At 51.6% G+C, this 57671-nt stretch carries 53 protein-coding genes and 1 pseudogene (2 of these 54 only partly in view); 33 read left to right on the top strand and 21 right to left on the bottom strand.

Annotated elements, in window-relative coordinates; all coding sequences use genetic code 11:
* Positions 1-578, top strand: partial view of an esterase gene (gene yjfP / locus QEN32_RS19735; RefSeq protein ID WP_000560303.1) — the 3' portion only. Its footprint begins 172 nt before the window's first position; 578 of the gene's 750 nt are visible here — the last part of the coding sequence; its start codon lies beyond the left edge, outside the window; it ends in the stop codon at positions 576-578.
* On the opposite strand, the gene ulaR is transcribed toward yjfP, so the two are convergent.
* Together ulaR and ulaG are read right to left on the bottom strand one after the other, a co-directional pair.
* Positions 575-1330 carry an HTH-type transcriptional regulator UlaR gene (ulaR, locus tag QEN32_RS19730; RefSeq protein WP_001525301.1) on the bottom strand — a complete coding sequence of 252 codons (756 nt, stop codon included), beginning with the start codon at positions 1328-1330 and terminating at the stop codon, positions 575-577. The genes yjfP and ulaR overlap by 4 nt on opposite strands.
* A 104-nt stretch (positions 1331-1434) precedes the next feature.
* Positions 1435-2499, bottom strand: coding sequence for an L-ascorbate 6-phosphate lactonase (gene ulaG, locus QEN32_RS19725; RefSeq protein ID WP_000049161.1), 1065 nt, complete (start codon positions 2497-2499; stop codon positions 1435-1437).
* A 362-nt stretch (positions 2500-2861) separates the two neighbouring features.
* On the opposite strand from ulaG, the gene ulaA reads away from it, so the two are divergent.
* The 7 genes from ulaA (at position 2862) to QEN32_RS19690 (ending at position 7913) form a co-directional block, all read left to right on the top strand.
* Positions 2862-4259, top strand: coding sequence for a PTS ascorbate transporter subunit IIC (gene ulaA, locus QEN32_RS19720; RefSeq protein ID WP_000404873.1), 1398 nt, complete (start codon positions 2862-2864; stop codon positions 4257-4259).
* A gap of 15 nt (positions 4260-4274) precedes the next feature.
* Positions 4275-4580, top strand: coding sequence for a PTS ascorbate transporter subunit IIB (gene ulaB / locus QEN32_RS19715; protein ID WP_000218358.1), 306 nt, complete (start codon positions 4275-4277; stop codon positions 4578-4580).
* A 9-nt stretch (positions 4581-4589) separates the two neighbouring features.
* Positions 4590-5054, top strand: a complete 465-nt coding sequence (gene ulaC, locus QEN32_RS19710; protein ID WP_000776531.1) for a PTS ascorbate transporter subunit IIA — start codon at positions 4590-4592, stop codon at positions 5052-5054.
* Between the two features lie 13 nt (positions 5055-5067).
* Positions 5068-5718: a 3-keto-L-gulonate-6-phosphate decarboxylase UlaD gene (gene ulaD, locus QEN32_RS19705; protein ID WP_000056761.1), complete on the top strand. Its 651-nt coding sequence runs from the start codon at positions 5068-5070 to the stop codon at positions 5716-5718.
* A gap of 9 nt (positions 5719-5727) precedes the next feature.
* Positions 5728-6582, top strand: a complete 855-nt coding sequence (gene ulaE / locus QEN32_RS19700; protein ID WP_000949530.1) for an L-ribulose-5-phosphate 3-epimerase UlaE — start codon at positions 5728-5730, stop codon at positions 6580-6582.
* Positions 6582-7268, top strand: a complete 687-nt coding sequence (locus tag QEN32_RS19695; RefSeq protein ID WP_001727671.1) for an L-ribulose-5-phosphate 4-epimerase — start codon at positions 6582-6584, stop codon at positions 7266-7268. Before ulaE ends, QEN32_RS19695 begins: the two co-directional genes overlap by 1 nt.
* An 87-nt stretch (positions 7269-7355) precedes the next feature.
* Positions 7356-7913 (top strand): DUF1440 domain-containing protein, encoded by a 558-nt coding sequence (locus tag QEN32_RS19690; RefSeq protein ID WP_000026294.1) that lies wholly within the window; start codon positions 7356-7358, stop codon positions 7911-7913.
* A gap of 53 nt (positions 7914-7966) precedes the next feature.
* On the opposite strand, the gene yjfY is transcribed toward QEN32_RS19690, so the two are convergent.
* Complete coding sequence (gene yjfY / locus QEN32_RS19685) at positions 7967-8242, bottom strand: DUF1471 family protein YjfY (protein ID WP_000466074.1); 276 nt, start codon at positions 8240-8242, stop codon at positions 7967-7969.
* Positions 8243-8628: 386 nt separating this feature from the next.
* Here yjfY and rpsF point away from each other — a divergent pair, with 386 nt between their 5' ends.
* From rpsF to QEN32_RS19660, 5 genes are all read left to right on the top strand, one after another.
* Positions 8629-9024 carry a 30S ribosomal protein S6 gene (gene rpsF / locus QEN32_RS19680; RefSeq protein ID WP_001216673.1) on the top strand — a complete coding sequence of 132 codons (396 nt, stop codon included), beginning with the start codon at positions 8629-8631 and terminating at the stop codon, positions 9022-9024.
* A gap of 6 nt (positions 9025-9030) precedes the next feature.
* Positions 9031-9345, top strand: coding sequence for a primosomal replication protein N (gene priB, locus QEN32_RS19675; RefSeq protein ID WP_265322047.1), 315 nt, complete (start codon positions 9031-9033; stop codon positions 9343-9345).
* 4 nt (positions 9346-9349) lie between these two features.
* Entirely contained in the window at positions 9350-9577 is a 228-nt protein-coding gene (gene rpsR / locus QEN32_RS19670; protein WP_000135199.1) for a 30S ribosomal protein S18, read from the top strand.
* Between the two features lie 41 nt (positions 9578-9618).
* On the top strand, positions 9619-10068 hold the full coding sequence (gene rplI, locus QEN32_RS19665) for a 50S ribosomal protein L9 (protein WP_001196065.1): 450 nt from the start codon (positions 9619-9621) through the stop codon (positions 10066-10068).
* Between the two features lie 147 nt (positions 10069-10215).
* Positions 10216-11142: a DMT family transporter gene (locus tag QEN32_RS19660; RefSeq protein WP_000381075.1), complete on the top strand. Its 927-nt coding sequence runs from the start codon at positions 10216-10218 to the stop codon at positions 11140-11142.
* A 49-nt stretch (positions 11143-11191) separates the two neighbouring features.
* Here QEN32_RS19660 and QEN32_RS19655 read toward each other — a convergent pair whose 3' ends face one another.
* On the bottom strand, positions 11192-11827 hold the full coding sequence (locus QEN32_RS19655) for an OapA family protein (RefSeq protein WP_001119446.1): 636 nt from the start codon (positions 11825-11827) through the stop codon (positions 11192-11194).
* Positions 11828-12046: 219 nt separating this feature from the next.
* On the opposite strand from QEN32_RS19655, the gene fklB reads away from it, so the two are divergent.
* Complete coding sequence (gene fklB / locus QEN32_RS19650) at positions 12047-12667, top strand: FKBP-type peptidyl-prolyl cis-trans isomerase (protein ID WP_000235161.1); 621 nt, start codon at positions 12047-12049, stop codon at positions 12665-12667.
* Positions 12668-12962: 295 nt separating this feature from the next.
* Complete coding sequence (cycA, locus tag QEN32_RS19645; protein WP_265322046.1) at positions 12963-14372, top strand: D-serine/D-alanine/glycine transporter; 1410 nt, start codon at positions 12963-12965, stop codon at positions 14370-14372.
* 111 nt (positions 14373-14483) lie between these two features.
* Here the strand turns inward: cycA and ytfE are convergent, their stop codons facing one another.
* The 3 genes from ytfE to QEN32_RS19630 all read right to left on the bottom strand — a co-directional run bounded on the left by ytfE (position 14484) and on the right by QEN32_RS19630 (position 17143).
* Positions 14484-15146, bottom strand: a complete 663-nt coding sequence (gene ytfE / locus QEN32_RS19640) for an iron-sulfur cluster repair protein YtfE (RefSeq protein ID WP_000331471.1) — start codon at positions 15144-15146, stop codon at positions 14484-14486.
* A 102-nt stretch (positions 15147-15248) separates the two neighbouring features.
* Positions 15249-16214, bottom strand: coding sequence for a DMT family transporter (locus QEN32_RS19635; RefSeq protein ID WP_265322045.1), 966 nt, complete (start codon positions 16212-16214; stop codon positions 15249-15251).
* An 80-nt stretch (positions 16215-16294) separates the two neighbouring features.
* A complete protein-coding gene (locus tag QEN32_RS19630) occupies positions 16295-17143 on the bottom strand; it encodes an SDR family oxidoreductase (RefSeq protein WP_265322044.1) in 849 nt (282 codons plus the stop codon).
* Between the two features lie 87 nt (positions 17144-17230).
* On the opposite strand from QEN32_RS19630, the gene QEN32_RS19625 reads away from it, so the two are divergent.
* Positions 17231-17617, top strand: a complete 387-nt coding sequence (locus tag QEN32_RS19625) for a helix-turn-helix domain-containing protein (RefSeq protein WP_001201294.1) — start codon at positions 17231-17233, stop codon at positions 17615-17617.
* Positions 17618-17674: 57 nt separating this feature from the next.
* Here the strand turns inward: QEN32_RS19625 and QEN32_RS19620 are convergent, their stop codons facing one another.
* Complete coding sequence (locus QEN32_RS19620; protein ID WP_265322043.1) at positions 17675-19618, bottom strand: bifunctional 2',3'-cyclic-nucleotide 2'-phosphodiesterase/3'-nucleotidase; 1944 nt, start codon at positions 19616-19618, stop codon at positions 17675-17677.
* 267 nt (positions 19619-19885) lie between these two features.
* Between QEN32_RS19620 and cysQ the strand changes: the two genes are divergently transcribed.
* Positions 19886-20626, top strand: coding sequence for a 3'(2'),5'-bisphosphate nucleotidase CysQ (gene cysQ / locus QEN32_RS19615; protein ID WP_000893398.1), 741 nt, complete (start codon positions 19886-19888; stop codon positions 20624-20626).
* Here cysQ and QEN32_RS19610 read toward each other — a convergent pair.
* Complete coding sequence (locus QEN32_RS19610) at positions 20616-21173, bottom strand: YtfJ family protein (RefSeq protein WP_000175298.1); 558 nt, start codon at positions 21171-21173, stop codon at positions 20616-20618. The two genes, cysQ and QEN32_RS19610, sit on opposite strands and share 11 nt — an antisense overlap.
* Before the next feature lie 326 nt (positions 21174-21499).
* On the opposite strand from QEN32_RS19610, the gene QEN32_RS19605 reads away from it, so the two are divergent.
* Positions 21500-21706 (top strand): DUF1107 domain-containing protein, encoded by a 207-nt coding sequence (locus QEN32_RS19605; protein ID WP_000689229.1) that lies wholly within the window; start codon positions 21500-21502, stop codon positions 21704-21706.
* Between the two features lie 84 nt (positions 21707-21790).
* On the opposite strand, the gene QEN32_RS19600 is transcribed toward QEN32_RS19605, so the two are convergent.
* A complete protein-coding gene (locus tag QEN32_RS19600) occupies positions 21791-23134 on the bottom strand; it encodes a hemolysin family protein (RefSeq protein WP_000934974.1) in 1344 nt (447 codons plus the stop codon).
* Between the two features lie 182 nt (positions 23135-23316).
* A complete protein-coding gene (gene msrA, locus QEN32_RS19595; RefSeq protein WP_080212859.1) occupies positions 23317-23955 on the bottom strand; it encodes a peptide-methionine (S)-S-oxide reductase MsrA in 639 nt (212 codons plus the stop codon).
* 212 nt (positions 23956-24167) lie between these two features.
* Between msrA and tamA the strand changes: the two genes are divergently transcribed.
* From tamA to QEN32_RS19580, 3 genes are read left to right on the top strand one after another with little or no spacing between them, the layout of a single operon-like run.
* The gene (gene tamA, locus QEN32_RS19590; protein WP_001120235.1) at positions 24168-25901 is read left to right on the top strand and encodes an autotransporter assembly complex protein TamA; all 1734 of its coding nucleotides are present in this window, start codon (positions 24168-24170) and stop codon (positions 25899-25901) included.
* On the top strand, positions 25898-29677 hold the full coding sequence (gene tamB / locus QEN32_RS19585) for an autotransporter assembly complex protein TamB (protein WP_000060822.1): 3780 nt from the start codon (positions 25898-25900) through the stop codon (positions 29675-29677). The genes tamA and tamB overlap by 4 nt, the downstream gene beginning before the upstream one ends.
* A 2-nt stretch (positions 29678-29679) precedes the next feature.
* Entirely contained in the window at positions 29680-30024 is a 345-nt protein-coding gene (locus QEN32_RS19580) for a gamma-glutamylcyclotransferase (RefSeq protein WP_001219167.1), read from the top strand.
* A gap of 54 nt (positions 30025-30078) precedes the next feature.
* On the opposite strand, the gene QEN32_RS19575 is transcribed toward QEN32_RS19580, so the two are convergent.
* From QEN32_RS19575 to fbp, 4 genes are all read right to left on the bottom strand, one after another.
* Positions 30079-31287: an MFS transporter gene (locus QEN32_RS19575; protein WP_000203131.1), complete on the bottom strand. Its 1209-nt coding sequence runs from the start codon at positions 31285-31287 to the stop codon at positions 30079-30081.
* Positions 31284-32447, bottom strand: coding sequence for a metallo-dependent hydrolase (locus QEN32_RS19570; protein WP_079954622.1), 1164 nt, complete (start codon positions 32445-32447; stop codon positions 31284-31286). The genes QEN32_RS19575 and QEN32_RS19570 overlap by 4 nt, the downstream gene beginning before the upstream one ends.
* A gap of 409 nt (positions 32448-32856) precedes the next feature.
* Complete coding sequence (ppa, locus tag QEN32_RS19565; RefSeq protein WP_000055079.1) at positions 32857-33387, bottom strand: inorganic diphosphatase; 531 nt, start codon at positions 33385-33387, stop codon at positions 32857-32859.
* Positions 33388-33613: 226 nt separating this feature from the next.
* Entirely contained in the window at positions 33614-34612 is a 999-nt protein-coding gene (fbp, locus tag QEN32_RS19560; RefSeq protein ID WP_000853764.1) for a class 1 fructose-bisphosphatase, read from the bottom strand.
* Between the two features lie 174 nt (positions 34613-34786).
* Between fbp and mpl the strand changes: the two genes are divergently transcribed.
* Together mpl and iolR are read left to right on the top strand one after the other, a co-directional pair.
* The gene (mpl, locus tag QEN32_RS19555) at positions 34787-36166 is read left to right on the top strand and encodes a UDP-N-acetylmuramate:L-alanyl-gamma-D-glutamyl-meso-diaminopimelate ligase (protein ID WP_001219833.1); all 1380 of its coding nucleotides are present in this window, start codon (positions 34787-34789) and stop codon (positions 36164-36166) included.
* Between the two features lie 492 nt (positions 36167-36658).
* Positions 36659-37492, top strand: a complete 834-nt coding sequence (gene iolR / locus QEN32_RS19550) for a myo-inositol utilization transcriptional regulator IolR (protein ID WP_000033840.1) — start codon at positions 36659-36661, stop codon at positions 37490-37492.
* A 50-nt stretch (positions 37493-37542) separates the two neighbouring features.
* Here iolR and iolT1 read toward each other — a convergent pair whose 3' ends face one another.
* The gene (iolT1, locus tag QEN32_RS19545; RefSeq protein WP_000107709.1) at positions 37543-38976 is read right to left on the bottom strand and encodes a myo-inositol import MFS transporter IolT1; all 1434 of its coding nucleotides are present in this window, start codon (positions 38974-38976) and stop codon (positions 37543-37545) included.
* A gap of 458 nt (positions 38977-39434) precedes the next feature.
* On the opposite strand from iolT1, the gene iolT2 reads away from it, so the two are divergent.
* A complete protein-coding gene (iolT2, locus tag QEN32_RS19540; protein ID WP_265322042.1) occupies positions 39435-40871 on the top strand; it encodes a myo-inositol import MFS transporter IolT2 in 1437 nt (478 codons plus the stop codon).
* 351 nt (positions 40872-41222) lie between these two features.
* Here the strand turns inward: iolT2 and iolB are convergent, their stop codons facing one another.
* From iolB to QEN32_RS19525, 3 genes and pseudogenes are all read right to left on the bottom strand, one after another.
* Entirely contained in the window at positions 41223-42032 is an 810-nt protein-coding gene (gene iolB, locus QEN32_RS19535) for a 5-deoxy-glucuronate isomerase (protein ID WP_000002010.1), read from the bottom strand.
* Positions 42033-42056: 24 nt separating this feature from the next.
* The gene (gene iolA / locus QEN32_RS19530; protein ID WP_000450729.1) at positions 42057-43562 is read right to left on the bottom strand and encodes a malonate-semialdehyde dehydrogenase IolA; all 1506 of its coding nucleotides are present in this window, start codon (positions 43560-43562) and stop codon (positions 42057-42059) included.
* Positions 43563-43577: 15 nt separating this feature from the next.
* Positions 43578-43880, bottom strand: a pseudogene (locus tag QEN32_RS19525) (hypothetical protein).
* A 122-nt stretch (positions 43881-44002) separates the two neighbouring features.
* On the opposite strand from QEN32_RS19525, the gene reiD reads away from it, so the two are divergent.
* From reiD to iolI1, 5 genes are all read left to right on the top strand, one after another.
* Positions 44003-44827 (top strand): myo-inositol utilization transcriptional regulator ReiD, encoded by an 825-nt coding sequence (gene reiD / locus QEN32_RS19520; RefSeq protein WP_000332219.1) that lies wholly within the window; start codon positions 44003-44005, stop codon positions 44825-44827.
* A 258-nt stretch (positions 44828-45085) separates the two neighbouring features.
* Positions 45086-46006, top strand: coding sequence for a myo-inosose-2 dehydratase (iolE, locus tag QEN32_RS19515; RefSeq protein WP_012601329.1), 921 nt, complete (start codon positions 45086-45088; stop codon positions 46004-46006).
* An 18-nt stretch (positions 46007-46024) separates the two neighbouring features.
* Complete coding sequence (gene iolG1 / locus QEN32_RS19510; RefSeq protein ID WP_000172704.1) at positions 46025-47035, top strand: inositol 2-dehydrogenase IolG1; 1011 nt, start codon at positions 46025-46027, stop codon at positions 47033-47035.
* A gap of 97 nt (positions 47036-47132) precedes the next feature.
* A complete protein-coding gene (srfJ, locus tag QEN32_RS19505; protein ID WP_265322041.1) occupies positions 47133-48476 on the top strand; it encodes a lysosomal glucosyl ceramidase-like type III secretion effector SrfJ in 1344 nt (447 codons plus the stop codon).
* Positions 48477-49310, top strand: coding sequence for a 2-keto-myo-inositol isomerase IolI1 (iolI1, locus tag QEN32_RS19500; RefSeq protein ID WP_000976927.1), 834 nt, complete (start codon positions 48477-48479; stop codon positions 49308-49310).
* Here iolI1 and QEN32_RS19495 read toward each other — a convergent pair.
* Both QEN32_RS19495 and iolC read right to left on the bottom strand, forming a co-directional pair.
* Entirely contained in the window at positions 49307-50473 is a 1167-nt protein-coding gene (locus tag QEN32_RS19495) for an MFS transporter (protein WP_001111174.1), read from the bottom strand. The two genes, iolI1 and QEN32_RS19495, sit on opposite strands and share 4 nt — an antisense overlap.
* Positions 50474-50533: 60 nt before the next feature.
* Positions 50534-52471, bottom strand: a complete 1938-nt coding sequence (gene iolC, locus QEN32_RS19490) for a 5-dehydro-2-deoxygluconokinase (protein ID WP_014343940.1) — start codon at positions 52469-52471, stop codon at positions 50534-50536.
* Positions 52472-52887: 416 nt separating this feature from the next.
* Between iolC and iolD the strand changes: the two genes are divergently transcribed.
* The 4 genes from iolD to iolI2 all read left to right on the top strand — a co-directional run.
* Positions 52888-54828: a 3D-(3,5/4)-trihydroxycyclohexane-1,2-dione acylhydrolase (decyclizing) gene (iolD, locus tag QEN32_RS19485; RefSeq protein ID WP_000849477.1), complete on the top strand. Its 1941-nt coding sequence runs from the start codon at positions 52888-52890 to the stop codon at positions 54826-54828.
* Positions 54829-55008: 180 nt separating this feature from the next.
* Positions 55009-56031, top strand: a complete 1023-nt coding sequence (gene iolG2 / locus QEN32_RS19480) for a D-chiro-inositol-2-dehydrogenase IolG2 (protein WP_000736098.1) — start codon at positions 55009-55011, stop codon at positions 56029-56031.
* Positions 56032-56103: 72 nt separating this feature from the next.
* Positions 56104-57330 carry an MFS transporter gene (locus QEN32_RS19475; RefSeq protein WP_000661780.1) on the top strand — a complete coding sequence of 409 codons (1227 nt, stop codon included), beginning with the start codon at positions 56104-56106 and terminating at the stop codon, positions 57328-57330.
* Positions 57331-57490: 160 nt separating this feature from the next.
* Positions 57491-57671, top strand: partial view of a 2-keto-myo-inositol isomerase IolI2 gene (gene iolI2 / locus QEN32_RS19470; protein WP_001019386.1) — the 5' portion only. The gene runs 635 nt beyond the window's last position; 181 of the gene's 816 nt are visible here — the first part of the coding sequence; the start codon lies at positions 57491-57493; the stop codon falls past the right edge of the window.

The following is a 57671-nucleotide window of genomic DNA, read 5'->3' as shown; positions in this document are numbered from 1 at the left end:
TCATGCCGGATGCGCCGGAGCATGGCGCTCGCTTCGGCGGCGACTCACAGGGACGAATACACCGATTCTGGCAGATTCTGCACCAAAACATGCAGGAATTTACGACGTTACGTGCGGCGATTCAGGCGGAAAACTGGCTACTTGACGGGCGGTTGGCGGTGGGCGGCGCATCCATGGGCGGTATGACGGCGCTGGGCATTATGACGCGTCACCGAGAGGTAAAATGCGGGGCCAGTTTAATGGGGTCGGGCTATTTTACCGGGCTCGCCCGGACGCTTTTCCCGCCGTTATCCCCGCAGAACCCGGCGCAGCAGGCGGAATTCGACAATATCATCGCGCCGCTACGTGAATGGGAAGTCACACACCAGTTAGAGCGACTGGCCGACAGGCCGCTTCTGTTGTGGCATGGTCAGGAGGATGACGTGGTGCCTGCTATCGAAACCTTCCGGCTCCAGCAGGCACTCGCCGCGGCGAAGCTGGATAAGCATGTGACCTGTTTATGGGCCGCAGGCGTGCGGCATCGCATTACGCCAGAAGCGTTGTCGGCGACGGTAGCGTTTTTCCGACAGCATCTTTAAACGCGGAGTATGTTTACACCCTGGGCTTCAAGCTGTTGCAAAACCTGCGGATTGGCATTTTTGCCGGTAATCAGCATAGCGATCTGATCGGCGCGGCTGAACAGCATTCCCGCGCGCTCGCCAATTTTACTGCTATCGACCAGCGCGACCAGTTTCCCGACGACGCTGAGCATTTTTTGTTCCGCCATGGCGGTTAGCATATCGGTCTTGTACAGGCCATCCGCGGTTAAGCCCTTTCCGCTGGTAAACATCCAGTGGCCAGCATAGAGACTGTTTTCACTTCCCTGCGGGCTCAGGGTAATCGACTGGCTTTTGTTGTACTGCCCCCCCATGATAATCACGCTGTCATGCTCTTGATCGATCAGATAATTCGCCAGCGGCAGATAGTTGGTAATGATCTGTACCGGCTTCCCGCACATTTCGCGCCCCAGCAGGAAAGCGGTGGAGCCGCAGTTAATCACTACGCTTTCACCTGGGTTTACCAGCTGCGACGCCGCTTTCGCGATGCGTACTTTTTCATCGTGGTTTTGCGCCTGGTGCAGATTCATCGGCGTCCAGCGGGGCCGCTGTTGGGTTATGGCCTCTGCGCCGTTGCGCACTTTTTTAAGTTTCCCGCTTTCGTCGAGCTTGTTGATGTCGCGGCGCGCTGTCGCCGGGGAGATCCCCAGACGCTCAATCACGTTTTCGACGGTAACAAAGCCCAACTGTGCCAGCATATCCAGCAGTATTTGATGTCTTTGTGCTTCAGTCATGAGCTATTCCGATACAAATTGATTTGAAAAGATGATATTTGAAATAGCCTGGAAATACTAAAGTAAATGGAAAAAATGCCGGGTAATCCCGGCATGATATCGACTCACAGGAAGGATTTGAACGGTAGATCGGGTTCAATGGTAAAGCAATCGTCAAACCCACGCGGATAGTGGTATTCGAAATTGTCTTTATCCAGCGGCCAGGTAAACTTGCCGCCAACCTGCCAGATAAACGGTTTAAAACCATACTTCAGGCGATCTTTCTTCATTTCCCATAGCACGCGGATCTCTTGCGGATCGGCCTGGAAGTTCGACCAGATATCGTGATGGAACGGGATCACCACTTTGGTATTCAGCGATTCCGCCATGCGTAAAATATCCGCGCTGGTCATTTTGTCCGTAATACCGCGCGGGTTTTCACCGTAAGAACCGAGCGCGACATCAATTTGATGTTCGTTGCCGTGTTTCGCGTAGTAGTTGGAATAGTGAGAATCGCCGCTGTGATAGAGATTGCCGCCCGGCGTTTTAAACAGATAGTTAACCGCGCGTACATCCATGCCGTCCGGCAGTACGCCAGCGGCTTTCTGATCGGCGGGCAGGGTGATTAATGCGGTGCGGTCAAAGGCATCAAGCGCATGAATTTCAATATCTTTCACTTTCACGACATCGCCCGGTTTTACCACGATGCAGCGTTCTTTCGGCACGCCCCAGCCAACCCATAAATCCACGCAGGTCTGCGGGCCGATAAACGGAACATCATCGGCGCAATTCTGCATTACGGCAGCCGCGACATTGACGTCAATGTGATCGTTATGGTCGTGGGTCGCCAGTACGGCGTCAATCTGACGGATAGCGAAAGGATCGAGAACAAACGGCGTGGTGCGCAGGTTAGGCTGTAATTTTTTGACGCCAGCCATACGCTGCATCTGATGGCCGGTTTTCATCAACGGGTTACCGTGGCTCTGTTTACCGGTACCGCACCAGAAATCGACGCATACGTTAGTGCCGCCTTCAGATTTTAGCCAGATACCGGTACAGCCCAGCCACCACATAGCGAACGTACCCGGCGCGACCTGCTCTTGCTCAATCTCTTCGTTCAGCCAGCTTCCCCACTCCGGAAACGTGCTCAGAATCCATGATTCACGCGTGATGCTTTGTACTTTACTCATCGCATTTACCTTCATGTTTGTTCAAAATGGTTCAAAACGTGATTTGTTTTGATTAATCCTGACACTATTTTCTCAAGAAGGCAATGGGCTATTTTTTGACTTTTGGGTAGAGGAGAACGCAGCCAGAAGAAAATTTAATCTTTTCTGGCGTCATGGGGATGTATTCATCTTTATGATTTTACTTATTTTAATGAAGAAATGAGTTATTTATAAGTAAACCATGTATTAAGTGTGCTAATTATTTGCGCGCTACGTCACATTTAATCAAATTCAATCTTGTTGTGATTACTTTTGAAAATTACAGTGGAGGGACATTATTCTGAGCGCCTGCGACTCAGCAACCTTGTCTACCGGAGATCGTTATGGAGATCCTCTACAACATCTTTACCATTTTTTTTAATCAGGTAATGACCAATGCCCCGCTATTACTGGGTATTGTGACCTGCCTGGGCTATATCCTGCTGCGTAAAAGCGTCAGCGTGATCATCAAAGGGACGATCAAAACCATCATTGGCTTCATGCTGCTACAGGCCGGGTCCGGCATTCTGACCAGCACCTTTAAACCGGTGGTGGCGAAAATGTCTGAGGTCTACGGCATCAACGGCGCGATTTCCGATACCTATGCTTCGATGATGGCAACGATCGAACGGATGGGTGATGCGTATAGTTGGGTAGGCTACGCGGTGTTGCTCGCGCTGGCGCTGAATATTTGTTACGTCTTGTTGCGACGCATTACCGGTATTCGCACCATCATGTTGACCGGGCACATCATGTTCCAGCAGGCGGGGCTGATTGCGGTCTCTTTCTATATCTTCGGCTATTCCATGTGGACCACCATTATCTGCACGGCGATACTGGTTTCCCTGTACTGGGGTATTACCTCCAACATGATGTACAAGCCGACTCAGGAAGTGACCGATGGCTGTGGTTTCTCCATCGGTCACCAGCAGCAGTTTGCTTCCTGGATTGCCTATAAAGTTGCGCCGTTCCTGGGCAAAAAAGAGGAAAGCGTTGAAGACCTCAAACTGCCGGGCTGGCTGAACATTTTCCATGACAACATCGTCTCCACGGCGATTGTAATGACCATCTTCTTTGGTGCCATTCTGCTCTCCTTTGGTATCGATACCGTACAGGCGATGGCGGGTAAAACCCACTGGACAATCTATATCCTGCAAACCGGTTTCTCCTTTGCGGTGGCGATCTTCATCATCACCCAGGGCGTGCGTATGTTTGTCGCCGAGCTCTCTGAGGCCTTTAACGGTATCTCCCAGCGTCTGATTCCGGGCGCAGTACTGGCGATTGACTGCGCCGCTATTTATAGCTTCGCGCCGAACGCGGTGGTCTGGGGCTTTATGTGGGGCACCATCGGTCAGCTGATTGCGGTTGGCATCCTGGTTGCCTGCGGCTCCTCGATCCTGATTATTCCTGGCTTTATCCCGATGTTCTTCTCTAACGCCACTATCGGCGTGTTCGCTAACCACTTCGGCGGCTGGCGTGCGGCGCTGAAAATTTGTCTGGTGATGGGGATGATTGAAATCTTTGGTTGCGTCTGGGCGGTGAAACTCACCGGTATGAGTGCCTGGATGGGTATGGCGGACTGGTCGATTCTGGCACCGCCGATGATGCAGGGCTTCTTCTCCCTCGGTATCGCCTTTATGGCCGTCATCATTGTAATTGCACTGGCTTATATGTTCTTCGCTGGCCGCGCACTGCGCGCAGAAGAAGATGCAGAAAAACAACTGGCAGAACAGTCTGCTTAATAAGGAGTTTTGATTATGACCGTACGTATTCTGGCTGTGTGTGGCAACGGACAAGGCAGTTCCATGATCATGAAAATGAAAGTGGACCAGTTTTTAACCCAATCAAACATTGACCACACGGTAAACAGCTGCGCGGTTGGCGAGTACAAAAGCGAGTTGAGCGGCGCGGATATCATCATCGCTTCTACCCATATTGCAGGCGAAATCAGCGTGACCGGCAACAAATATGTGGTCGGCGTGCGCAACATGCTCTCTCCAGCTGACTTCGGCCCGAAACTGCTGGAAGTGATCAAAGAACATTTCCCGCAAGACGTGAAGTAAGGATGCAACATGAAATTACGTGATTCACTGGCGGAGAATAATTCTATCCGCCTGCAGGCTGAAGCGAATACCTGGCAGGAAGCCGTCAAGATCGGCGTCGATTTACTGGTGGCTGCCGACGTGGTGGAGCCGCGCTATTACCAGGCGATTCTGGATGGCGTTGAGCAGTTTGGCCCCTATTTTGTGATTGCCCCCGGCCTGGCGATGCCGCATGGCCGCCCGGAAGAAGGGGTGAAGAAAACCGGTTTTTCTCTGGTGACCCTGAAAAAGCCGCTGGAGTTCAACCACGAAGATAACGACCCGGTCGATATTCTGATCACCATGGCGGCGGTAGACGCCAATACCCACCAGGAAGTGGGCATCATGCAGATCGTCAACCTGTTTGAAGACGAAGCTAATTTTGACCGTTTACGCGCCTGCCGCACCGCGCAGGAAGTCCTGGATCTCATTGACCGCACCAACGCGGCAGCTTAAGAAGGAATTGAAAATGTCATTACCAATGTTGCAGGTCGCGCTGGACAACCAGACTATGGATAGCGCCTATGAAACCACTCGTCTGATTGCCGAAGAAGTCGACATTATCGAAGTGGGCACCATTCTGTGCGTTGGCGAAGGCGTGCGCGCCGTTCGCGACCTGAAAGCGCTCTATCCGCACAAAATTGTGCTGGCGGACGCCAAAATTGCCGATGCCGGTAAAATCCTCTCCCGTATGTGTTTCGAAGCCAATGCGGACTGGGTGACGGTCATTTGCTGTGCGGATATCAACACCGCAAAAGGCGCGCTGGATGTGGCGAAAGAGTTTAACGGCGACGTGCAGATCGAACTGACCGGTTACTGGACCTGGGAACAGGCGCAGCAGTGGCGCGATGCGGGCATTCAGCAAGTGGTTTATCACCGCAGCCGTGACGCGCAGGCCGCAGGCGTGGCGTGGGGCGAGGCGGATATTACCGCGATTAAGCGGCTCTCCGATATGGGCTTTAAAGTGACCGTGACCGGCGGACTAGCGCTGGAAGACCTGCCGCTGTTCAAAGGCATTCCGATCCATGTCTTTATCGCGGGGCGTAGCATTCGCGATGCCGAATCGCCGGTAGAAGCCGCACGGCAGTTCAAACGCTCCATTGCCCAACTGTGGGGCTAAGGAGCGGCTATGCTGTCGAAACAAATTCCGCTCGGCATCTATGAAAAAGCGCTCCCTGCCGGGGAGTGCTGGCTGGAGCGCCTGCGGCTGGCGAAAACGCTGGGTTTTGACTTTGTTGAAATGTCGGTGGACGAGACCGACGCCCGACTGGCGCGGCTCGACTGGAGTCGCGAGCAGCGTCTGGCGCTAGTGAGCGCGGTTGCTGAAACCGGCGTGCGCGTGCCGTCCATGTGTCTGAGCGCGCATCGTCGTTTTCCGCTCGGTAGCGAAGATGACGCGGTACGGGCGCAGGGGCTGGAGATTATGCGTAAAGCGATTCAGTTTGCGCAGGACGTTGGGATTCGCGTCATTCAACTGGCGGGGTACGACGTTTACTATCAGCAGGCCAACGACGAAACGCGTTGCCGTTTCCGCGATGGGTTAAAAGAGAGCGTTGATATGGCCAGCCGCGCCCAGGTGACGCTGGCGATGGAGATCATGGATTACCCATTGATGAATTCCATCAGTAAAGCGCTGGGCTATGCTCACTACCTCAATAACCCGTGGTTCCAGCTCTATCCGGATATCGGCAATCTGTCTGCCTGGGATAACGACGTACAGATGGAGCTACAGGCGGGAATCGGGCATATCGTCGCGGTACACGTCAAAGATACTAAACCCGGCGTGTTCAAAAATGTGCCGTTTGGCGAAGGCGTTGTCGATTTCGAACGCTGCTTCGAAACGCTCAAACAGAGTGGCTATTGCGGGCCCTATCTGATTGAGATGTGGAGCGAAACAGCAGAGAACCCGGCGGCAGAGGTAGCGAAAGCGCGTGACTGGGTGAAAGCGCGCATGGCCAGCGCCGGTCTGGTGGAGGCAGCCTAATGCAAAAGCTCAAGCAGCAGGTATTTGACGCTAACATGGATTTGCCCCGTTATGGACTGGTGACGTTTACCTGGGGCAACGTCAGCGCTATCGATCGCGAACGCGGATTGGTGGTGATTAAGCCAAGCGGTGTCGCCTATGAAACCATGAAGGTAGATGACATGGTGGTGGTGGATATGGATGGCAAAGTGGTGGAGGGACGTTATCGTCCTTCTTCCGATACCGCTACCCATCTGGCGCTGTATCAACGCTATCCGTCGCTTGGCGGCGTCGTTCATACCCACTCCACCCACGCCACGGCATGGGCGCAGGCGGGGATGGCTATTCCGGCGCTCGGTACCACGCACGCGGACTATTTCTTTGGCGATATTCCTTGTACCAGAGCGTTAAGCGAAGAAGAAGTGCAGGGCGAGTACGAGCTGAACACCGGTAAGGTGATCATCGAAACGCTGGGCGAGGTGGAACCGCTGCATACGCCAGGTATTGTCGTGTATCAACACGGGCCGTTCGCCTGGGGGAAAGATGCGCACGATGCGGTACATAACGCGGTGGTCATGGAGGAAGTGGCAAAAATGGCGTGGATTGCGCGCGGCATTAACCCGGCGCTGAATCCCATCGACGGTTATCTGATGAATAAACACTTCATGCGTAAGCATGGCCCGAATGCGTATTACGGGCAGAAGTAAAACAACGCTCCGGGATCCTATCCCTCAGGGATGTAATTGGTCAGATTCCGGAGCTTCTTTCATAACACTCTATAGAATCATACTACTGTGTCTATCAACGGATTGTTTGTTAAAACTGACCCACAGCGGCGTCGGTATGGAGTAGCTGCGTTAATTGGTTTTGCAGCGGGTATTATTTCAGCATTTGTAAAATGGGGCGCGGAAGTTCCTTTACCGCCGCGAACGTTTTCCGGCGGGCGCGATGAGTTTAATCCACCGTATATTTTTTTGCGGGATTATTTAGGCATTGACCCAACACAAACGGTTTATACCTTTTCTGAGCATGTTATTAACCCTGTGATGGTAACTCATATTATCTTTTCGCTGGTATTCGCAATAGGTTACTGCGTCGTCGCGGAAATTTTCCCTAAAGTTAAATTATGGCAGGGGATACTGGCGGGGCTGATTGTTACGGTTGTCGTGCATGGCATATTCTGCCCGGCGCTGAACTTAACGCCTCCGCTTACACAACTTCCTTTTGACGAGTACGCTTCTGAAATTCTGGGACATGTATTTTGGTTTTGGGTGATTGAATTAATGCGCCGCGATCTGCGAAACCGCATAACGCATGAGCCGGATGCCGAAGTGCCATTAACAACCCGATAAGCGAAAAAAAATGCCCCCTGACCAGGGGGCAAAACTATGGCATTTTCCTGATACTAGCGATAAATCTCCGCGCTGGCATGCATGTTGCCGTTACTACCGGGCTCCCGTAACAAAATCGGGTGGTAGTACATTGCGCCTCGCGCATCAGTTTCTTCTTTCAGCGCCTGGCGGGCCTCGCTTTCAGTCGCGAAATTATGGTTTATGTAAATCACGCCTAAGCTCTGTATATCGTCCATATTTCTGGCCTGACGATTATCAATTTCAATGGCTGCCATTGTATTTACGCTGAGCAAAAATCCAGCCAGAAGGGGGAAAATACGGAAGAACATAGTGACCTCCTCGGCGGCGGTTGCTGACCTGGCCCTGCCTCCTTTTTTGTGAACCTCTGATGTTATTTTAATCGCTACCAGCAGGAGCGATAGCGACCATTTCTGATGCAGTTGTTCAAAAAATTACCGCATTTCCCGCTGATGCCTGATAAATCGTCAACTCGCTAGCTGTTATGGTGGTTAACAGGTCGGTATCTCATCCTTAATCTTTTACATTTCAGAACTGATCGGCAGGCACATAAATAATCGAACTATTGCCTTGAGTTTCGCCGGGCGTGTCAGTATTATAACGCGTCATTTTTCAGCCGACCTTTAACACGTTCCTTGCCTCCATGGGCCGCGGCTGACCCAGACAGGAGGCTGAATAATCCGTAAGGAGCAATTCGATGCGTCATTACGAAATCGTTTTTATGGTCCATCCTGACCAGAGCGAACAGGTTCCGGGCATGATCGAGCGTTACTCTGCCGCCATCACTGGCGCAGAAGGCAAGATCCACCGTCTGGAAGACTGGGGCCGCCGTCAGCTGGCTTACCCGATCAACAAACTGCACAAAGCGCACTACGTTCTGATGAACGTTGAAGCGCCGCAGGAAGTGATCGATGAGCTGGAAACTACCTTCCGCTTCAACGATGCCGTTATCCGCAGCATGGTTATGCGTACTAAGCACGCTGTTACCGAAGCTTCTCCGATGGTTAAAGCGAAAGACGAGCGCCGTGAGCGTCGCGATGATTTCGCTAACGAAACCGCAGATGATGCTGAAGCTGGGGATTCTGAAGAGTAATTTCTGATGACCAACCGTCTGGCGTTGTCCGGCACCGTGTGCAGGGCCCCCTTTCGAAAGGTCAGTCCATCAGGAATTCCGCATTGCCAGTTCGTGCTTGAGCATCGTTCTGTGCAAGAGGAAGCCGGCTTTCACCGGCAGGCGTGGTGCCAAATGCCCGTTATTGTTAGCGGACACGAAAACCAGGCCATTACTCACAGTATAACGGTCGGCAGCCGCATAACCGTTCAGGGGTTTATTTCTTGCCACAAGGCAAAGAACGGTCTGAGCAAAATGGTTCTGCATGCCGAGCAGATTGAATTGATAGATTCTGGAGACTAGCCATATGGCACGTTATTTCCGTCGTCGCAAGTTCTGCCGTTTCACCGCGGAAGGCGTTCAAGAGATCGACTATAAAGATATCGCTACGCTGAAAAACTACATCACCGAAAGCGGTAAGATTGTCCCAAGCCGTATCACCGGTACCCGTGCAAAATACCAGCGTCAGCTGGCTCGCGCTATCAAACGCGCTCGCTACCTGTCTCTGCTGCCGTACACTGATCGCCATCAGTAATCGGTCACGGTCCATTAATACGACTTTGAGAGGATAAGGTAATGCAAGTTATTCTGCTTGATAAAGTAGCAAACCTGGGTAGCCTGGGTGATCAGGTTAACGTTAAAGCGGGCTATGCTCGTAACTTCCTGGTACCACAGGGTAAAGCTGTTCCGGCTACCAAGAAAAACGTTGAATACTTCGAAGCACGTCGCGCTGAACTGGAAGCTAAACTGGCTGACGTTCTGGCTGCTGCAAATGCACGCGCAGAGAAAATCAACGCCCTGGAAACCGTTACTATCGCGTCTAAAGCAGGCGACGAAGGTAAACTGTTCGGTTCCATCGGTACTCGCGACATCGCTGACGCTGTGACTGCAGCTGGCGTTGACGTGGCTAAGAGCGAAGTTCGTCTGCCGAACGGCGTTCTGCGTACCACTGGCGAACACGAAGTGAACTTCCAGGTTCACAGCGAAGTATTCGCAAAAGTTATCATCAACGTGGTTGCTGAGTAATCAGTCATTCTCGTTTTTGCTAGCAACGAAACGTCGGCCCAGCGCCGACGTTTTGCTTTTTTAACCCCATCGCTTTTCGACTGGCTATCTCCCCCTCTTTTCGCGATAATCAAAAATAAAACATTATTTTAATTTCTTGGTGAAAGAATGGATACCCAACGCCAGGCCTCCCCGTTTGCCCGCAAAAACGTCGTTTATGTGTGTGCCGCATTTTGTTGCCTGCTATGGGGCAGCGCTTATCCAGCCATCAAAAGTGGTTATGACCTCTTTCAGATAGCCACCGACGATATCCCTTCTAAAATTGTTTTTGCTGGTTATCGTTTTTTGTTTGCGGGTGGGTTGCTGCTACTGTTCGCGCTGCTTCAGCGTAAACCGATTGGTCGGTTTCGTCCGCGCCAGTTTGCTCAGTTAACGTTACTGGGGCTGACCCAGACGTCGCTGCAATATCTCTTTTTCTATATCGGCCTTGCGTTTACCTCCGGCGTGAAAGGCTCAATCATGAACGCGACAGGCACATTCTTCAGCGTATTGCTGGCGCACTTTATTTATCAGAACGACCGATTGAGCTACAACAAAACGCTCGGCTGTATTCTGGGCTTTGCGGGCGTCATGGTGGTGAACGTCAGCAATGGCCTGGATTTCAGCTTTAATCTGCCGGGAGAAGGCTCCGTGGTGCTGGCGGCGTTTATTCTTTCTGCGGCCACGTTGTATGGCAAACGTCTCTCGCAGACGGTCGATCCGATGGTCATGACTGGCTATCAATTGGGGATTGGCGGTCTGGTTCTGGTCATTGGCGGTTACGTTTTTGGCGGTACGCTGACGATACATGGCTTCTCGTCGGTGGCGATTTTAGTCTACCTGACGCTGCTCTCGTCGGTCGCTTTTGCGCTATGGAGCATTTTACTCAAATATAATCGCGTGGGGATGATTGCGCCGTTTAACTTTCTGATCCCGGTTTCTGGCGCGGCTCTTTCGGCTATTTTTCTCGGCGAGAATATATTGGAGTGGAAATACATGATTGCGCTGGTGCTGGTGTGTTCGGGGATTTGGTGGGTGAATAAGGTGAAGCGGTAATGCTTCACCTGAACGAATAGGGTATAGGCGGGGTAAGGCGCAGCCGGCGTTACTGTGCGCGAATAAAACTGCCGTCAGGCTGACGCGTAAACAGCACCTGTTGACCGTTATCGCCATCTATCGTTAAACCTGTCACCACCCCGCTGGCATTCTGGCGAATTTTAATCATTTGACCATTTTTGAGATTACTCAGCGGCTTGCCAGCGCCTTCTACCTGCGCCATTGCATAAACGTCTGTCGGGGGCAGTCCGTGGTCACGGAACAGTTGCGCCAGAGTTTTACCAGGCTCTACCCGGTACGAGCGCCATTGTTGACCGATGCCGCTATCCTGCTGGAAAGGCTGCGTCTGCGGCTGGTTTTGTTCTTCCGGCTGGCCTTCCTGGATAGGTTCCGGCGCAACGGGCGCCACCTGATCCGGATCGTTTTGCGGCGCGACCAGTTGCGCCTGAAGCTGGGCCTCCGTCGGCGGCTGTGATTGCGATTGCAGATCCAATTGCGCTTCCCGCGTGACGACAGGCGAGTCGCTGGTCTCGCTGGCGGGCAGCAGGAAGCCGATCACCAGCACGATAGCGGCAATGATAATGCCACGACGATGCATAGGCGGCAGCGGCTCCATGATGCGAAAATTATCCGGCGCGTGCCAGATTTTCGCCAGGGTTGGTTTTAATTCAAAGCGCCCGGGCATGGTTTACCTCCTGCTCCGCATCTCGTTCCTTAATCATAGAGTATAGATGGCTAACGCTATGATACTGGTAGTGCTATCCGCTTTCGTGACATCAATACGGATAATCTATTGTTTCTTTTTCCCTGCGATTTGTCATCCTCCCTGAGACAAAGTTTTACCAGAAGAAGCGTGGCTGTTATGCTGCCCGCTACTTTTTTGATATCCAATGAAGGAAAAATAATGGCCACCCCGACTTTTGACACTATTGAAGCGCAAGCGAGCTACGGTATTGGTTTGCAGGTAGGGCAGCAGCTCAGCGAATCCGGTCTTGAAGGGCTGTTGCCTGAAGCGCTGGTTGCAGGCATTGCTGATGCGCTGGAAGGTAAACACCCGGCGGTTCCTGTTGATGTGGTGCATCGTGCGCTGCGTGAAATTCATGAGCGTGCGGACGCGGTGCGTCGTGAGCGTTTCAAAGCAATGGCGGCCGAAGGCGTGAAATACCTGGAAGAAAACCGCGAAAAAGACGGTGTGAACAGTACTGAATCTGGTTTACAGTTCCGCGTTCTGACGCAGGGCGAAGGCGCGATTCCGGCGCGTACCGACCGCGTACGCGTGCATTACACCGGTAAGCTTATTGATGGCACCGTATTTGACAGCTCCGTCGCGCGCGGCGAACCGGCTGAATTCCCGGTAAATGGCGTGATCGCCGGCTGGATTGAAGCGCTGACTCTGATGCCGGTAGGTTCCAAATGGGAACTGACTATCCCACAGGAGCTGGCCTATGGCGAGCGTGGGGCCGGGGCATCTATTCCGCCATTCAGCACCCTGGTGTTTGAGGTGGAACTGCTGGAAATTCTGTAAGCGCTCCGGGTTTGCCGGATGACGGCGTAAACGTCTTATCCGGCAACCCTGACTTCAGTAGATGCCAATATTTTATTTTGCAAATGGCGTCGTTACGTGTATTTTTGTGAGCTAATTCGCATTATCAAAGTGATATAACACTCATTTTAAACATAAAATTAACATTGTATTTGAATCTTAGTATTCATCCCGCCGATTCTTACCTAATATCGATGAGTCCTGACAACAGGATCGTCGTATCATAGACCAAAGGCCGTAGAGCCCGCACAACACAGACAGGTACAGGAAGAAAAACATGGTAGATCAGGTAAAAGTCGCAGCCGACGAACAGGCTCCGGCTGAACAGTCGCTACGGCGCAATCTTACAAACCGTCATATACAGCTTATCGCTATTGGCGGCGCTATTGGTACCGGTCTGTTTATGGGATCGGGTAAAACGATCAGTCTCGCCGGGCCGTCGATCATTTTTGTGTATATGATCATCGGTTTTATGCTTTTTTTCGTGATGCGCGCCATGGGGGAATTGCTGCTCTCGAATCTGGAATATAAATCGTTTAGCGATTTTGCTTCCGACCTGCTTGGCCCCTGGGCGGGATATTTCACCGGCTGGACGTACTGGTTTTGCTGGGTAGTGACCGGTATGGCTGACGTGGTGGCGATTACCGCCTACGCGCAGTTCTGGTTTCCCGGCCTTTCCGATTGGGTCGCCTCGCTGGCGGTAGTGATCCTGCTGCTAAGCCTCAACCTCGCCACCGTTAAAATGTTTGGTGAAATGGAATTTTGGTTTGCTATGGTCAAAATCGTCGCCATCGTGGCGTTGATTGTGGTCGGGCTGGTGATGATTGCGATGCACTTTAAATCGCCGACCGGCGTTGAAGCGTCTTTCGCGCATCTGTGGAATGACGGCGGCTGGTTCCCGAAAGGTATTAGCGGGTTCTTTGCTGGTTTCCAGATTGCGGTGTTCGCCTTCGTGGGCATTGAGCTGGTCGGTACTACCGCCGCAGAAACTAAAGATCCGGAAAAATCGCTGCCGCGCGCGATTAACTCAATACCGATCCGTATCATCATGTTCTACGTCTTTGCGCTGATTGTCATTATGTCGGTGACGCCGTGGAGTTCCGTGGTGCCGAATAAGAGCCCGTTCGTTGAGCTGTTTGTACTGGTGGGTCTGCCTGCCGCCGCGAGCGTGATCAACTTTGTTGTGCTGACCTCGGCGGCGTCTTCCGCCAACAGCGGCGTCTTCTCGACCAGCCGTATGCTGTTTGGCCTGGCGCAAGAAGGCGTGGCGCCAAAAGCGTTCGCTAAGCTATCGAAACGCGCGGTACCGGCGAAAGGCCTGACCTTCTCCTGTATCTGCCTGCTGGGCGGCGTGGTTATGCTGATGGTCAACCCGAGCGTGATTGGCGCATTCACCATGATCACTACGGTTTCGGCTATCCTGTTTATGTTTGTCTGGACCATCATTCTGTGTTCATACCTGGTGTACCGCAAAAAGCGTCCCCACCTGCATGAAAAATCCATCTATAAGATGCCGCTCGGTAAGCTGATGTGCTGGGTCTGTATGGCGTTCTTTGCGTTCGTGCTGGTATTACTGACGCTGGAAGACGATACGCGCCAGGCGCTGATCGTGACGCCGCTGTGGTTTATCGCGTTGGGTCTGGGCTGGCTGTTGATAGGTAAGAAACGGATGGCGGGGATGCGTTAATTGTTTTGCCCGGTGGCGCTGGCGCTTACCGGGCTTACAGCGTAGCGTTGATTTGTAGGCCGGATAAGGCGCAGTTTACAGCCGCCATCCGGCAAAATGCCCGGCTGGCGATTATTCCCCGGCCAGCGCGCGTGGGAACAGCACGTTATTCTCCAGGCTGATGTGCTCCATCAGATCATCAATCATCTCATTAATGCCGTTATACATCGCTTTCCAGGTGGTACACGCTTCTGGCGGCGGCGTTACATTTTGGGTGACGTGTTTGATGACGTCTACCAGCTCTCCCGCCTCGTCATGCTCGCTTTCCATTACGCTTATCGGGCCCGTTGCCTGGCGACCCATACCCTGTTTGATCATTGGGAACAGGATCTGTTCTTCTTTCATCATATGGCTGGAAAGCTCTTCATGCAGCGCGGTGAGATATTTTGTCAGGCCGCGTGGGACGTTTGGCTTATCCGCGTGGACGCGTTCCACTTTGGTTGCCTGCAGGATAAGCTCCGGCAGTTGCTCGCGATGTCGGTCATGATAGCGCACCACGATATGGTCAATAATGTCCGCCAGCGGAACGGCGCGCCAGTCTTTTTCGATGGGCTGTTCAGCCAACTGCGCCAGTTGCGCTTCAATGATGTCAATATCGACGTCGTGACGCGCGGCGGCGCGCGCCAGCGTCTGTTTTCCGCCGCAGCAGTAATCCATATCGTACTGGCGAAACAGCGCCGATGCGCGGGGAATAGAGAGCGCCAGTTCGCCTAAAGGTTGATCGCGATAAGCCATAGCCGTTACCTCATTTGCAATAATATAAGTTGTATTTTAAATGCATCTTTAAGGCAAGGCTATAACTCTTTCGGGGTGCGTATAATTTAAGCGAGTATGAAATTAGCGTTCCGTGACCGGAACGACGGTCGCTTTTTCCGGTTTCGCTCTCACGGCAATGGCCACGCCCGCCACCAGGAGCGCAATGCCGCTTAACGTCAGGAATGGCGGGATTTCCTGGCGCAGAATGAAGGTATAGAGCAGTCCCGCCAACGTCTCAAAAACAATCAGCGGCCCTAAAATAACGGTTGGCAATTTTTGGCTGGCGATATTCCAGCACAGCGCGCCCACCCAGGAACACAGCACCGCGATGGCGATCATCAGACCGATAAACAGCGCGGGATGCGGGCCAAAGGGCAGGGTAAACAGCGGTTTCTGGATACTCAGCCACAGACAGACCGCCGCATAGCCGATTAACGAGACCGGCAGCGTAACCAGCGCCTGCGCCGTTGCCCACATCATGGGATGTTTGTCGGGATTTTCCCGCAGCCAGCGGGCGTTGCGCAGCGCATACCATGCCCAGCACGCTACGGAAATCAGCGCCAGCACAATGCCTGAACCATAGCGCCAGCCGCTAACATCGGATAATCCCTGACTAAGTTCAGCAATATTGACGCACAGCAGGCCAAAACCGATAAGCGCCAGCGCGGGCGCTAAACGCCGCCAGGATAATCTGCCGTCTCGTTGGCTATAGAGAATGTTAGCGAAAAGCGGAATGACGACCGGCAATGTCCCGATGATCATCGTCGAAACCGGCGCGCCGGTTCGCTGAATGGCGCTGGCGAGGCAGGCGTAATAGATTACATTGCCCATCAGGGTCAGCGACAGGGCGGTGGACCAGTCTTTGCGCGTCAACTGGCGTAACCGCGTGCGGCCTAGCCAGGCAATCGGCAGGGCAATCAGCCCCAGCGCCAGATAGCGTCCCATTGACTGTAAGAGGGCCGGGTAATCCGGCACGATTAACGGGCCGACGAAAATCAATCCCCACATTAGCCCTGCCAGCAGGGCGTATAGCACGCCGCTAATCATCAGATTCTCCTCATAAACCGTTCCGTCATTATCAGAGAAGGTCTATGAGGATGCCACATAAATTAACTAAATTTTAACACTTACAGTACGGAGCGAAGGTTTTCTGTGAGCGTCGTCGTCGGGCGACCGATGAGTTTACGCAGCGTATGGCTGTCATCAAACAGGCCGCCTTTCGCCGCGCCAGCGTCAGAATTGGCCAACATATCCGCCAGTCCGTCAGGCAGGCCTGCGCCTTTCAGCGCGGCGGCAAAATCGACTTCGCTCAGGTTCTGGTAGACGATTTTTTTTCCGCTCTGATGAGTAAGTTCATCCGCCAACTGGCTTAATGTCCAGGCGTCATCACCCGCCAGCTCGTAAACATTCCCGGCGTGACCCTCTTCATGGATGACGCGCGCGGCGGCGGCGGCATAGTCAGCGCGCATTGCGGAGGCGATTTTCCCTTCTCCCGCTGCGCCAATAAAGACGCCATGCTTCAGCGCGGCAGGGACGCTCGCCAGGTAGTTTTCCGTATACCAGCCGTTACGTAATAGCGTGTGAGGAATACCTGACTCAGCCAGCATTTTTTCCGTTTCAATATGTTCATCGGCGAGCGCCAGCGGCGATTTATCCGCATGTAGCAGGCTGGTATAGGCGATGAATTTCACCTTCGCGGCAATGGCGGCCTGAATGACGTTGCGGTGCTGCGCGGTGCGTTGTCCCACTTCGCTGGATGATATAAGCAGCAGTTTATCAACGCCCTGTAAGGCGGTGGTCAGCGCGGCTTCGTTAGCGTAATCCGCCTGGCGAACGGCAATCCCGCGCTGACTGAGCGGGGCGGCTTTTTTCGGGTTACGGACGATCGCGATGAGGTGACTGGCGGGCGTCGTTTTTAGCAGGTTTTCAATAACGTGTTGGCCCAGTTGGCCTGTTGCGCCAGTGATAGCAATCATGGTGAACTCCTCAGTGTTGGTCTTGTGTTTTATTACGCTACCACCTAAACTTACTTTTAGTAAGTACGTACAAAAAGGTAAGTATCAATGCGCGCTCATACTCTTTCCCGGCAGTTGCGTGAAGGCAATCTCTTTGCTGAACAGTGCCCGTCCCGTGAGGTGTTAAAACATGTCACCAGTCGCTGGGGCGTACTGATTCTGGTCGCGTTACGCGACGGTACACACCGTTTTAGCGACCTGCGTCGCAAGATGGGAGGCGTGAGTGAAAAGATGCTGGCGCAGTCGTTACAGGCGCTTGAACAGGACGGATTTCTCAACCGGGTGTCATATCCAGTTGTTCCGCCGCATGTAGAGTACAGCCTGACGCCGCTTGGCGAGCAGGTGAGCGATAAAGTCGCCGCGCTGGCGGACTGGATAGAACTGAATTTGCCCCAGGTATTGGCGCAGCGGGACCGTTTATCAGATGACGGCTAGCGCTTTATTCGGCCTGCCAGTCAGGCCGAATAAACGCAGCGCCATACGGGACACACGTTACTTGCTTAAATCCACCTGATAAATGGCAAAACCGATATCATCGACGGCAACCTTCTTCATCGGATACTGCCCTTTCGCTTTAATGAAGGCAGCGGCTTTATCGCCTGGCGATGTTTCAAAGCGGATATCCAGCGCCGTATCGCTGTGGATTGGCGCCAGACGCCAGTTATTATCCGCCGCCGGATGGATTTCGCCCGCGCGTTTTGACTCTGCGCCAATCCATGCCGCCAGCACGGCGCGATTTTCATCCGGAGACGCAAAGGCGATATGGCTGTCGCCCGTGCCGGCAAACTTGCCGCCGTAAGCGCGATAGTTATTCGTGGCGACCAGGAACGTAGCGTTCGGGTCGACAGGCTTACCGTTAAAGGTCAGGTTTTTAATACGTTCCGCCTGCGGATTCACCATCTGGCATTCGCCATCATAGCGGGCGGGCTGTGACACATCGATTTGATAATTCACGCCGTCAATGACATCGAAATTATAGGTGCGAAAGCCATCCCAATTGATCAACGATTGCGGTTTGTTGCTGTGAATATCAATCTGATTAAATTGTCCGGCAGAACATTCCAGCCACTCTTTTACCTCCTTGCCGCTGGCTTTCACCACCACCAGCGTATTCGGATAGAGATAAAGATCGGCGGCGTTACGGAAGGTCAACTGGCCTTTTTCCACCTCGACAAAGCTGGCAGGATCGTTCTTACGCCCGCCAACTTTAAACGGCGCGGCGGCGGACAGCACCGGCAGTTTCGCCAGATCCGGATCGCCCTGAATAAAGTGTTCCACATACGCTTTTTGCGCGTTATTCACCACCTGTACGGTAGGATCGTCCTGCACCAGAGCAAGATAACTGTACATGTTATCGGCGGACTTGCCGATGGGCTTGCTGACAAACTCGCGGGTGGCATCGTGATCGGCTTTCAGAATATCGACCAGCTTACTGTCTTCCGCTGCCAGCGACTTTTTAGCGGCGGCGTCATAGATAGGCCGCGCTTCCGCTTTCGCCTGCGTAACCTGCCATTTGCCGCTGTCGTTATTGAGCACCAGATCGACTACTCCCAGATGGTCGCCCCACATGCCAGGCATTACCGCAGGAATGCCGTTAAGCGTACCTTTGGCGATATCCGCGCCTTTGATGTCGGCAAAATCTTTACCGGGGAAGACGGCATGGGCGTGGCCAAACATAATCGCGTCGACGCCGGGAACTTCACTGAGGTAATAAACCGAGTTTTTCGCCATGCTGTGGTACGGATCGGCAGAAAGGCCTGAATGAGCAATGACTACCACGATATCTGCGCCTTTCTCGCGCATTTCGGGCACATATTTCCGGGCGGTTTCCGTAATGTCATTGACGGTAACTTTGCCGCTCAGGTTCGCTTTATCCCAAATCATGATTTGCGGCGGGACAAAGCCGATATAGCCGATTTTCAGGGTTTGCGGGTTGCCGTCTTTATCAATAACGTTCGTCTCTTTAATCAGATAAGGCGTAAAGAGCGGCTTTTGGGTTTTAACGTCGATAATATTGGCGTTAACATAAGGGAATTTCGCGCCAGCCAGCGCGTTATGCAGATAGTCCAGACCATAATTAAACTCATGGTTGCCGAGGTTTCCAACCGCGTAATCCAGAGTGTTGAGCGCTTTATAGACCGGGTGAACGTCACCGTCTTTGAGCCCTTTTGCCGCCATATAATCGCCCAGAGGGCTCCCCTGAATCAGGTCGCCGTTATCCACCAGCACGCTGTTTTTGACTTCATTTCGGGCGGCATGAATCAAACTTGCGGTACGTACCAATCCGAATTTTTCGGTTGCGGTATCCTTGTAATAATCGAAATCCATCATGTTGCTATGTAAATCAGTAGTTTCCATGATGCGGAGATCGACGGTGGCCGCATTCACGCTGGCGGCGATCAGCGTAGCCAGAAGCGTTGCACTAAACTTAATCATCAGAGGCACCTTTTAAGAACGCAATAGAAAAGCCGGATAGTGAAAAATAGCGATGATAAACAGTGAAACCCGATATCGTTCCGACCGTCGCCAGAAGAAGGCGAAACCGCCCCATCTGGCCGATTTTTTGCGAGTGTTCACAGAAGGGTGAATCATGCCATGAAAGGTATTATCAAAACCGCAGACGGTATCACAGTTGGCGGAACCCTTAACGATCGGGTATAAGTAAAACAACGAGTTAACGCCCCCGTCATAAAGAGGTGGAGAATGTTAGAACAAGTATGCCAGCTTGCACGGAACGCGGGCGATGCCATTATGCAGGTTTATGATGGAGCCAAACCGATGGAGTACGCCCGCAAGCAGGACGATTCTCCAGTCACTGCGGCGGATATCGCCGCACATACCGTGATTCTCGAAGGGTTACGCACGCTCACGCCGGATATTCCGGTGCTTTCAGAAGAAGATCCGCCTGCCTGGGAAGTGCGCCAGCACTGGCAGCGCTACTGGCTGGTCGATCCGCTCGACGGCACCAAAGAGTTCATCAAGCGCAATGGCGAATTCACGGTCAATATCGCGCTGATTGAGCAGGGCAAACCGGTGTTGGGCGTGGTCTATGCGCCGGTGCTGAAAGTGATGTACTACGCGGCGGAAGGTAAGGCCTGGAAAGAGGAGTGCGGAGTGCGTAAGCAGATTCAGGTCCGGGATGCCCGCCCGCCGCTGGTGGTGATTAGCCGTTCGCATACGGATGATGAACTCACCGAATATCTCCAACAGCTTGGCGAACATCAGACAACTTCTATTGGTTCCTCGCTGAAATTCTGTCTTGTGGCGGAAGGCCAGGCGCAGCTTTACCCCAGATTTGGGCCGACCAGCGTCTGGGACACTGCCGCAGGTCATGCCATTGCTGTTGCAGCCGGGGCGCACGTTCACGACTGGCAGGGAAAAACGCTGGACTATACCCCTCGTGAGTCGTTCCTTAACCCCGGCTTCCGGGTGACTATTTACTGAGGAGCTTATGCAGCAGGTCGACCACCTGCTGTACCTCTTGCTGGGTTAACGCGCCATCTTTCACCCATTGAACCCGACCGTCTTTGTCAAGCACGATGACGGCGGACCCCTCTTCTTTTAATTGCCAGGCGTTACGCGCCACGCCATTGCTGTCGACAATAAATTGCGACCACGGGTAGAGCTTTTTATTACTTTCTATACTGCTACGCACGAACATACCGGAGCCTGGGATCGCATCATCGGTGTTCACAATTGTGGTCGTCTGGTATCTGTCATGCGGGAGCTTGGCTGATTTAATCGCTTCAATCAGCGTGGCGTTTTTTTCCTTCGCTGACGTTCGACCCGCAATGTGCAGCAGGACGCGCACTTTTCCCGCCAGCTGCGCGCTATTCCAGTTTTTATAACTAAACTCATCTTTATTCAACGTCAGTTCGCCACGGTCGGCAATGCCTACCGGCGGCACCCGTTGGTTAACTTCAAGTTTATGCGCACAAGCCATTATGGGGAGTAGCAGACACGACATCGCCAGAATTTTACGTAGGGTCATGGTCATTCCTTCTTTATTTTTTTGCAGGTGATCCGACCACTTTGGGCCGATAGTTAATCATATGTGCGATTGATGCTTTTTCCCGCAAAGGGGATGCCAGTTTGCGGGCGGGCGCACACTTCCTGTGAAAAATGAAGGCATATACTGAGAAAAATGAGCTGATGTTTAGATAATTCTGAATAACTGTAATCAAAAGGTAAATATACTTATGCACACTGGAAACGACGTAGATATGGTCTATAGTCATATGGCATTAAAATTTGCGCCTTAGAACTGTTGGGCCGATTGTGGCACCGCAAGGGCGTAATACTCTGCAGGAGACAACAATGAAAATTTTCCAACGCTACAACCCGCTACAGGTGGCGAAGTACGTGAAGATCCTGTTCCGTGGACGGTTATATATCAAGGATGTTGGCGCTTTTGAGTTCGATAAGGGTAAGATTCTTATCCCAAAAGTGAGAGACAAGCAGCACTTGTCTGTGATGTCTGAAGTTAACCGTCAGGTTATGCGTCTGCAAACTGAGATGGCGTAACCAAAAGTGCTATGCAGTAGGTTAAAAAAGTAAAAAAAAACGGCTCCTGAATCAGGAGCCGTTGATGTTTCTGGCAAACGGATTTCAGGCCGCGCTGTCTTCTTTACCTTGCGCATCGGGCAGTTTTGGCGCCGGTACGTTGCTTTTATTGTCGAGACGCGTCACCAGCAACTGATCGATACGGTAGTTGTCGATATCCACCACTTCAAATTTGTAGCCGGAAAATTTCACCGAATCAGTACGTTTTGGGATCTTGCGCAGCATAAACATCATAAAGCCGCCAATGGTTTCATAGTTGCCGGATTGCGGAAACTCATCGATATCCAGCACGCGCATGACGTCGTCAATCGGCGTGCCGCCGTCAACCAGCCAGGAATTTTCATCGCGCGCCACAATTTGCTCTTCCAGTCCCTGGCCGACCAGGTCACCCATTAGCGTGGTCATCACATCGTTCAGCGTAATGATACCGACGACCAGCGCGTATTCATTCATAATGACCGCGAAATCTTCGCCCGCCGTTTTGAAACTTTCCAGCGCCTCAGAAAGGGTCAGCGTATCCGGCACAATCAAGGTATTGCGAATTTGCACGCCGCTATTCAGCGCCATACTTTGGTTCGCCAGCACGCGATTCAGCAGATCTTTGGAGTCTACATAGCCGATGATGTGGTCGATATCTTCATTACACACCAAAAATTTTGAGTGCGGATGTTCGGCGACCTTTTTCTTCAGGCTTTGTTCGTCTTCGTGCAGATCAAACCAGATGATACTTTCGCGCGACGTCATAGAAGACGGTACGGTGCGGGATTCAAGTTCAAACACATTTTCAATCAGTTCGTGCTCTTGCTTGCGCAAGACGCCCGCCAGCGCGCCGGCTTCCACCACTGCGTAAATATCATCAGAAGTAATGTCGTCTTTCCGCACCATTGGAATTTTGAACAGGCGGAAGATGTTGTTTGCCATGCCGTTAAACAGCCACACCAGCGGGCGAAAAACGAACAGGCAGAAGCGCATCGGGTTGATGATACGCAAAGCCACAGCTTCTGGCGCAATCATACCGATGCGTTTCGGGGTTAAATCCGCGAACAGGATAAACAGCCCCGTCACCAGCGAGAAAGAGAGAATAAAGCTCAGCTGCTCGGAGAGTTCTGGCGACATATAGTGCGAGAAAAGGGCGGAAAAGGCGGGCGAAAATGCCGCATCGCCGACGATACCGCCAAGAATAGCGACGGCGTTCAGGCCAATTTGCACAACGGTGAAAAACATGCCGGGATTTTCCTGCATTTTCAATACGCGTTGTGCGTTGATACTGCCTTCATCAGCTAATAACTTAAGTTTAATCTTACGTGATGCGGCAAGCGAGATCTCGGAGATGGAGAAGAACGCACTTACAGCGATCAGGCAGAATATAATGAATATACTGTTTAACATATCTTATCCGGCGAAACGCCAGATCCTCGGAAGGGAAGTTTATAAATCCGTGTGGTAACGTTTAATGAAAACCGGCTCGTAGCAGTGAGCCGATAAGTTCAGGGCTAGTATAGCGTAAGCTACTGTAAAGTCGCCAGAGGGTTCATTTTCAACTCCGACAAGTTCCCCCTACGCCAGCGTCGTCACGCGTCAGGCGGCAGGCAAACGCCGATCCCGCCAATCCCGCAGTAACCGTATGGATTTTTGTGCAGATACTGTTGGTGTTCATCTTCGGCGTAGTAAAACGGCGTCGCATGGGCGATTTCCGTGGTAATAGGGCGATGGTCTCCGGCGGCGGCCATTGCCGACTGAAAGCGCTCGCGACTGGCGTGAGCGGCGGCACTCTGTTCCGGCGTTAAGGGATAAATCGCAGAACGGTATTGCGTACCGTGATCGTTACCCTGTTGCATCCCCTGCGTCGGATCGTGATTTTCCCAGAAGGTCTGTAAAAGCTGCTCATAACTGATAACGGCAGGATCGTACACTATCCGTACCGCTTCGGCATGACCGGTCTGCCCGGAGCAGACTTCCCGGTAGGTTGGATTAGGCGTGTAACCGCCCGCATACCCTGCCGCGGTGCTATATACGCCGGGCAATTGCCAGAATAAACGTTCTACGCCCCAGAAACAGCCCATAGCGAAGTAGGCGATCTCCATCCCGGCAGGGACATTGGTCATAGAGTGTTCATTTACCGCATGCAGAGTGGCGATCGGCATCGGGGTGTTGCGTCCTGGTAACGCATCTGCTTGAGTAACCAGATGTTTTTTATCAAATAAACTCATGAGCTATTCTCCCGAAAGCGTTAATTGGCGTTAAGGTTGTAACGAGACGCATCTTTGCACACAATAACAACATTAATGTATCTGGATTTAACCATAAGAAATATTTGGGCAGTCGTCTGCTTTTCAATCGCAATTGTTGATTTTATGTTAAGCCGCGGAGCGGTAGTGTGATTTTTTCCAGGGGTGGGAATAGGGGATATTCAGGAGAAAATGTGCCACATATCCGTCAGTTATGTTGGGTTAGCTTACTGTGCCTGAGCAGTTCTGCGGTAGCCGCAAATGTTCGTCTGAAAGTCGAAGGGCTATCCGGAGAGCTGGAAAAAAACGTTCGCGCACAGCTCTCTACGATTCAGAGCGATGAGGTGACGCCGGATCGGCGCTTTCGCGCCCGAGTTGATGATGCGATTCGCGAAGGGCTTAAAGCGTTAGGCTATTACGAACCCACTATCAAATTCGACTTGCTTCCACCGCCTGCGAAAGGACGGCAGGTATTAATCGCCAGGGTTACGCCCGGCCAGCCGGTGTTGATTGGCGGTACAGAAGTCATTTTACGCGGCGGCGCGCGCACGGACAAAGATTATCTGGCCTTACTGAAAACGCGTCCGGCAATCGGCACGGTGCTGAACCAGGGAGACTATGACAATTTTAAAAAGTCGTTAACCAGCGTGTCGCTACGTAAAGGCTATTTCGACAGCGAATTCGTTAAAAGTCAGTTGGGAATTGCTCTGGGCCGTCATCAGGCGTTTTGGGATATTGATTATGATAGCGGTGAGCGCTATCGCTTCGGACCTGTCACCTTCGAAGGTTCGCAGATTCGTGATGAATATTTACAAAATCTGTTGCCGTTTAAAGAGGGCGATGAGTACGAGTCGAAAGATTTGGCGGAACTAAACCGCCGACTTTCCGCTACCGGATGGTTTAATTCTGTCGTGGTGGCGCCGGAATTTGAGAAATCGCGTAAAACAAAAATTCTGCCGTTAAAAGGCGTGGTATCGCCGCGAACCGAAAATACGATTGAAACCGGGGTGGGGTACTCCACCGACGTCGGGCCGCGCGTGAAAGCGTCGTGGAAAAAACCGTGGATGAACTCTTACGGTCATAGTCTGACCACCAGCACCAGTATATCTGCGCCGGAACAGGTGCTGGATTTTAGTTATAAAATGCCGCTGCTGAAAAACCCGCTGGAGCAATACTATCTGGTACAGGGCGGTTTTAAACGGACCGATTTGAATGATACGGAGCAGGACTCGACCACGCTTGCTGTTTCGCGTTACTGGGACCTTTCCAGCGGTTGGCAGCGGGCGATTAACCTGCGCTGGAGTTTCGACCACTTTACCCAGGGGAACGTCACCAATACCACCATGCTGTTCTACCCGGGCGTGATGATCAGCCGAACCCGCTCGCGAGGGGGACTGATGCCAACCTGGGGCGATTCGCAGCGCTATTCAGTAGACTATTCGAATACGGCCTGGGGCTCCGACGTGGATTTCTCCGTGCTGCAGGCGCAAAACGTCTGGATTCGGACTTTGTACGATCGCCACCGTTTTGTGATGCGCGCCAATTTGGGCTGGATAGAAACCGGTGATTTCGACAAAGTTCCGCCGGATTTACGTTTCTTCGCCGGGGGCGACCGCAGTATTCGCGGCTATAAATACAAATCTATTTCGCCTAAAGATAGCGACGGCAATCTTAAAGGCGCCTCAAAACTGGCAACCGGATCGCTGGAGTACCAGTATAACGTCACCGGCAAATGGTGGGGGGCAGTGTTTGTCGATAGCGGCGAGGCGGTGAGTGATATTCGCCGTAGCGATTTCAAAACCGGGACCGGGGTCGGCGTGCGCTGGGCGTCGCCGGTTGGGCCTATCAAACTCGATTTTGCCGTACCGGTCGGCGACAAAGACGAACACGGTTTACAGTTTTATATCGGTCTGGGGCCTGAATTATGAGTTTATGGAAGAAAATAAGCCTCGGCGTGTTGATTTTCATTGTGGTGTTACTGGCGAGCGTTGCGTTTCTGGTCGGGACGACGACGGGGCTGCATCTGGTATTCAGTGCGGCGAACCGCTGGGTGCCGGGGCTGGAGATTGGGCAGGTCACCGGCGGCTGGCGGGACTTATCGTTAAAAAATATCCGCTATGAGCAGCCGGGCGTTGCGGTAAATGCGGGCGAAATTCATCTGGCCGTCGGGCTTGATTGCCTGTGGCGCAGTAGCCTGTGCGTCAATGATCTGGCGCTAAAAGACATTAATGTCGCTATCGACAGCAAAAAAATGCCGCCTTCCGAACCGGCGCAAGAAGAGGAAGAAAGCGGACCGCTGAACCTCTCCACGCCCTGGCCCATCACGCTGTCGCGCGTGGCGTTGAATAACATCAATATCAAGATTGATGACACTACCGTTTCGGTGCTGGATTTTACCTCCGGGCTGGCATGGCAGGAGAAAAACCTGACCCTGAAACCGACGCGGCTTCAGGGATTGCTGATCGCGCTGCCGAAGGTCGCTGACGTGGCGCAGGAAGAGGTGGTTGAACCCAAAATCGAGAAACCTCAACCGGATGAAAAGCCGCTTGGCGAAACGCTAAAAGATCTGTTTGCAAAACCAGTAATGCCGGAGATGACTGATGTTCACCTGCCGCTCAATCTGAATATCGAGTCATTTCGCGGCGAGCAGCTACGCATCACCGGCGATACCGATCTGACGGTGCGCACGATGCTGCTTAAAGTCAGCAGTATCGACGGTAATATGAAGCTGGATACTCTGGATATCGACGCCAACCAGGGCACGGTGAAAGCCTCCGGTACGGCGCAGCTCGCCAATAACTGGCCGGTTGATATTACGCTCAACAGTACGCTGAATATCGATCCGCTAAAGGGTGAAAAGATAAAACTCAAGGTCGGCGGCGCGCTACGCGAACAACTGGAGGTCGGGGTGAACCTTTCCGGGCCGATGGATGTCGCGCTTCGCGCCCAGACGCGGCTGGCGGAGGCCGGTTTACCGCTCAATCTTGAAGTCGTCAGCCAACGCATTGCCTGGCCATTGACGGGTGATACCCAGTTTCAGGCTGACGATCTGAAGCTCAAACTGAGCGGTAAGATGACCGACTATACGTTGTCGATGCGAACCGCCGTGAAAGGACAAGATATTCCGCCGGCGACCATTACGCTGGATGCTAAAGGGAATGAGCGGCAGATTAATCTCGATAAACTCACCGTCGCCGCTCTGGAGGGAAAAACCGAACTGAAAGCGCTGGTGGACTGGCAGCAGGCGATTAGCTGGCGTGGCGAACTGACGCTGAATGGCATCAATACCGCTAAAGAGATCCCGGATTGGCCCGCGAAGCTTAACGGCGTCATGAAAACCAAAGGCAGCCTCTACGGCGGCACCTGGCAGATGGATGTTCCGGAGCTCAAGCTGACCGGCAATGTGAAGCAGAACAGCGTTAACGTCAACGGGACGCTAAAGGGCAACAGCTACATGCAGTGGACGATCCCGGGGCTGCACCTTGCGCTGGGCCCAAACAGCGCCGATATAAAAGGCGAGCTTGGCGTTAAGGAGTTGAATCTTGACGCCGCCATCGATGCGCCAGGGCTGGATAATGCGCTGCCAGGACTGGGCGGCATGGCAAAAGGAATCGTTAAAGTCCGCGGTACGGTAGAAGCGCCGCAGTTGTTGGCGGATATCACCGCCCGCGGCTTGCGCTGGCAGGAGCTGTCTGTCGCCCAGGCGCGCATTGAGGGCGATATTAAATCCACCGATCAGATAGCGGGCCATCTCAACGTTCGCGTAGAGCGGATTTCGCAGCCCGACGTTAACATCAATCTGGTGACGCTTGACGCCAAAGGCAGCGAGAAGCAGCATCAGCTACAGCTCCGTGTTCAGGGAGAACCGGTATCCGGTCAACTCTCCCTGACAGGCAGTTTTGATCGCGAGGCGGCGCGCTGGAAAGGGACGTTAAGCGACACCCGTTTCCAGACGCCAGTGGGGCCATGGTCGTTGACCCGCGCGATTGCGCTGGACTACCGTAATAAAGAACAGAAAATTAGTATCGGGCCGCATTGTTGGCTGAACCCGAACGCCGAGCTGTGCATCCCGCAAACCATTGATGCGGGCGCCGCAGGACGGGCGGTGGTCAATCTCAACCGCTTTGATCTGGCGATGCTGAAGCCATTTATGCCTGATACCACTCAGGCCAGCGGGATCTTTAGCGGGAAAGCGGACGTGTCGTGGGACACCACCCAGGAGGGATTGCCGCAGGGGAAGGTCACGCTTTCCGGTCGTAATGTGAAGGTCACGCAGACCGTCAATGACGCGCCGTTACCGGTCGCGTTTGAGACGCTGAACCTCAGCGCCGATCTGCACAATAATCGCGCCGAGCTGGGATGGCTGATTCGCCTGACGAACAATGGTCAATTCGATGGCCAGGTGCAGGTAACCGATCCTCAGGGGCGGCGCAATCTCGGCGGTAACGTCAACATGCGCAATCTCAATCTGGCGATGGTCAACCCTGTCTTTTCGCGCGGCGAAAAAGCGGCGGGAATGTTAAACGCCAGGCTACGTCTGGGCGGCGATGTGCAAAGCCCGCAGTTGTTTGGTCAGTTGCAGCTTAGCGCGCTGGATATTGACGGTAACTTTATGCCGTTTGAGATGCAGCCGAGCCAGCTCACCATGAACTTTAGCGGGACGCGTTCGACGCTCGCCGGTATCGTGCGAACACAACAAGGGCAAATTAACCTGAACGGCAACGCCGACTGGAGTCAGATTGACAACTGGCGCGCGCGGGTGACGGCGAAAGGCAGCCGGGTGCGGATTACCGTTCCGCCGATGGTGCGCCTGGATGTCTCGCCGGATGTGGTCTTTGACGCGACGCCTTCGCTGTTCACGTTGGATGGGCGTGTGGACGTTCCGTGGGCGCGAATTGTGGTGCACGACCTGCCGGAGAGCGCGGTCGGCGTCTCCAGCGATGTGGTTATGCTCAACAATGACCTGCAACCAGAAACGCCGCAGACAGCGTCTATTCCCATCAACAGTAATCTGACGGTCCACGTCGGCAACAACGTGCGCATCGACGCCTTCGGGCTTAAAGCGCGTTTGACCGGCGATTTGAAAGTCGCGCAGGATAAGCAGGGGCTGGGGCTGAATGGTCAAATCAATATTCCTGACGGCCGATTCCGCGCCTACGGCCAGGACCTGCTTGTCCGTAAAGGCGAGCTGCTGTTCTCCGGCCCGCCGGATCAGCCGCTGCTCAATATCGAAGCGATCCGTAACCCTGACGCCACCGAAGACGATGTCATTGCGGGCGTGCGCGTCACAGGCACTGCTGATGAACCCAAAGCGGAAATCTTCTCCGATCCGGCGATGCCGCAGGCTGAAGCGCTTTCTTATCTGCTGCGTGGGCAGGGGTTGGACAGCAATCAGAGTGATAGCGCAGCAATGACTTCCATGCTTATTGGCCTGGGGGTTGCGCAAAGTGGTCAGGTTGTGGGTAAAATCGGAGAGACATTCGGTGTAAGTAATCTGGCGCTGGACACGCAAGGGGTGGGCGATTCGTCCCAGGTTGTGGTCAGCGGCTATGTACTGCCGGGTCTACAGGTGAAGTATGGTGTAGGGATATTTGACTCTCTGGCGACGCTCACGTTACGTTATCGCCTGATGCCTAAGCTATATCTGGAAGCAGTGTCTGGCGTAGATCAGGCACTTGATTTGCTCTATCAGTTTGAGTTTTAGCAATGCGAATATTTGTCTATGGCAGTTTACGACAGAAACAAGGCAACAGTCACTGGATGACCAATGCCCAATTGCTTGGCGATTACCGTATCGATAACTACCAGTTGTATAGTCTGGGCCACTATCCAGGCGCAGTTCCGGGAAACGGAGCGGTATACGGTGAAGTTTATCGAATTGATAACGCCACGCTGGCCGAACTTGATGCTTTGCGCACCAGGGGCGGTGAATACGCACGCCAGTTAATCCAGACGCCTTACGGCAGCGCATGGATGTATGTATATCAACGTCCTGTTGATGGGTTAACTCTGATTGAAAGCGGTGACTGGTTAGACAGAAACCAGCCCTGAACTGAACACGCCACCCTCGGGTGGCGTTGTTTTTTTACATTCTGGCTGATGACGCTAGCGCCGGGCATGGTGAGCTCTTATTCTGCCGTAGATCAATAATGACGCGCCGCCCAGGATAACAATGCATCCGAGAACCATAAATCCCTGCATATAGCTGCCGGTTGTCCGGTAAAAATAGCCGACCATTAGGCCTGCCAGCGTACCGCCGCCGCCGGCGCCGATGCCATTAATAATACCGGAGGCTGGGCCAATCGCATGGGGTTTAACGTTCGACTGGATAATCGACCAGATATTGGGGGTAAAGCTGGCGGCATAATAGCCCATCGCCAGGGTAATGAGCGTGATTTTAAAGCCTGGCGCATCGACAAATGGCAGGAGAAATAACATCACGCCGGGGATTAGTAGGCCCAGTGAAGCAATAAGTACACGTTTTTGTGTCTTATCACTGATCCATGAGATAGGGATTGCCAGTATAACCGCAGTCAGATAAGGCAGAGAACTGACCAATGCTTTACTGAATCCGGTATAGCCGAGAGAATTGACAACCATGGGGATCCATAACGTAATTCCCCAGAACAACATCCCTTGAGTGATGTAGGTAAAAATAAGGAGTAGGAAGGGGGTTCCGCCCAGCGATTCCAGGGTAAGTTTAGTTTTCTCTGTTGGCGCCGGCGCACGATAATAAGGCGCTTCTTCCTGTTTTTTTAGCATTGTTATATAAAGTGGAACCACAACAACAATGCCGATCACACCAGTGATAATAAAAACATTTCGCCAACCGAAGGCAGCATCCAGCGGAGACAAAATCATAAATCCCAGGCCTAATGCCAGGAACTGTCCATAATACTGGATAATGCTGTTCGCCTGCGTCCGTTCTTTGTCTGAAAACCAGTCGCTGGCGAAGCGGGACTGCTGCGGCCAATAAATGCCTTCGGTAATGCCAAGCACCAGCCGACAAATCAAAATAACGTACACTGACGAGGTAAATCCGACAAAAACGGTCGCAATCGACCAGATTAGCACCATCAGAATGACTATTTTTTTCGGATCGTATCGCTGGGTAAATACGCCGCCAAAAATATTTGAAAAGGCATAGCCAATAAGAAATATGGTTAATACAATGCTGGCCGTTGCGCCATCAATATTCAGGTCGTGTGTAATCGTAGGTAACGTAACGGAAAGATTAGAACGGTCAAGATAAGCAACAAAAAGGCCGAACATTAATGTCGCGCCGATCCGTAGCCATTTTTGCATTGAGGTCATTTTTCAACTCCGTTTGGCCGCGCGCCAAAATCAATTTGACGAAATAATATCTCACCGGATTTTATGGTCATTTGTGGTACCAGCACATGCGTCCCCGTGAGCGTTTCACCATGAATATCGGCAAATTCAACATGCCTGTTTTTTAATTTAAAGATGGCGATATCGGCAAATGCCCCAGGGGCCAGCGTACCAATTTCTGCTGCCATACCCATTAAAACTGCTGGGGTATGGGTACAGGCGTTAATGACATCGGTAAGCGCGACGCCGAGTGCTAAATATTTCGATAAAATCCATGGTAAGGCGTAAACAGGCCAGGCGAGTTTAGTGATGGTTGAGAGATCGCTACTGATGATATCCGGAAGAAAGCCATTGGCGATGGCCCGGCGTGCCGTGTTCATTGAAAAATGGCTGCGACCATTGGCGGCATCAAATATAACGCCTCTTTCCCTTGCCTGACGGACTTCGGCTAAGACAGCGCCTTCATCAGTAAGAATGGTGCTACCTTTGCCGTGAAACGCATGAGCGATAATATCGCCGCGGCGTAGCAAGGAGACAAGTTCTTTCATGGGAACGACGGGATGAGTCGAGTGTATTGCCACGGGACACTTTAAATCGTTGGCAATACGAAGGGATTCAGTCAGCGGTTTTAAGCCATATTCAGCAATGTCCTCAGTCTGAACCTTGAGTTTTAATCCCTGAAGAACGTTGCGATACTGACGAAACAGCGCGTGGATCTTATTTTCATCAATATTGTCAGGATCATAATTTTCTTGTGACCAGGTTTGGCCCGGCGGCGACACGGTCAGAAACGCTTTGATTCGAACTTTGCTGGCGCAAATCACCGTTCGGTAGAAGGCATCAAAGTTTGCCGTACCGGCAGAACCTGCATCCACGACGGTGGTGACGCCATTCGGCGGCATGTACATATCAGGCCTGACGCCGCCTTCCGTCGCGTCATAAAAAACATGCGCGTGATAATCGATAAGACCGGGAGTGACGATCATGCCGTCGGCATGGATAATCCGGGTCTCCGAAGTTACAGGATATTTATCGGCATCAACGATAATATCGTTAATGATGCGTAAATTGTTAATCTCATTAATATTACGAGCGGGATCGATGATATGTCCACCGGTAATTAATATATCATTTTTCATCATAATCTCTTAAAATAGTAAATAATTATGGCAGCCCTTAAAAATATATTAAAAAGTGTGTTTTGAGCGGATGTTATGTTGGATTAAAAATACGGTTATTGGTAGGGAGAGCTTAGGATACCTTATTAAAAAGGTAATCGGGCTTATGCACTAAATAAGAATTTAGCGCTTGCTAATATTTAGGGCGTAAGTCCAGAGGAGTCTGCGGGCATTCACAAAACAATTATTATCTTAAGCTTTTTAGAGAAACCGTGAGCGTATTCAACCCTTTTTAATAAAAAATAAGGTAGAGTCTTATTCATTCCGTGAATGTTAAACTAATAATGATAAAAATTGTGTTCTATTCATTAGCCAATAAAAAGGCCCTCATTACTATGAGAGCCTTTATCTTGACGATTATGTAAAAGCGAACTTATTTCTTCGCTGCGCGCTCGAAGGAGGCAACGATTTCCGCTTTAGCCGCTTCGGCGTTGTCCCAACCGTCAACTTTCACCCATTTGCCTTTTTCGAGATCTTTATAATGCTCGAAGAAATGAGTGATCTGCGCTTTCAGCAGTTCCGGCAGATCGTTCACATCTTTAATGTGATCGTACTCTTTGCTCAGTTTGGTGTGCGGTACGGCAACCAGTTTCGCATCTTCACCGGATTCGTCGGTCATTTTCAGTACGCCAACCGGACGGCAACGGATGACGGCGCCTGGCTGCAGCGGGTACGGCGTCGGGACCAGAACGTCTACCGGGTCGCCGTCCAGAGACAGGGTATGGTTGATGTAACCGTAGTTGCACGGATAGAACATCGCGGTGGACATGAAGCGGTCAACGAACAGCGCGCCGCTCTCTTTGTCAACTTCGTATTTGATCGGATCTGCGTTAGCCGGGATCTCGATAACGACGTAGATATCTTCCGGCAGTTCTTTACCCGCCGGGACGTTGAGTAAGCTCATGTCTGTTTCCTTTGAATTTATGACAAACAAGTGGCGAGTATTATAGCCAACTCACGCCGAAAGTCTTCGCTTGTTTTCGTTTCCGCCTCATCTGGCGCGTCGTTGCGGAGCATAAACGACAAAGGTTAAGAACCGAAAAAATCACGGGCCTGATAAGGCAACGCCGCCATCGGACATGTTATTGCCCAATGGCGGCTTCATGCGTTATTCCGCATGGTGGTAAAGATTACGCGTCCGGGTATTCGCGGATAAAGCGTTCCACATCGTCAACCATATGGCGGTTGCCAACGAAGAACGAGCGGCGCTGGTGCAGGCTTTCCGGAATGATATCCAGAATACGTTCTTTACCATCGCTTGCTTTGCCGCCGGCCTGTTCCGCGAGGAACGCCATCGGGTTGCATTCATACAGCAGACGCAGTTTTCCCTGCGGATGGCTGGCGGTGCTGGGGTAGAGATAGATGCCGCCTTTCAGCAGGTTGCGGTGGAAATCGGCCACCAGAGAGCCAATGTAACGTGAGGTATAAGGGCGACTTGTTGAACTATCCTCTTCCTGGCAGAATTTGATGTACTTCTTCACGCCATTCGGGAACTTAATGTAGTTGCCTTCGTTAATGGAGTAGGTTTTACCCTTTTCCGGGAAACGCATACGTTCCTGGCACAGACAGAACACGCCCAACGACGGATCGTAGGTGAAAGCGTGTACGCCGCAGCCGGTGGTGTAAACCAGCATGGTGGACGAGCCATACACGACATATCCCGCAGCGACCTGTTTGTTGCCGGGTTGCAGGAAATCTTCTTCGGTGACCGGCGTGCCGACAGGCGTCACGCGGCGATAAATCGAGAAAATCGTACCGACAGAGACGTTAACGTCGATGTTAGAAGAGCCATCCAGAGGGTCCATCAGCACCACATATTTCGCGTGTTCGCAGCCTTCAAAGACGACAATTTCGTCCTCTTCTTCCGATGCGATGCCCGCTACAATATCGCGCGCTTTTAGTGCAGCTTTCAGTTTCTCGTTCGCGAACAGATCGAGTTTCTGCTGAACCTCGCCCTGTACGTTCTCAGCACCGCTGGCACCCAGGATATCGACCAGACCGGCCTTGTTGATATCGCGGTGGATGATCTTGGCGCCCAATTTTATTGCCGACAGCAAAGCAGTGAGCTCACCGGTAGCCTGAGAGAACTCGTGCTGCTTTTCGACAATAAATTCACCTAACGTTTTCATAACACTTTCCCTGCAATTGATTGGAGTAAAGCGACCGTAACAATCTTAACAAACATTTCAGATGATGCGCTCAGGTGAATCGCGCCAGCAAAGTACAGATTTACCTGAAATGCGTTTCTCACTTGCCTGACATGTGCGTAAAATGGCTCGCAGATAAAAAAAGGATAGTGACGTATGCGCATTCATATTTTGGGAATTTGTGGCACTTTCATGGGGGGGCTGGCGATGCTGGCTCGCTCGCTTGGTCATGAAGTAACGGGTTCGGACGCCAATGTGTATCCGCCGATGAGTACCTTACTTGAGAAGCAAGGCATTGATCTGATCCAGGGTTATGACGCCAGCCAGCTCGATCCGCAGCCGGATCTGGTGATTATCGGCAATGCGATGACGCGCGGGAATCCGTGCGTGGAAGCGGTGCTGGAAAAAAACATTCCCTTTATGTCTGGTCCACAGTGGCTGCACGACTTTGTGTTGCGCGATCGCTGGGTACTGGCGGTCGCCGGTACCCACGGCAAAACCACGACCGCAGGCATGGCGACCTGGATACTGGAAGCGTGCGGGTACAAACCGGGCTTCGTGATCGGCGGCGTACCGGGCAACTTTGAGGTTTCCGCGCGCCTGGGCGAGAGCCCGTTCTTTGTTATCGAAGCGGATGAGTACGACTGCGCGTTCTTTGATAAACGTTCTAAATTTGTGCATTACTGCCCGCGGACGCTGATCCTCAACAACCTTGAGTTTGATCATGCCGACATCTTCGACGATCTGAAAGCGATCCAGAAGCAGTTCCACCATCTGGTGCGCATCGTGCCGGGGCAGGGGCGCATCATCTGGCCGGAAAACGACATCAACCTGAAACAGACCATGGCGCTGGGCTGCTGGAGCGAGCAGGAGCTGGTGGGCGAGCAGGGACACTGGCAGGCGAAGAAGCTGACTACGGATGCTTCCGAGTGGGAAGTGTGGCTGGACGGCGAAAAAGTCGGCGATGTGAAATGGGGCCTGGTCGGCGAACATAACATGCACAACGGTCTGATGGCGATTGCCGCCGCGCGCCACGTGGGCGTCGCGCCCGCAGAAGCGGCCAGCGCGTTGGGGTCATTTATTAACGCCCGCCGCCGTCTGGAACTGCGCGGTGAAGCGAACGGCGTGACGGTGTATGACGATTTTGCTCACCATCCGACGGCAATTCTGGCCACGCTGGCGGCGTTGCGCGGTAAAGTGGGCGGCACCGCGCGCATTATCGCAGTGCTGGAGCCGCGCTCTAACACGATGAAGATGGGGTTATGCAAGGATGACCTGGCACCGTCGTTAGGGCGTGCGGATGAAGTGTTCCTGCTGCAGCCGCCGCATATTCCGTGGCAAGTGGCGGAGGTCGCCGAAGCCTGCGTACAGCCTGCTCACTGGAGTGGCGATGTCGATACGCTGGCGGAAATGGTGGTGAAAACCGCACAGCCTGGCGATCACATCCTGGTGATGAGCAACGGCGGTTTCGGCGGCATCCATCAGAAATTGCTGGATGGGCTGGCGAAAAAAGCTCAGAACGTAACAGCGTATTAAATGACTATGCGGTCAGCCAGCTTTGTGGCTGGCTGTTTTATATGGGGGCATCTTGCCATCGAAAGCGCATTCCGCTCGCCGGGAGACGTTAAAGCAATACTGAAAAAATCATTTGCCGCTCAGTATTGAAAAAGAGTAGACGCATATCCTTAAAGTAATCAGTGTAATACACTAAGAGTGTTCCGCCAGTTGCCGTATGCGGGACGAAAAGAGCCAGTTCGCAATAACAGATGAAGGTTTCGTGATTTATAAACGTCATCTTCTGCCTTTCAACGTTTGCGATGCCGCCTGGCTGCGGGCATCGTCCAGTCATAACAATGCTGATCCTGTCGCATTTATGCGGTCAGATTCAGATTGCTCAGAACCCAGCCCGCCAGCAAATTCTGTACTGAAGGTAACCACAGCGCAATTTGAATGTTGTTAACTGTATGTTCAGTTCATTTGTGCTAATATGGTTATTTACGAAATTTTCGTTCTATTAGAGTATCATGCATGTCTAAACATCAAACTCAACTTTCCTTACTGCAGGATGATATCCGCAGTCGCTATGACAGCCTTAGCAAACGTCTTAAACAAGTTGCTCAGTATATTCTGGATAACAGTAATAGCGTTGCTTTTGACACGGTCGCTTCCATCGCGCAACATGCCGATGTTCCCCCTTCGACACTGATTCGTTTTGCTAATGCGTTTGGTTTTAGCGGATTTAATGAAATGAAACAGGTATTTCGCCAGCACCTGATGGAGGAAACAGTAAGCTATACCGAGCGGGCGCGTCTGTTCAGACAGAAAAATGCGGATGAAGGGGAACCTACCCCGGAAAAGCCGGGTGAAATTCTGAAGCTATTTTCAATGGTGAATGCACAGGTATTACAACAATTACCGGTGCAGATTAAAAATGAGCAGTTGGATGCGGCGGTCAATCTGTTAGCGAAAGCCGACAATATTTATGTGATTGGATTACGTCGTTCGTTTAGCGTGGCCAGTTATTTAACCTACGCATTGCGTCATCTGGAGAGACGGGCATTTTTAATTGACGGTATTGGCGGAATGTTCTCTGAACAGCTAAGTATGGTCAGCCCTGACGATGTTGTTATTGCCATCAGCTACTCGCCTTACGCGCAGGAAGTGGTGGAATTAGTCGAGCTTGGCGCGAAACGCGGTGCGCACCATATTGCGATAACCGATAGCCAGGTCAGCCCGCTGGCAGCGTTCAGTGAAGTCTGTTTTGTGGTACGTGAAGCGCAGGTCGATGGTTTCCGTTCTCAGGTCGCGTCCATGTGTCTGGCGCAAACGTTAGCGGTTTCACTGGCGCTGGCGACGGAGTAAAAAAACAAGCCGATGATCGTATTTAGCGATCATCGGCATTGTGGTGAAACTTAATCAGAATAACGTTCGGTTTGAATTGGCTGCAGTTTTTTTCTGCGTTTTGCTAACACTACGCTCTCCATTTTCTCCAGCGAAATGCCTTTTGTTTCCGGCAGGTAACGGCAGATAAAGAAGTAACTGAAGATGCAGCAGATGGCGAATATCCACATTGGAAATGCGCCGTGGAAATGCGAAAGTAAATACGGGTTTTCATTAATCATCGGGAAGAATTGCGAAACTAAAAAGTTTGCCATCCACATAAATCCGACCGAAATACTCATTCCCTGCGACCTCATCCGGTTAGGGAATATTTCAGAAATAAGCACCCATGCGCCCACGCCCCAGGAAAGCGCGTAGAAAATCATAAAGAACAGCATACCGAATAGCGCGAAATAACCGGTTGCCTGGCTGTACAGCGCCCATGAGGTGAGCAACAAGCCGATGATGCTGCCAATAGTGCCTTTACGCATCAGCGACAAACGCCCCATCTTATCCATAATCATTGCGCCAATAATGGAACCGATAAGCTGAATCACGCCGATCCAGATTGTCTGGAACAGGGCCTCCTGGGCGCTACCGGTCACATCCTTAAGGACGATTGGCGCGTAATACATCATGACGTTAACCCCTGTTACCTGTTGCAGCATAGCGATCATGCAGCCCAGAATCAGGATGAAACGCACGTTCCCGTCGCGGTAATTGAGTTTTTGATGGGCGTTTAGTTGGTCGTTTTGCAGTGAGGTTTTTATATCGGCAAGAAGATGTCTGGCATGTTCTTCGTTGGATATTTTGGTCAGTATTTTTAGCGTCTCCTCCTCGCGACCAATCATCATCATCCAGCGGGGAGATTCCGGGATTAAAAAGACTAAAATACAGAACAAAATGCAGGGAATAATACCCGCAGCAAACATATAGCGCCAGCCAAGTTCAATGAGCCAGGTATCCGCTGCAATCGATGCTATTTTGTAGTTAACGTAGAAGATCAGAATCTGACCGAAAACGATAGCGAACTGCTGCATACTTAATGCTCTGCCGCGCATGTTTTTCGGTGAGACTTCAGACATATACATCGGTGATACTGTTGCCGCCAGGCCGACTGCCAGTCCACCGATAATGCGATAAATCACAAAATGGGTGAACGTGTAGGAGAGGGAGGTGCCCACTGCGGAAATAGTGAATAACAGCGCTGAAACCATCAATGATTTCTTGCGTCCAAAACGTTTGGATAAATATCCGGCGCTAAACGAACCAATAACGCACCCCACCACAACGCAGGAAACCGCCCAGCCGGTCTCAGCAGGAGATAGATGAAAGTAGCTGGTCAGTGAACCAATCGCACCTGAAATAACAGCAGTATCGTAGCCAAATAATATTCCGCCCAGTGCGGCAATCGCGCAGATGCGTAATATGTAACCCGTATTATAACAACTATCTGATGTGGACATAGGTAGATTATCTCCAGAATAAACTTCATCTATCTGTTTGAATTTAGTGAACAAATAGACAAATTCATCTTATGTCGGTCATTGCCGTAGCTCTGCCGACGATCTTATAGCTATTGAGAACTCTCGTTTCACAACCTATGTTTTAATTTCAAAACGATCAATAATGAAACTTATGTTTTGTTATGGGTATCACATTTCGAATTTCATAATCCTGGCGTTTTTTATCGTTAAGATGCTGCGTTTTGCGCAGTGCTCTCCTGTATCTTGATGAATTTACTTAATTTTATTGCTTTCGTGACAGTGCCTGAACTCAATTTGTCAGGGGCCGTACTTTTTGTTCTTTCCTGGAACATCTCCATTTCGTGATCTTTTGCATGGAATTTTTCTTCTAATGAATGCAAAAATAAAATGAAAAATTTCATTGGTGTGTTGTTTCCTCAACAGGCAAGGGAGGGATTATGTCTCAGAGAAGTAAGTACAATTCGGCCTATGTGTACGTCCTGTGTTGTATTGCGGCGCTGGCTGGATTGATGTTTGGTTATTCAACGGCGGTGATTACCGGGGTGGTATTGCCTTTACAGCAGTATTACCAACTGACGCCAACCGAGACCGGATGGGCCGTTTCCAGTATCGTGATTGGTTGTATCATCGGCGCGCTGGTCGGTGGAAAAATTGCCGATAAACTGGGGCGTAAACCTGCGCTTCTGATCATTGCGATCATTTTTATCGCTTCTTCCTTCGGGGCGGCGATGAGTGAATCGTTCATGATCTTCTCCCTTTCCCGCATTGTGTGTGGTTTTGCGGTTGGGATGGCCGGAACGGCATCCACCATGTATATGTCTGAACTGGCGCCTGCTGAAATTCGCGGCAAAGCGCTGGGCATTTACAATATCTCCGTGGTATCTGGCCAGGTTATCGTGTTTATAGTCAACTATCTGATAGCAAAAGGAATGCCTGCTGATGTGCTGGTTTCCCAGGGCTGGAAGACTATGCTTTTTGCCCAAGTGGTACCCTCCATTGCGATGTTAGCGATTACGCTTTTCCTACCCGAATCACCGGCATGGTGCGCCCGTAACAACCGCAGCGAAGCCCGTTCGATAAAGGTGCTTACCCGGATCTACAGTGGATTAACGGCCACAGATGTGGCCGCTATTTTTGACAGCATGAAAGAAACCGTACGTCCACAGGACAACGTCGCCGGGGGAGAACGCACCAACCTGAAAAGCTCGCCGGTGCTCCGCTATATTCTGTTGGTTGGATGCTGTATCGCCGTTTTGCAACAGTTCACAGGCGTTAACGTAATGAACTATTATGCGCCGCTGGTGTTGCAGAACAGCAGTACCGAAGTGGTTATGTTCCAGACCATTTTTATCGCGGTATGTAATGTGGTGGGCAGTTTTATCGGCATGATCCTGTTCGACCGCTATGGCCGTATACCGATTATGAAAATTGGTACCATCGGCTCAATTGTCGGCCTGTTGATCGCGTCATACGGTTTGTACACCCACGATACAGGCTACATTACCATCTTTGGCATCCTGTTTTTTATGCTGCTGTTTGCCGTCAGCTGGAGCGTTGGCGCATGGGTACTGATTTCTGAGGTTTTCCCTGAAAAGATAAAAGGTTTTGGGATGGGGCTGGCGGTGAGCCTGATGTGGATAGCCAACTTCCTCATCTCACTGTTGTTCCCGGTCATAAATGATAACGCCTGGCTGCAGGAGACCTTCGGCGGCGCTTTCTCGATGTGGATTTTTGTCGTCTTTAATTTGGTCTGCTATGTCTTTATTTCTCGTTATGTGCCGGAAACAAAAGGGGTGCCGCTAACAGAAATTGAACGGCTGGCCGAGAACAAGCTGCGGGAAATTCAGGGGAAACGTCGCGATGTAATAGCCTGATACCTCTCCAATATTAGCGGAGAATATCCAGAGATATTCTCCGCTGGTTACACAACCTTTACTCCCTCCAGCGAGTGCGCACAGGATATACCCTGTTGAAACCTCCCCAGTGTTTACCACCTCTACGTAACTACTTGATCCATAATAATATCGGCAAATAGGGTAAGTCTTCTTCTGCATCATTATTTTATTGCGTATTCCTGGTGGGGGCCGTGCCGTAAATACGCTATATACAAAACAGGGAATAATTTAAGAGAAGGTGGATAGCGATCTTATGAGCGTGTGTGGCGCAGAGTTGAATAAAAAAGCCAGCCGCAGAGGACGGCTGGCAAAGTACCACTCAACGAAGTGTTATCGCGGGTAGTCTGGTGAGTTAATCCACGCGTGGTTCTCTTCCCAGGTGAAACGCCATTTTCGTAGCGGGCCGGCCATCACGTTCAGATAGTAGTTATCGTAACCCGCGATGGTGGCAACCGGGTGGTAGCCTTTAGGTACTTTCACTACATCCCGGTTATAGACCGCCATACATTCATCCAGGCTGCGATCGTCGGTGTAGACGCGCTGTAAGCAGAATCCCTGAGGTGGATTGAAACGGTGATAGTACGTCTCTTCCAGATAGGTCTCCTGGCCTTCAACTGCCGTATCGTGCTTGTGCGCGGGCCAGGAGCTGGTATCGCCTTCATTAGTGTACACTTCAACGACTAGCAGGCTGTCGGCGAGCTGGCTATCAGGAAGGATGTTATGCACCAGGCGCTGATTGCGCCCTTTTCCCCGATGCTCTACCCCGACCTCTTGTGGCGAGATCAGACGTACCGGAAGCTCTCCGAATCCCGGCGCGCTGCATACGGCCAGCTCAAGGTCGGTTTCGGCTGTCACTTTCGCCTCCGTATGATGGGGGAGGTAAACCGAATAAGCCGGAATGCGTTCAAACGGACTCATGCGCTGACCAATCCGATAGAAAAAACTGTCGGCGGCCTTAACGCTGGCCAGCCCGGCAACCAGCACCAGACAGCGTTCACGCTCATCGGACGGCAGGGTTATCGACTCTCCAGCCTTCAACTGCCAGACATCAAAACCGACATACTCCCAGCCTGCATTTTGAGGGGAAATGTGTTGGATATTTCCCGACTCAGAGGTACAGGTACTCAGCAAGTTGGCCATAATCTTCTCCTTCCTGAAAGCGTATTAACCGAGAGTCGGCATACTGAACTCCGATACGATCTGCTGTCCGTTCGGCCAACGCGAGGTAACGGTTTTCATCCGGGTATAGAAGCGCACGCCATCCGGCCCATGGACGTTCAGGGCGCCAAACACCGAGCGCTTCCAGCCGCCAAAAGAGTGAAATGCCATCGGAACCGGAACTGGAATATTAATACCGACCATCCCGGCTTCAACCGACTGGGCGAATTCGCGCGCATAGTGACCGTTGGTGGTGAAAATCACGCTGCCGTTGCCGAATTCATGGGAGTTTACCGTGCTAATGGCGGTGGCATAATCCGGGACGCGCACAATTCCGAGAACCGGGCCAAAAATTTCTTCACGCCAGATGGTCATCTCAGGCGTGACGTTATCAAACAGAGTGCCGCCGACATAAAAGCCTTCAGGATATCCCGCCACGCTATAGTTACGGCCATCCATGACCAGAGTTGCTCCCTCGCTAACCCCTTTGTCGATGTAACCCAACACTTTCTGTTGATGAGCACGTGAAACAACCGGGCCCATTTCATTTTCATCTTTGCCGCGCAGCTCTCCCGGGCCGATACGTAGCGCCGCAATCAGCGGTTTCAGGCGTTCGATCAGACGGTCCGCCGTTTCATCGCCCACCGCGACTACTACCGGCAGCGCCATACAGCGTTCGCCCGCGGAACCAAATGCTCCGCCCATAATGGCGTTGACGGTGGCGTCCAGGTCTGCATCCGGCATGACGATTGCGTGATTTTTGGCGGCCCCGAAGGCCTGTACGCGTTTGCCATGGGCGCTGGCGGTGGTATAGATATGTTCCGCGACGGCGGAGGAACCGACAAAGCTGACGGCCTGTACGCGAGGGTCGCTGGTCAACAGGCTAGCCGCCTCATTGCCACAGTGAACAACGTTAAACACGCCGTCCGGCAGGCCAGCCTCCTGTAGAAGCTGCGCCATACGTAACGATGCGGACGGCACCAGTGCGGGCGGCTTCAGGACGAAGGTATTGCCGCAAGCCAGAGCAACCGGGAACATCCACATAGGCACCATTGCCGGGAAGTTAAACGGTGTGATGCCTGCCACAACCCCAAGCGGCTGCATTAATGAAAAGCTGTCAACGCCTGAGCCGACGTTAAAGGAGTACTCTCCTTTGCTGAGGTGCGGGATCCCGCAGGCAAATTCGACAACCTCTATGCCGCGCGTCAGTTCGCCAAGCGCATCTGACCAGACCTTGCCATGCTCGCTGACGATCAGCGCCGCCAGTTCGTCCCGATGCTTTTCCAGTAATACTTTGAATTCAAAAAGGATACGTGCCCGGCGTAGCGGAGTCATTTTACTCCATGCCGGAAAAGCCTCATGTGCGCTTTGAATTGCCGCCAGCATCTCCTCTCGGGTGCTCTGGGTGACCTGACGAATTACTTTACCGGTGGCCGGATTAGTCACCGGTAGCGTCTCGCCGCTGCTGCTCAGTGTCGTTTTACCATGAATAAAATTGCCGACTGTTTCCATCTCTTTTTTATCCTCTTAAACCGATGTTGACGACGTTCTGACTGAGCGGTCACAGGAAAGCCTGGTTATCTTCAGCCTAAAACGCATACCGTATTCAATGTAAATTTTAGGATTAAAAATTTCAAATTTATTTTTATGAAATTTTATTTTGAAAATTTGACGACTGATTTTTATACGAGGTTATGTGCAGCAAGAAACCAAAATTCTAATTAACTTATTGATTTTTATTGCTTTTATTTGGTGTGGTATCAATGGTTGTTTGTTGTGATGAGGAAAGATTTGGAAAAAATTATGATCTATATAGCATTTTTGTTTCATTTGGTGTGGTATAAAAATTCAAATTTCAGGGGTGTTTCGGCACCACAGTTTCGGATATTGGAGGGTAAATCATGCGCTTGTGCTTCTGTCCTTCAGAACGAGAGAATAAGGCTCAGCCCCAGTTGGCGTATGTGAGTCAGGTCAGTGAGAGCAATGGTCCGTTTGTCCGGTTCATGCATATGCACCCACAGACCGTTGAACTGATTCTTATCACCGAAGGAGACGGGGAGTATTTCATTGGCGATCGCATCTACCCGGTTCGTAAAGGCGACCTGGTCATTTATAACAGCCAGGTGGTGCATGATGAGTATCTGGAAAGCGGGCGACCAATTGGCACTATTTGTTGTGGGATTAACAATATTTCGTGTCCGGGTCTACGTGAGAATGCGCTAATACCGGATGATATTGTGCCGGTTATTCCACTGTATCACCATTATGCGACGGTGGAAAAACTGATGAGCTCCGTGTTTACCGTTATTAATCAGCATGCGGTAGAAGGGCCAGCAATGGCGCAGCTATTGACCCAGGTAGTACTCAAATACATTGAGGGAAATGTCTTATTACGCACAGGTAACGATGCCATACAGCGCCATGAAAATTTACTTGATTCAATAAAATCCTATATTGATCGCAATTTCTATGAGCCAATTCGGCTGGATACACTGGCGACGAAATTTAATGTCAGTCCTTATTATGTTTCCCATGAATTTAAACGCCGCTATGGTTATTCACCGATGGATTACCTGATAAAACGTAGGCTGGGGGAGGCGCAATCGTTACTAACCACGGATGAAGGCGGGCGCGAAAAGATCACCTCTATTGCCTATCGTGTTGGCTTTAGCAACCTTAGTCATTTTCAGAATTACTTCAAAAATAAAGTGGGGAAAACGCCCGGTCAATATCGCAAGGACTATCGTAAAGCTAATTATTTATTATTTGAATATTAATTCTTGCTAAAATTTAATCGTCATGAGAATGGTCGCAATACTGCGGCCATTTTTATTTGTCGGTATATTTTATGCGTTTATCTATAGCGCGAAAAGTCTGGCAATATCATTAAAGAGTGATGATTTTTTTGTGATACCTGACGCATTTATCCCACTTCTTCAACCAGGATAGATAAAGTTTTTCAGGCTACAAAAAGTAATATGTTGTCCATCAAAGGTTAATTTGCATCGCGGTATGCAGTAAAAGCGTTTCATTAAGTGGGAGCCAGCAACATGTACAATGTAAAAAAGAGCATTAAGTTGGGGATTGCGCCTATCGGTTGGCGCAATGATGATATTCCTGAGATTGGTAAAGAAAATACATATAAACAAATACTTAGTGATGCCGCGCTCACCGGTTTTTCCGGGACGGAAGTTGGCGGTTGTTATCCGCAGGATCCTGCTGAGTTAAATAAAGAGTTAATGCTTCGCGGACTGGAAATACCAGGCCAGTGGTTTTCTTCCTTTATTATTCGCGACGGTATTGCATCTGCGATGAATGCTTTTGAACAGCATTGTGCTTATTTGCAGGCAATACATGCATATGTCGCCGTTGTTTCTGAACAAACTTATAGTATTCAAGGTATTATCGATAAGTGCGTTTATACAGAGAAGCCTAACTTCAGCGACAGCGAATGGCAGCTTTTATGCGAAGGACTTAATGCGCTTGGGAAGATTGCCAATGCGCACGGGCTGAAGCTCGCTTTCCATCATCATATGGGTACCGGTGTGCAGACTCTGCCAGAAGTGGATCGACTCATGGAGAATACCGATCCGCAATTTGTACATCTGCTGTTTGATACCGGGCATATATATGTTTCTGACGGCGATGTCATGCCGCTACTGAGTAAACATTTTGATCGTATTAAACACGTTCATTTTAAAGATGTGCGTAATGAAAAACTCAAAGCATGTCGCCTCGCGAAGAAATCATTCCTCAATTCTTTCCTTGATGGTGTGTTTACCGTCCCCGGCGATGGAAATATTGATTTTAAATCCGTATTAGCTTATCTGGTCGGGCATCAATATTCTGGCTGGATTGTTGTTGAGGCCGAGCAGGATCCTAAGAAATATAACCCATTGGAATATGCGCAAAAAGGTAAAAAGCATATTGATGAGTTACTGAAAAATTATCTTTAATTGAAAAGGAAACAGAAAATGACTTTAAAAGCAGGTATTGTAGGTATCGGCATGATCGGCTCCGATCACTTAAGACGTCTGGCCAACACCGTGTCGGGTGTAGAGGTTGTTGCCGTATGTGATATCGTCGCGGGTAGGGCGCAGGCGGCGCTGGATAAGTATGCGATCGAAGCCAAAGATTATAATGACTATCACGATCTGATTAATGATAAAGACGTTGAAGTGGTCATCATTACCGCATCAAATGAGGCGCATGCCGATGTGGCCGTTGCCGCGCTAAATGCTAACAAATATGTTTTCTGCGAAAAACCGTTAGCGGTGACGGCTGCGGATTGTCAGCGTGTGATTGAAGCAGAGCAGAAAAATGGTAAGCGCATGGTGCAGATTGGTTTTATGCGCCGCTACGACAAAGGTTACGTTCAGCTGAAAAATATTATCGACAGCGGCGAAATCGGTCAGCCATTAATGGTTCATGGACGTCATTACAATGCCAGCACGGTGCCAGAATACAAAACGCCACAGGCTATCTATGAAACATTGATTCATGAAATTGACGTTATGCACTGGCTGCTAAACGAAGATTATAAAACCGTTAAGGTTTACTTCCCGCGCCAGTCCAGCCTGGTGACCACTCTGCGTGATCCGCAGCTGGTTGTAATGGAAACCACTTCCGGCATCAATATTGTGGTTGAAGTATTTGTGAACTGCCAGTATGGCTACGACATTCACTGCGATGTTACCGGCGAGAAAGGAATGGCGGAGCTGCCAACCGTCGCCAGCGCCGCGGTACGGAAAGCGGCGAAGTATAGCACCGACATCCTGGTTGACTGGAAACAGCGCTTTATTGATGCCTACGACATTGAGTTCCAGGATTTCTTCGATCGCCTGAACGCAGGATTGCCGCCGGCAGGCCCAACGTCATGGGATGGTTATCTGGCTGCGGTTACCGCTGATGCCTGCGTGAAGTCTCAGGAAACAGGGAATACCGAGATTGTTGAATTACCCTCAAAACCTGATTTCTACAAATAAACCTTCCGCGTATTAAAACCTTCTGCCGGATAGCGATGCTTAAGCGTCCTATCCGGCATATCACAATTTATTATCTTCTTTTATCCGGAACTTCCCTATGAAAGGCAGACTCATCTCTTCCGATCCGTATCGTCAGCAATTCCTTGTTGAGCGTGCGGTCTCTTTTTCGCATCGTCAGCGTGATTGCAGTGAATTAATCAGCGTCTTACCGCGCCACACGTTACAGCAGATTGACGGATTCGGCGGCAGCTTTACCGAAGGTGCGGGCGTGGTATTCAACAGCATGAGCGAAAAGACGAAGGCGCAATTTCTTTCCCTTTATTTTTCTGCTCAGGAACATAATTACACTCTGGCGCGGATGCCAATTCAGAGCTGTGATTTTTCCCTGGGCAATTACGCGTATGTCGATTCCAGCGCTGACCTGCTGCAGGGACGGCTCTCCTTTTCCCGCGATGAAGCGCATTTAATACCGCTGATTTCCGGGGCGTTGCGGTTAAATCCACACATGAAGCTGATGGCTTCGCCGTGGAGTCCGCCGGCGTTTATGAAAACTAATAACGATATGAACGGTGGCGGCAAGCTGCGGCGCGAATGCTACGCCGACTGGGCCGATATCATTATCAACTACCTGCTGGAATACCGCCGCCACGGCATTAATGTGCAGGCGCTCTCCGTGCAGAATGAGCCGGTGGCGGTAAAAACCTGGGACTCCTGTCTGTATAGCGTGGAAGAGGAGACAGCCTTTGCCGTGCAGTATCTGCGTCCGCGCCTCGCCCGGCAGGGTATGGATGAGATGGAGATCTATATCTGGGATCACGATAAAGATGGCCTGGTAGACTGGGCTGAACTCGCCTTTGCTGACAAAGCTAATTATAAGGGAATTAACGGGCTGGCATTCCATTGGTATACCGGCGACCATTTTTCGCAAATACAGTATCTGGCCCAGTGCCTGCCGGATAAAAAACTCCTGTTTTCCGAAGGCTGTGTGCCAATGGAGAGCGATGCCGGTAGCCAGATTCGCCACTGGCATACCTATCTCCATGACATGATTGGTAATTTCAAATCGGGTTGTAGCGGGTTTATCGACTGGAATCTGCTGTTGAACAGTGAGGGTGGGCCGAATCATCAGGGTAATCTGTGTGAAGCGCCCATTCAATACGATGCGCAAAACGACGTGCTGCGGCGTAACCACTCCTGGTATGGTATTGGCCACTTCTGCCGCTATGTGCGTCCGGGGGCGAGGGTCATGCTTTCTTCAAGTTACGATAATCTTCTGGAAGAGGTGGGATTTGTGAATCCCGACGGCGAGCGTGTGCTGGTGGTGTATAACCGCGATGTCCAGGAAAGGCGTTGCCGGGTGCTGGATGGCGATAAAGAGATCGCGTTAACGCTGCCGCCGTCAGGCGCCAGTACGTTGCTATGGCGGCAGGAGTCGATCTGAATGATGAAGCTGGGATTTAATGAAGCGACCTGTATGCGAAACTCCACGCTGGCACAGGATGTTGTGTTGGCGGAACGTTTTGGCTATGACTACATCGAAATCCGTCTGGATATGTTGCAGGAGTGGTTGCAGAAACATACGTTAAGCGAGCTGGCAGACATTTTTGCCGTCGGCCACCTTAAGCCCTGGGGCTACAATTCGCTGGAAGACATTACGTTTTGTGATAGCGAAAGCTGGGCGGAGAAACGGCGGCAGTTGGCTTTCGCCTGCCATGCTGGCTCAGTGGTGGGGGGTGATTGTCTGGTTGTGGTGCCCACCATTCGTCAGGGGGGAAATTTTCCGCCAGGGGAAACGGTGAAAGATTCAGTGAAGCGTCTGCGCGAGATGGCGGCAGTGGCGGAAGAAAGCCAGATGCGGCTGGCCTTTGAGCCGATCGGTTCCGCAGGATGCTGTGTGCGCAGTCTTGCCATGGCGATGGAGATCGTAGATGCGGTCGATCGCAGTAACGTCGGGCTGGTCGTCGATGCCTTTAATCTTTACCTGCACGATCAATGGCGGGATCTGACCACGCTTCGCCAGATCCCTGTGGAAAAGATCTTCGTTTACCATATTGATGACGCCGATAATCTGCCGCTGGCAACGCTGGAGCATTGCCATCGTCTGTTTCCTGGCAACGGCGTGATCCCACTGCATGAGATCACGCATGAGCTAGTGCAGAAGGGCTATGAGGGGATCTGTTCGCTGGAACTGTTTAACCCTGGCTACTGGCAGATGGCGGCCAGCGAAGTCTTTGCGATAGGGGCGGAAAAGACTCGCCCCTTCTTAACAGCTTAATGTTGCCGCAGCAGGAGATGGACAACCGCCGCGCCCAGCAGCGCGCAGGCCGCGGCCAGAAGAAAGACCTGCTGATAGCCGATAAACGGCGTCAGCAGGCCCGCTATTGGTCCGGTAAATCCGTAGGCCAGATCCTGAAACGCTGACCAGACGCCGAGGGCCGTACCACGAATCTCCGGTGGCACTCTGCGCACAACCTCTACGCCCAGCGATGGGAACATCAGCGAACAGCCGCAGCCGGTAATCGCCGCGCCAATCAGCGCAGCGCCTGCTGACGGAGCGGCCCACATTACCGCCAGTCCGGTCCCCTCTACCAGTAGTGAAAAGGTTGCGACCGTGGCGCCGCCGTAACGGTCGGGAAATTTGGCGCAGAAAAAGCGGACAGCGATAAACGCAATGCCAAACAGCGTCATCGCAAAACCGGTGTTATCCCAGTGACGCTCGTTGAACCAGAGGGCGGTAAACGCGCTTAGGGTGGCAAAACCAATGCCCTGGAGCACAAGCCCTGTTCCGGGCCGCCACACCAGGCCGACGACCCGTAGCACTGGCACGCGGGGACGGGCTGTTGGGATATTCCCCGGAATGCCATAGATGACTCCGCTGGCGATGATCGGCAACAGCACGACGAGGAGCGCCGGAAGCGCCAGGCCGGCCCTGGCGTAAAGCGACAGCCCCAGCGGCGCGCCGATAGCCAGCGCACCGTAGGTCGCCATGCCGTTCCAGGAAATAACCTGACCCGCGTGGGTCGAGCCCGCCAGCCACATCCCCCAGGTTAAATTACCGGTCAAAATGAAACTTTCACCGATGCCCAGCAGCACACGACCAACAATCAGTATGGCCCATGCGAGCAGCGGAACCGGGTGAGCGATTAGACTGACCAGCATCAGCAGACCTGATGCGGCGCAGTAGAACTGACCGGTGATAACCGTCCGACGTCCGCCTGACGTGTCGGCTTTTCGACCCGCGGCGCCCCGGGTAAGCAAGGTGGCGATAAATTGGCTGCCTACCGCGATACCGATCAACAGATCGCTCAGATGCAACTGCTGCTGAACGTACAGCGGCAGCATGACTAACGGGATGCCAATAGTCAGATAGTTGAGAAACATCGCGGCGCTGATGCGAAACAGCGTGATCGATGTGGAATGTTGTGTGAGAGCTGGCATGGAATCGTCCTTGAACACGCCCCTTGTCCGATGCAGACACGGGGCGTGATGAGGCAGGCATTAACGTGCCGGGCGGTATTCGCGCCAGTAGTCGATAAGCATGCGGTATTTTTGTTTCACCGTTGCGATGAGCTGTTCATCGTTAAGCTGGCCGCCTAACCACTGGCGTGACGGTTCGCCAAAGATGGTCCGGCCGACGGCGAAACCTTTCACCCAGGGCATATCCGCTGCTGCGGCGAATCCTGACTTCAACTCGCTTTCCGGTGCGTCCAGGCCAAGTATCAATATACCGCGACATTCAGGGTCATAATGCTCAATATGCTGGCTGATTTCTCGCCAACGATCAGGGCTCAACGGCGGCAGTTTCCACCAGTCCGGCAGGATCCCCAGTTGATAAAAACGTTCCACAATCTGGGGATAGTATTGCTCATTTTGGTCTGCCGCATCGCGCGGCAAGATGACTTCCAGCAGCAGATCATGACCAGACTGGCAGCAGGCGCGGTAAACCTCGTCAATGAGCGCCTCTTGTTCAAGACGTACCGACTCTGCATCAAGTGGATGATAGAAGACCAGACATTTCACGACGTGCTCTTGTGGCCAGCTGACAAGCTGAGAGCCAATATCGCCATGTTCCAGCTTCAGCGGATACGAACCGGGCATCTCAACCGGTCGGCCAATCCACCATCCCTGGCCGGTTACGTCGTTAAGCGCCTGCTGACCAAAGGTGGTATCGGCAAGGATGCCGCTATTATTCTGTAAACCGGCCTCAAGCGCCGCCTGACGCGCCCCTTCCAGCAGTAGCATCTTCAGGGGAGGGATCGCGGATTCACTGGCGCCGACTTCATTTGCGATATCCACCAGTTGCTTGCGATGGTCAAAGGCGAATACGCACAGCTCCGGCCAGTGCTGTTTACGGGTTGTGACCCGATGAAGGTGATTCAGCCGCGGGTCTTTGTCTGGCCGGGTGATGGATTGTTCACGCGCGAGGTAGTCGTCCAGCTCTTTTTTGGTTGGCATGGCGGGGGCACAACCGTGGCGCGATACTACTAACGCGCCGCAGGCGTTTGCATAACGGCAGGCTTGCTCCCAGCTTTCATCGTTCAGGTATCCCCGCAGCAGTCCTGACATAAAGGCATCGCCCGCGCCCAGCACGTTCAGAACGTCTACACGAACGCCGCTATGTATCTTCACCTGCGACCAGTCATCGGCGATGTTGCCTTCAAAGACTGAGCAGCCCAGCGCGCCGCGTTTGCACACCAGTACGGCTTGGGTCAACTGACGGACGCGCCGCAGGGCGGTCAGCGTGTCGGTACTGCCGCCGGCGATATGGAATTCTTCTTCGGTCCCAACGATCAGATCGAAATGGCGCAATACCTGCTGGAGCTGTTCGGTAACCTGTGATGAGGCGATGAAACGTGTTTCACCGTCTCCTAGCGACGTCAGGCCCCACAGTACGGGGCGGTAGTCGATATCCAGTGCCCGCCGCAGCCCGTGTTTTTGCGCATACTCCAGCGCTTTAAGAACGGCGGCGCGCGTATTGGGGTGAGAAAGATGGGTACCGGTGACGGCTAATGCGCGTGAAGAAGCGATGTAATCTTCGCGGATATCCTCGGGTGTTAGCGCCATGTCCGCGCAGTTATCGCGGTAGAAGATCAGAGGAAAGGTGTCCTGATCTTTAATGCCGAGGATCACCAGCGCGGTCAGACGATCGCGATCCGACAGCAGGCACTGCGTATCCACACCAACGCGGTTTAATTCTTCACGAACGAAACGTCCCATATGCTCATCGCCGACGCGGGCCAGCATAGCGGAACGTAATCCCTGAATGGCCGTGCCGTAGGCAACATTGCCTGACGATCCCCCTAAATATTTAGCGAAAGTCGTCATATCCTCCAGCCGCGACCCGATTTGTTGACCATACAAATCAACGGCGACTCGTCCCAGACAGATAACGTCCAGCGGCTTTTGCTCACTACTGACTGCTTTATTCATTGACATATCCCCTAACAGAAGACGGTGTTATTTTTGCCCATACTAAGGTTTGGTGATTTCATTTTCAATAAAAATGGAAATAATGTTTTCATTTATTGTTTGAACAAGATCACAGAAATGGCATTTTCGGGCAACGCGCATGATCGTTTTTTGTTGTGTTTTTTGTTTTAATTGATTGATTATTAATGTGTTATTTCTTTTAAAAGCACATGGAAGATAAATTTCATTTTCATGAAAAATACGCCTAAATGGCGAAATTTTTTAACCGTTTTTTGATCTCCTTCCCATAAATGAAATATAAATTCCATATAATTGTGAGAACGGAAATTTTGATCCTATGATAAGTCTCTGTGTTTTTGGGGCTGAAGCGATGCATAAGCAGGCAACGACAGCCGAACGGTTGATAAAAGCAGGTGGGGTACATGAAAACAATCAGGTTGACCATGGCGCAGGCTTTGGTGCGCTTTCTTGATAATCAGTACATCGACGTAGACGGCAGCGAAATCAAATTTGTAAAAGGGATTTTCGCCATTTTTGGCCACGGGAACGTCGTCGGATTGGGGCAAGCGCTGGAAGAGGACTGTGGCCAACTTAGCGTTCATCAAGGGCGTAACGAACAGGGAATGGCGCATATCGCGACGGGGTTTGCCCGCCAGATGCGTCGCCATCAGATTTATGCCTGCACCTCCTCAGTGGGGCCAGGGGCCGCCAATATGATCACCGCAGCGGCGACCGCGACGGCTAACCGTATTCCACTGCTTTTGCTGCCGGGCGATGTGTACGCATCTCGTCAACCCGACCCGGTTTTGCAACAGGTTGAACAAGAACACGATCTGACGCTGAGCACCAATGATGCTTTCCGTGCAGTTAGCCGCTACTGGGATCGCATTACGCGTCCGGAACAGCTAATGAGCGCCTGTATCAGCGCGATGCGGGTGTTAACCGATCCGGCGGATACGGGGGCCGTGACGCTTTGCCTGCCACAGGATGTGCAGGGTGAAGCCTGGGATTATCCGGATTATTTTTTCGCTCGCCGGGTCTATCGTCTTGAGCGTCACGCGCCGACGGAGCCGATGCTGAACGAGGCGGTTGCGCTGATTCGCCGCCACCAGCGGCCGCTGATCGTTTGCGGCGGGGGCGTGAAGTACTCGCAGGCTGAAGAGGCGCTGCTGAGATTTGCCGAACGCTGTCATCTGCCGATTGCTGAAACCCAGGCTGGCAAGGGAGCGCTCAGTTCTGCACATCCGCTGAACGTCGGCGGGATTGGCGAAACCGGTTCACTGGCGGCGAATCTGCTGGCACAGGAAGCCGATCTGATTATCGGTGTGGGGACGCGCTATACCGATTTCACCACCTCCTCAAAGTGGATCTTCCAGAATCCCGACGTGCGCTACTTAAATATCAACGTTAGCCGCTTTGATGTCTTCAAGCTGGATGGCGTACAGATGCAGGGTGACGCTCGCGTCGCCCTGACGCAGCTTAGCGAACGGTTGGCCCAGGAGCATTATGCTTCGCAATGGGGTGAGACTATTCACCGCGTCCGCTCGCAATATATGGCGGAAGTTGAGCGCGTCTATGCTGTGGAATATAGCGGAGAGGGCTTCAAACCTGAAATTGAGGATCATATGGATACTCAAAAGGTGTTTGAAGAGTTTAATGAGATTACGCGGTCGTGGCTGACCCAGACGCGCGTGTTGGGCGTGCTTAACCGGATGTTGCCGGAAAACGCGCTGGTGGTGGCGGCGGCGGGCAGCCTGCCGGGCGACCTCCAGCGTGTCTGGCAAAGCCGCGGCGAGAATGATTACCACGTCGAGTACGGCTACTCCTGTATGGGCTACGAAGTCAATGCCGCATTGGGGGCCAAACTGGCGCAGCCGGAGCGCGAGGTGTACAGCTTCGTGGGCGACGGTTCGTTCATGATGCTGCACTCTGAGTTGGTCACTTCCGTCCAGATGGGGAAAAAGATTACCGTCATTTTGCTCGATAACATGACCAACGGCTGTATCAATAATCTGCAAATGGAACACGGTATGGACAGTTACTTCACCGAGTTTCGTTTCCATCAGCAGGAGAGCGGTCGTCAGGAAGGCGGGTTTATCCCGGTCGATTTCGCTCGCATCGCTGAAGGATATGGCTGTAAAAGCTATCGCGTCACCACCATTGAACAACTGCATGAAGCGTTGGAAGATGCTCGTAAACAGACCGTGAGCACGCTGATAGACATAAAAGTGCTTCCCAAAACGATGGTGCATAAGTACCTGAGCTGGTGGCGCGTTGGCGGGGCGCAGGTATCCCGTAGCGAACGTATCCAGGCGGTAGCGCGTATGCTTGAGGAACATATCGGACAGGCCCGGCAGTACTGATTAATTTGCCGTCGTTCAGGTTGCAGAAGTGTGGTTATTGTTCTGCAACCTGAACGATACAGCGTCAACGCATTGTTTGCTTTTCAGAACGGCAAAATAAAACGATCCGTTTTTCGCAGAATTACGGATGCTTTTCTTTTGCGGTTTTAAATTTACTATTCATGAGATTAAGAGGTACGAATGAAAAAGCTTCGATGTGGTGTTATTGGCCTCGGTCGGGTAGGTAAAATGCATGTTGAGAATATGTATTTACTGCCTCAATTAGATATTATCTGCGCCGCCGATTATTTTATTGAGGAGATGAGCGATTGGCTTTATTCGGTAAATATAACTTCAGGGTATAAAAATTATCAGGAACTTTTACAGCGTGATGATATAGAGGCAGTTTTTATTTTCACCTCAACGGATATGCACGAAGAGATCGTCACGGCGGCAGCGCAGGCGGGGAAGCACATTTTTTGTGAAAAACCGCTCAGCATGAATGAAGATGAGCAGGCCTCAATGGCGGTGCTGAGAAAAGTGAAAGAGAAGGGGGTGACGCTGCAGGTTGCCTTTAACCGCCGTTTTGATCCTCAGTTTCACGAGGTCTTTGAGCTGGTGCGCAGCGGCAAGATTGGTCGGCCCCAGATGATAAAAATCACCTCCCGCGATCCGGACCTGCTACCCCATGATCTGATCAAACGTATTGGCGGTCTGATTTTTGACTTCACCATGCATGACTTTGATATGGCTCGTTTTATGATGCAGGATGAAGTCAGCGAAGTCTATGTTAAGGGCAATACGCTGATTGATCCCAGCCTGAAAAATATTGATGATGTTGATACGCTTGCGGTGATGCTGACTTTCAGAAACGGCGGCTACGCGCTCATTGATAACAGTCGTCGGGCGGTATATGGCTATGACCAACGGGTGGAGGTTTTTGGCTCAGAAGGGATGGCGTATGCGGATAACGTTAGTGAATCGACGGTGAAAGTTTTCAACAGCCAGCACTGCATAATGAAAAATCCCCTTCCTGATTTCACGGTCCGTTATCGCGAAGCTTACCGAACGGAAATATTACACTTTATTGATTCAGTCCTGCATCATACGCCGGTTGTCTGTACCGGCGAAGACGCATTATTGGCCCAGCGTATCGCTATTGCCGCGCAGCAATCATTAAAAAGCGGGCTGCCGGTGAAAATAACAAGCGATATTTATCTTTAACTGCATCTGTTAATAATGAATAAACTCTCGCACTGAAAAGTGTGAGAGCTTTTCTATACCGAGGGTAATAAAATGAAAGAAATGCAGGCAACGCTGCCCCAGACATTTTATATAAAACCAGGTAAGTTTATCTGGAGCTACCTGGGAACATTTTTATTTATGTTGGGCGGCTGTATTGAGAACAGCTGGTTATCTGCCTGGTTAAATACGCAGGGATTTGATCAGGCGCATATCGGGCAGATTTTTGCCGGATATGGGATTGTGGTCGCGATCACCTCCTGGCTATCCGGCGTCTGTGTGGACGTTTTTGGTCCTAAAAAGGTGATGGTTACCGGTTTTATCGTCTATCTTCTGGCTTCCGTCGCGTTTCTGAACTTTGCGCTACCCAGCCATGATTTTGGCGCCATTCTCGTGACCTATATGCTGCGTGGCGTGGGGTATCCGCTGGTCTGTTACTCCTTCCTGGTACGCCTGACCATCCAGTTGGATAATCACCAGCAAGGGATCGGCACCTCGCTATTTTGGGTGGTCTATAACCTTGGTTTTACCATCATTGGGCCGGTAGTGGCGGCGTCGTTAATTCCTGCGTTGGGGCATATCAACGTGATGTGGGCCGGGATGGGCGTTGCGCTGCTGGGGGTTCTCTTCATGCTGGTGCTGGAACGCAATGAATTCATTCTGAAACCGCGAACGACGCCGGTCTTCAAAGAGTTATCTGCGGGTATCTCCATTATGTATGAACGGCCACGGATCGGTCTGGCGGTGATTGTCAAAACTATTAACGGTCTTGGCACCTATGGTTTTGTTGTCGTATTACCTCTGTTTCTGCTGGATAAGCACTTTACGCTTGAGGAATGGGCGAGTATTTGGGGGATTACCTTTATCTCTAACCAGGTCTTCAACATTATCTTTGGCTGGATGGGCGATAAAATTGGTTTTCGCCGAACCATCCAGATTTTTGGCAGCATCCTGACCGGTGTCGCTACGCTGATTGTTTACTGGGTGCCGATGATATGGGGGCATAACTATGTCGCCTTTATGCTGGCGATGTGTTTGTGGGGAGCCGGGCTGGCTGGCTTTGTGCCAATGACGCCGCTGGTGCCGATGATGGCGCCGGATAAGAAGGGGGCGGCGAACTCGGCCGTGAACTTTGGCTCCGGCCTGGGGAATTTCGTTGGGCCAGCGCTGGTCTCTGTTCTGGCAGGGTTCGGCACCGGCGTGGTGATGTATACTATGGCGGGGCTCTATTTATTCAGCGGCATCCTGGTGCAGTTTCTTAAAGTGCCTGGCGAGAAATAGCTTCAAATATTCTTCAAAAATCCCTTATAGCCTGTGATGTTTATCACTAAATTAAACCGGTTTTTATCAAGATTGATAAAGCCGGTTTTTTCACCCTACGTTAAATTGTACTAACGGATTACGGTTATTTACCCACTCATATACGTTCAGGGAGAAAATAATGAATATCGAAAAAACACGGTTTTGTATTAACCGGAAAATTGCACCGGGTCTAAGCATAGAAGCATTCTTTCGACTGGTTAAACGTCTTGAGTTTAATAAAGTGGAATTGCGTAATGATATGCCAAGCGGCAGCGTTACTGATGACTTGAATTATAATCAGGTGCGTAACCTGGCAGAAA

Origin of the sequence: Salmonella sp. SA14318, assembly GCF_029866905.1 — a bacterium.
Lineage (GTDB): Bacteria > Pseudomonadota > Gammaproteobacteria > Enterobacterales > Enterobacteriaceae > Salmonella > Salmonella enterica.
This window is presented reverse-complemented; position numbering and strand designations above follow the sequence as displayed.

Excerpts from the sequence above, each read along its gene's own strand:
- cycA (WP_265322046.1), top strand. The coding sequence starts at position 12,963 with ATGGTAGATCAGGTAAAAGTCGCAGCCGACGAACAGGCTCCGGCTGAA.
- QEN32_RS19600 (WP_000934974.1), bottom strand. The coding sequence starts at position 23,134 with ATGTTAAACAGTATATTCATTATATTCTGCCTGATCGCTGTAAGTGCG.
- msrA (WP_080212859.1), bottom strand. The coding sequence starts at position 23,955 with ATGAGTTTATTTGATAAAAAACATCTGGTTACTCAAGCAGATGCGTTA.
- priB (WP_265322047.1), top strand. The coding sequence starts at position 9,031 with ATGACCAACCGTCTGGCGTTGTCCGGCACCGTGTGCAGGGCCCCCTTT.
- ppa (WP_000055079.1), bottom strand. The coding sequence starts at position 33,387 with ATGAGCTTACTCAACGTCCCGGCGGGTAAAGAACTGCCGGAAGATATC.
- yjfY (WP_000466074.1), bottom strand. The coding sequence starts at position 8,242 with ATGTTCTTCCGTATTTTCCCCCTTCTGGCTGGATTTTTGCTCAGCGTA.
- QEN32_RS19575 (WP_000203131.1), bottom strand. The coding sequence starts at position 31,287 with ATGACCTCAATGCAAAAATGGCTACGGATCGGCGCGACATTAATGTTC.
- fbp (WP_000853764.1), bottom strand. The coding sequence starts at position 34,612 with ATGAAAACGTTAGGTGAATTTATTGTCGAAAAGCAGCACGAGTTCTCT.
- iolD (WP_000849477.1), top strand. The coding sequence starts at position 52,888 with ATGAAAACAATCAGGTTGACCATGGCGCAGGCTTTGGTGCGCTTTCTT.
- QEN32_RS19630 (WP_265322044.1), bottom strand. The coding sequence starts at position 17,143 with ATGATTGCTATCACTGGCGCAACAGGCCAACTGGGCCAACACGTTATT.
- QEN32_RS19625 (WP_001201294.1), top strand. The coding sequence starts at position 17,231 with ATGCGCGCTCATACTCTTTCCCGGCAGTTGCGTGAAGGCAATCTCTTT.
- rpsR (WP_000135199.1), top strand. The coding sequence starts at position 9,350 with ATGGCACGTTATTTCCGTCGTCGCAAGTTCTGCCGTTTCACCGCGGAA.
- rpsF (WP_001216673.1), top strand. The coding sequence starts at position 8,629 with ATGCGTCATTACGAAATCGTTTTTATGGTCCATCCTGACCAGAGCGAA.
- iolI1 (WP_000976927.1), top strand. The coding sequence starts at position 48,477 with ATGATGAAGCTGGGATTTAATGAAGCGACCTGTATGCGAAACTCCACG.
- QEN32_RS19655 (WP_001119446.1), bottom strand. The coding sequence starts at position 11,827 with ATGCCCGGGCGCTTTGAATTAAAACCAACCCTGGCGAAAATCTGGCAC.
- fklB (WP_000235161.1), top strand. The coding sequence starts at position 12,047 with ATGGCCACCCCGACTTTTGACACTATTGAAGCGCAAGCGAGCTACGGT.
- iolT2 (WP_265322042.1), top strand. The coding sequence starts at position 39,435 with ATGTCTCAGAGAAGTAAGTACAATTCGGCCTATGTGTACGTCCTGTGT.
- ulaE (WP_000949530.1), top strand. The coding sequence starts at position 5,728 with ATGCTGTCGAAACAAATTCCGCTCGGCATCTATGAAAAAGCGCTCCCT.
- ulaR (WP_001525301.1), bottom strand. The coding sequence starts at position 1,330 with ATGACTGAAGCACAAAGACATCAAATACTGCTGGATATGCTGGCACAG.
- QEN32_RS19660 (WP_000381075.1), top strand. The coding sequence starts at position 10,216 with ATGGATACCCAACGCCAGGCCTCCCCGTTTGCCCGCAAAAACGTCGTT.
- QEN32_RS19570 (WP_079954622.1), bottom strand. The coding sequence starts at position 32,447 with ATGATGAAAAATGATATATTAATTACCGGTGGACATATCATCGATCCC.
- QEN32_RS19620 (WP_265322043.1), bottom strand. The coding sequence starts at position 19,618 with ATGATTAAGTTTAGTGCAACGCTTCTGGCTACGCTGATCGCCGCCAGC.
- QEN32_RS19580 (WP_001219167.1), top strand. The coding sequence starts at position 29,680 with ATGCGAATATTTGTCTATGGCAGTTTACGACAGAAACAAGGCAACAGT.
- rplI (WP_001196065.1), top strand. The coding sequence starts at position 9,619 with ATGCAAGTTATTCTGCTTGATAAAGTAGCAAACCTGGGTAGCCTGGGT.
- QEN32_RS19610 (WP_000175298.1), bottom strand. The coding sequence starts at position 21,173 with ATGACCCTACGTAAAATTCTGGCGATGTCGTGTCTGCTACTCCCCATA.
- iolC (WP_014343940.1), bottom strand. The coding sequence starts at position 52,471 with ATGTCAATGAATAAAGCAGTCAGTAGTGAGCAAAAGCCGCTGGACGTT.
- iolB (WP_000002010.1), bottom strand. The coding sequence starts at position 42,032 with ATGGCCAACTTGCTGAGTACCTGTACCTCTGAGTCGGGAAATATCCAA.
- QEN32_RS19695 (WP_001727671.1), top strand. The coding sequence starts at position 6,582 with ATGCAAAAGCTCAAGCAGCAGGTATTTGACGCTAACATGGATTTGCCC.
- srfJ (WP_265322041.1), top strand. The coding sequence starts at position 47,133 with ATGAAAGGCAGACTCATCTCTTCCGATCCGTATCGTCAGCAATTCCTT.
- tamB (WP_000060822.1), top strand. The coding sequence starts at position 25,898 with ATGAGTTTATGGAAGAAAATAAGCCTCGGCGTGTTGATTTTCATTGTG.
- mpl (WP_001219833.1), top strand. The coding sequence starts at position 34,787 with ATGCGCATTCATATTTTGGGAATTTGTGGCACTTTCATGGGGGGGCTG.
- cysQ (WP_000893398.1), top strand. The coding sequence starts at position 19,886 with ATGTTAGAACAAGTATGCCAGCTTGCACGGAACGCGGGCGATGCCATT.
- ulaB (WP_000218358.1), top strand. The coding sequence starts at position 4,275 with ATGACCGTACGTATTCTGGCTGTGTGTGGCAACGGACAAGGCAGTTCC.
- iolG2 (WP_000736098.1), top strand. The coding sequence starts at position 55,009 with ATGAAAAAGCTTCGATGTGGTGTTATTGGCCTCGGTCGGGTAGGTAAA.
- iolA (WP_000450729.1), bottom strand. The coding sequence starts at position 43,562 with ATGGAAACAGTCGGCAATTTTATTCATGGTAAAACGACACTGAGCAGC.
- ulaD (WP_000056761.1), top strand. The coding sequence starts at position 5,068 with ATGTCATTACCAATGTTGCAGGTCGCGCTGGACAACCAGACTATGGAT.
- ulaG (WP_000049161.1), bottom strand. The coding sequence starts at position 2,499 with ATGAGTAAAGTACAAAGCATCACGCGTGAATCATGGATTCTGAGCACG.
- QEN32_RS19495 (WP_001111174.1), bottom strand. The coding sequence starts at position 50,473 with ATGCCAGCTCTCACACAACATTCCACATCGATCACGCTGTTTCGCATC.
- QEN32_RS19635 (WP_265322045.1), bottom strand. The coding sequence starts at position 16,214 with ATGATTAGCGGCGTGCTATACGCCCTGCTGGCAGGGCTAATGTGGGGA.
- iolG1 (WP_000172704.1), top strand. The coding sequence starts at position 46,025 with ATGACTTTAAAAGCAGGTATTGTAGGTATCGGCATGATCGGCTCCGAT.
- iolR (WP_000033840.1), top strand. The coding sequence starts at position 36,659 with ATGTCTAAACATCAAACTCAACTTTCCTTACTGCAGGATGATATCCGC.
- iolT1 (WP_000107709.1), bottom strand. The coding sequence starts at position 38,976 with ATGTCCACATCAGATAGTTGTTATAATACGGGTTACATATTACGCATC.
- ytfE (WP_000331471.1), bottom strand. The coding sequence starts at position 15,146 with ATGGCTTATCGCGATCAACCTTTAGGCGAACTGGCGCTCTCTATTCCC.
- QEN32_RS19475 (WP_000661780.1), top strand. The coding sequence starts at position 56,104 with ATGAAAGAAATGCAGGCAACGCTGCCCCAGACATTTTATATAAAACCA.
- QEN32_RS19605 (WP_000689229.1), top strand. The coding sequence starts at position 21,500 with ATGAAAATTTTCCAACGCTACAACCCGCTACAGGTGGCGAAGTACGTG.
- ulaC (WP_000776531.1), top strand. The coding sequence starts at position 4,590 with ATGAAATTACGTGATTCACTGGCGGAGAATAATTCTATCCGCCTGCAG.
- ulaA (WP_000404873.1), top strand. The coding sequence starts at position 2,862 with ATGGAGATCCTCTACAACATCTTTACCATTTTTTTTAATCAGGTAATG.